35 protein-coding genes and 1 tRNA gene (1 of these 36 running past the window's edge) are annotated in these 41,989 nt (G+C 51.7%); 23 read left to right on the forward strand and 13 right to left on the reverse strand.

What is annotated here, in order from left to right; translation table 11 throughout:
• The 4 genes from Q4563_RS13320 to Q4563_RS13335 form a co-directional block, all read right to left on the reverse strand.
• A protein-coding gene (locus tag Q4563_RS13320) for a hypothetical protein (protein ID WP_215975746.1) crosses the window boundary here: on the reverse strand, window positions 1–343 show its start. It extends 446 nt beyond the left edge of the window; 343 of the gene's 789 nt are visible here — the first part of the coding sequence; the start codon lies at window positions 341–343; its stop codon lies beyond the left edge, outside the window.
• Between the two features lie 292 nt (window positions 344–635).
• Window positions 636–1,436, reverse strand: a complete 801-nt coding sequence (gene cysE / locus Q4563_RS13325) for a serine O-acetyltransferase (protein WP_215975747.1) — start codon at window positions 1,434–1,436, stop codon at window positions 636–638.
• An 86-nt stretch (window positions 1,437–1,522) separates the two neighbouring features.
• The gene (locus tag Q4563_RS13330; RefSeq protein WP_303604816.1) at window positions 1,523–2,515 is read right to left on the reverse strand and encodes a serine/threonine protein kinase; all 993 of its coding nucleotides are present in this window, start codon (window positions 2,513–2,515) and stop codon (window positions 1,523–1,525) included.
• Between the two features lie 69 nt (window positions 2,516–2,584).
• Window positions 2,585–3,256, reverse strand: coding sequence for a ComF family protein (locus Q4563_RS13335; RefSeq protein WP_215975749.1), 672 nt, complete (start codon window positions 3,254–3,256; stop codon window positions 2,585–2,587).
• Window positions 3,257–3,369: 113 nt separating this feature from the next.
• Between Q4563_RS13335 and bioB the strand changes: the two genes are divergently transcribed.
• The 15 genes from bioB to pnp all read left to right on the forward strand — a co-directional run bounded on the left by bioB (window position 3,370) and on the right by pnp (window position 19,000).
• Window positions 3,370–4,440 carry a biotin synthase BioB gene (bioB, locus tag Q4563_RS13340; protein ID WP_215975750.1) on the forward strand — a complete coding sequence of 357 codons (1,071 nt, stop codon included), beginning with the start codon at window positions 3,370–3,372 and terminating at the stop codon, window positions 4,438–4,440.
• Between the two features lie 19 nt (window positions 4,441–4,459).
• Complete coding sequence (gene bioF, locus Q4563_RS13345; RefSeq protein ID WP_215975751.1) at window positions 4,460–5,644, forward strand: 8-amino-7-oxononanoate synthase; 1,185 nt, start codon at window positions 4,460–4,462, stop codon at window positions 5,642–5,644.
• A complete protein-coding gene (gene bioC / locus Q4563_RS13350) occupies window positions 5,641–7,212 on the forward strand; it encodes a malonyl-ACP O-methyltransferase BioC (protein ID WP_303604817.1) in 1,572 nt (523 codons plus the stop codon). Before bioF ends, bioC begins: the two co-directional genes overlap by 4 nt.
• The gene (bioD, locus tag Q4563_RS13355; RefSeq protein ID WP_303604818.1) at window positions 7,209–7,889 is read left to right on the forward strand and encodes a dethiobiotin synthase; all 681 of its coding nucleotides are present in this window, start codon (window positions 7,209–7,211) and stop codon (window positions 7,887–7,889) included. The genes bioC and bioD overlap by 4 nt, the downstream gene beginning before the upstream one ends.
• Window positions 7,890–8,121: 232 nt before the next feature.
• Window positions 8,122–8,352 (forward strand): hypothetical protein, encoded by a 231-nt coding sequence (locus tag Q4563_RS13360; protein WP_215975754.1) that lies wholly within the window; start codon window positions 8,122–8,124, stop codon window positions 8,350–8,352.
• Window positions 8,353–8,363: 11 nt separating this feature from the next.
• Window positions 8,364–9,254 carry a putative metalloprotease CJM1_0395 family protein gene (locus Q4563_RS13365; RefSeq protein ID WP_303604819.1) on the forward strand — a complete coding sequence of 297 codons (891 nt, stop codon included), beginning with the start codon at window positions 8,364–8,366 and terminating at the stop codon, window positions 9,252–9,254.
• 195 nt (window positions 9,255–9,449) lie between these two features.
• Window positions 9,450–9,629, forward strand: coding sequence for a DUF3094 family protein (locus Q4563_RS13370; RefSeq protein WP_215975756.1), 180 nt, complete (start codon window positions 9,450–9,452; stop codon window positions 9,627–9,629).
• 122 nt (window positions 9,630–9,751) lie between these two features.
• Window positions 9,752–9,828: transfer RNA gene (locus tag Q4563_RS13375), tRNA-Met, on the forward strand.
• A gap of 347 nt (window positions 9,829–10,175) precedes the next feature.
• Entirely contained in the window at window positions 10,176–10,631 is a 456-nt protein-coding gene (rimP, locus tag Q4563_RS13380) for a ribosome maturation factor RimP (RefSeq protein WP_215975757.1), read from the forward strand.
• A 41-nt stretch (window positions 10,632–10,672) separates the two neighbouring features.
• The gene (gene nusA / locus Q4563_RS13385; RefSeq protein WP_215975758.1) at window positions 10,673–12,154 is read left to right on the forward strand and encodes a transcription termination factor NusA; all 1,482 of its coding nucleotides are present in this window, start codon (window positions 10,673–10,675) and stop codon (window positions 12,152–12,154) included.
• Window positions 12,155–12,219: 65 nt separating this feature from the next.
• Window positions 12,220–14,949: a translation initiation factor IF-2 gene (gene infB, locus Q4563_RS13390; protein WP_303604820.1), complete on the forward strand. Its 2,730-nt coding sequence runs from the start codon at window positions 12,220–12,222 to the stop codon at window positions 14,947–14,949.
• 75 nt (window positions 14,950–15,024) lie between these two features.
• Complete coding sequence (rbfA, locus tag Q4563_RS13395; RefSeq protein ID WP_215975760.1) at window positions 15,025–15,408, forward strand: 30S ribosome-binding factor RbfA; 384 nt, start codon at window positions 15,025–15,027, stop codon at window positions 15,406–15,408.
• A complete protein-coding gene (gene truB / locus Q4563_RS13400) occupies window positions 15,408–16,355 on the forward strand; it encodes a tRNA pseudouridine(55) synthase TruB (RefSeq protein WP_215975761.1) in 948 nt (315 codons plus the stop codon). Before rbfA ends, truB begins: the two co-directional genes overlap by 1 nt.
• 122 nt (window positions 16,356–16,477) lie before the next feature.
• Window positions 16,478–16,747 carry a 30S ribosomal protein S15 gene (rpsO, locus tag Q4563_RS13405; protein ID WP_215975762.1) on the forward strand — a complete coding sequence of 90 codons (270 nt, stop codon included), beginning with the start codon at window positions 16,478–16,480 and terminating at the stop codon, window positions 16,745–16,747.
• A 105-nt stretch (window positions 16,748–16,852) separates the two neighbouring features.
• Window positions 16,853–19,000 (forward strand): polyribonucleotide nucleotidyltransferase, encoded by a 2,148-nt coding sequence (pnp, locus tag Q4563_RS13410; protein ID WP_215975763.1) that lies wholly within the window; start codon window positions 16,853–16,855, stop codon window positions 18,998–19,000.
• A gap of 90 nt (window positions 19,001–19,090) precedes the next feature.
• Here the strand turns inward: pnp and Q4563_RS13415 are convergent, their stop codons facing one another.
• Window positions 19,091–19,741, reverse strand: a complete 651-nt coding sequence (locus tag Q4563_RS13415) for a ChrR family anti-sigma-E factor (RefSeq protein ID WP_303604821.1) — start codon at window positions 19,739–19,741, stop codon at window positions 19,091–19,093.
• Window positions 19,738–20,355, reverse strand: coding sequence for a sigma-70 family RNA polymerase sigma factor (locus Q4563_RS13420; RefSeq protein WP_303604822.1), 618 nt, complete (start codon window positions 20,353–20,355; stop codon window positions 19,738–19,740). The genes Q4563_RS13415 and Q4563_RS13420 overlap by 4 nt, the downstream gene beginning before the upstream one ends.
• A gap of 447 nt (window positions 20,356–20,802) precedes the next feature.
• On the opposite strand from Q4563_RS13420, the gene Q4563_RS13425 reads away from it, so the two are divergent.
• Window positions 20,803–22,167: a hypothetical protein gene (locus tag Q4563_RS13425; protein ID WP_303604823.1), complete on the forward strand. Its 1,365-nt coding sequence runs from the start codon at window positions 20,803–20,805 to the stop codon at window positions 22,165–22,167.
• Window positions 22,168–22,282: 115 nt separating this feature from the next.
• Here the strand turns inward: Q4563_RS13425 and Q4563_RS13430 are convergent, their stop codons facing one another.
• Window positions 22,283–23,449 carry a helix-turn-helix transcriptional regulator gene (locus Q4563_RS13430; RefSeq protein ID WP_303604824.1) on the reverse strand — a complete coding sequence of 389 codons (1,167 nt, stop codon included), beginning with the start codon at window positions 23,447–23,449 and terminating at the stop codon, window positions 22,283–22,285.
• A gap of 584 nt (window positions 23,450–24,033) precedes the next feature.
• Between Q4563_RS13430 and Q4563_RS13435 the strand changes: the two genes are divergently transcribed.
• A complete protein-coding gene (locus Q4563_RS13435) occupies window positions 24,034–26,403 on the forward strand; it encodes a DUF1631 family protein (protein WP_303604825.1) in 2,370 nt (789 codons plus the stop codon).
• Between the two features lie 7 nt (window positions 26,404–26,410).
• Window positions 26,411–26,758 (forward strand): PilZ domain-containing protein, encoded by a 348-nt coding sequence (locus tag Q4563_RS13440; RefSeq protein WP_215975766.1) that lies wholly within the window; start codon window positions 26,411–26,413, stop codon window positions 26,756–26,758.
• A 22-nt stretch (window positions 26,759–26,780) separates the two neighbouring features.
• On the opposite strand, the gene hemL is transcribed toward Q4563_RS13440, so the two are convergent.
• The 3 genes from hemL to hemJ form a co-directional block, all read right to left on the reverse strand.
• Entirely contained in the window at window positions 26,781–28,064 is a 1,284-nt protein-coding gene (hemL, locus tag Q4563_RS13445) for a glutamate-1-semialdehyde 2,1-aminomutase (RefSeq protein ID WP_303604826.1), read from the reverse strand.
• Between the two features lie 10 nt (window positions 28,065–28,074).
• A complete protein-coding gene (thiE, locus tag Q4563_RS13450; protein ID WP_303604827.1) occupies window positions 28,075–28,716 on the reverse strand; it encodes a thiamine phosphate synthase in 642 nt (213 codons plus the stop codon).
• A gap of 77 nt (window positions 28,717–28,793) precedes the next feature.
• A complete protein-coding gene (gene hemJ, locus Q4563_RS13455; RefSeq protein ID WP_303604828.1) occupies window positions 28,794–29,216 on the reverse strand; it encodes a protoporphyrinogen oxidase HemJ in 423 nt (140 codons plus the stop codon).
• Between the two features lie 146 nt (window positions 29,217–29,362).
• On the opposite strand from hemJ, the gene argC reads away from it, so the two are divergent.
• The 4 genes from argC to erpA are packed head-to-tail and all read left to right on the forward strand — an operon-like array spanning window position 29,363 to window position 32,010.
• Complete coding sequence (argC, locus tag Q4563_RS13460) at window positions 29,363–30,409, forward strand: N-acetyl-gamma-glutamyl-phosphate reductase (protein WP_303604829.1); 1,047 nt, start codon at window positions 29,363–29,365, stop codon at window positions 30,407–30,409.
• A 23-nt stretch (window positions 30,410–30,432) separates the two neighbouring features.
• Window positions 30,433–31,173, forward strand: a complete 741-nt coding sequence (locus Q4563_RS13465; RefSeq protein ID WP_215975771.1) for a DUF6776 family protein — start codon at window positions 30,433–30,435, stop codon at window positions 31,171–31,173.
• Between the two features lie 22 nt (window positions 31,174–31,195).
• Window positions 31,196–31,597 (forward strand): bactofilin family protein, encoded by a 402-nt coding sequence (locus tag Q4563_RS13470; protein ID WP_303604830.1) that lies wholly within the window; start codon window positions 31,196–31,198, stop codon window positions 31,595–31,597.
• A 59-nt stretch (window positions 31,598–31,656) separates the two neighbouring features.
• A complete protein-coding gene (gene erpA / locus Q4563_RS13475) occupies window positions 31,657–32,010 on the forward strand; it encodes an iron-sulfur cluster insertion protein ErpA (protein ID WP_215975773.1) in 354 nt (117 codons plus the stop codon).
• An 82-nt stretch (window positions 32,011–32,092) separates the two neighbouring features.
• On the opposite strand, the gene Q4563_RS13480 is transcribed toward erpA, so the two are convergent.
• The 3 genes from Q4563_RS13480 to Q4563_RS13490 form a co-directional block, all read right to left on the reverse strand.
• Window positions 32,093–37,375 (reverse strand): autotransporter outer membrane beta-barrel domain-containing protein, encoded by a 5,283-nt coding sequence (locus Q4563_RS13480; protein ID WP_303604831.1) that lies wholly within the window; start codon window positions 37,373–37,375, stop codon window positions 32,093–32,095.
• Window positions 37,376–37,746: 371 nt separating this feature from the next.
• Window positions 37,747–38,859, reverse strand: coding sequence for an anhydro-N-acetylmuramic acid kinase (locus Q4563_RS13485; RefSeq protein WP_215975775.1), 1,113 nt, complete (start codon window positions 38,857–38,859; stop codon window positions 37,747–37,749).
• Between the two features lie 2 nt (window positions 38,860–38,861).
• Window positions 38,862–40,289 carry a peptidoglycan DD-metalloendopeptidase family protein gene (locus Q4563_RS13490; RefSeq protein ID WP_303604832.1) on the reverse strand — a complete coding sequence of 476 codons (1,428 nt, stop codon included), beginning with the start codon at window positions 40,287–40,289 and terminating at the stop codon, window positions 38,862–38,864.
• Window positions 40,290–40,579: 290 nt separating this feature from the next.
• Between Q4563_RS13490 and tyrS the strand changes: the two genes are divergently transcribed.
• Complete coding sequence (gene tyrS, locus Q4563_RS13495) at window positions 40,580–41,887, forward strand: tyrosine--tRNA ligase (protein WP_215975776.1); 1,308 nt, start codon at window positions 40,580–40,582, stop codon at window positions 41,885–41,887.
• Window positions 41,888–41,989 lie beyond the last annotated feature (102 nt).

Raw genomic sequence — 41,989 nt, forward strand, 5'->3', positions numbered from 1 at the left:
TTAGTTGGGCCAGCTCAGGGCGGGACTCTAAATGATAGAGGCCGACGAGAAATTCACCGTCGCGGATCAAAGGCGTAGTGATGAAAAGATGTTGTTTTAAAGGTTCGAAGTCGAGGTACCACTTAGTGGTGCCAGTGCTGATAATTTGCCCTGATATTAATTGTCGTAATGAGCGACGGTAAGAAATCTCCGGGACAAAATTTATCTGACCTTCAAACCCACCAGCAGCCAGTGCTTGTTGGAATAGAATGACCTCAATGACATCGCGTCGACTGTGTGTGCCACTGTAATCTTTAACGGTAAGCGGGTTACGGCCATCTAAAAAGAGTTGATAGTCAGCCAAAATGTCATTGGCTACAGCGACATTTATTGCGTTATCGGAAACTTGCCCATGGCTAAATACGGCAAAAGCCGTTAATAAAAAAGCAAGTAGCCATCGTCCTGTGCGTTTTGCGTGTCCCTCTCGGTGTGAGGTGTATAGCAAGTGACTAAAGCCCCTCGATTGTTTGGCTATATGGTTCGCTCGATAGACGCAGTGGTCAATGGCAAGCTGCGGCTGTAACTAAGTGGTTACCTAGAGTGATGCGCCCCTAGTGGTGTTAAAAATCAAAGCAAGGGTTAAGCCATTTTTTTGATTACTGCTCAATGGTGTGATTCATTGCCCGAGAAGGGTGGCTGCAATCGGCCGAGCCAACCACTTTTGCAGGCACTCCCGCCACGGTCGTACGCGCGGGCACGGAGTGCAGTACGACGCTACCGGCACCCACTTTAGCGCAATGGCCAATTTCAATGTTGCCGAGAATTTTAGCACCTGCACTGATAAGTACACCGCTGCGTACTTTGGGGTGTCGGTCGCCGGTTTCTTTGCCGGTGCCGCCGAGGGTAACCGCTTGCATAATGGAGACGTCATCTTCCACCACAGCGGTTTCTCCAATCACAATGCCGGTGCCGTGATCGAGCATAATGCCGCGGCCAATTTGTGCGGCCGGGTGGATATCCACCGAAAACACCATAGAAATACGGTTTTGCAAAAACAGCGCCATTGCGTGACGATTGTTTTTCCAGAGCCAATGCGCAACACGGTAGGCCTGTAGGGCGTGGAAACCTTTAAAAAATAAAAACGGGGTGGTCAGAGAACAGCTGGCCGAGTCGCGCTCATTGATGGCTTGAATATCCGCGCGTACCGCGGCACCAATGTCACTGTCTTGAGCTAGAGCATGGTCTATAACTTCGCGTACCGATATGGCGGGCAGGGCTTGGCTTTCTAACTTGTTTGCCAAGTGAAAACTGAGGGCATCTTCCAGCGAGTGATGATTGAGTATGGTGGCGTATAAAAAGCTTGCCAGCATAGGCTCTTGCGAGGCCTGTTCAAAAGCGCGCTCGCGAATCTCATCCCACACAGGGTCTGCGCTGGCGGCAGCCGTCTCGGTTGTCATGCTAACTCCTAAGGCCTGTATACATTAATCGATGGTCTGCCATTATTGGGGGTGGGCGGCGAAATATCCAGCCCTAGGCTTGGTGTTCAATAAACACTTAAGGCTGGTTCGTCTAGGGCAGCCAGTTGCTCGCGTAACTCCAGTATATGCTCGGCCCAGTAGCGCTCAGTGTTAAACCAGGGAAAACTGTGGGGGAAGGCTGGGTCGTGCCAGCGTCTGGCCAGCCAACCGGCGTAGTGCATAAGGCGCAGTGTGCGCAAAGCTTCAATAAGCAATAATTCGGCACTGTCGAAGTCACAAAACTCTTGATAGCCCTCCAAGATTTCCGCCAGCTGAGCGGTTTGTTGGGGTCGGTCGCCTGACAGTAGCATCCATAAATCCTGTATCGCCGGCCCGTTACGCGCATCGTCGAAGTCGACAAAATGAGCGGTATCATCGCGCCAGAGTATATTGCCTGGGTGGCAGTCGCCATGCAGTCGGATTCGCTGGTAATTCACTTTGCCGAGTATTGAGCGGCAGCGCTCAATTAGATCGCGGCCTAGGGTTTCATACGCAGGTATAAGCGATTGAGGGATAAAATCATTACCCAGCAAAAAGTCATAGCTGGCTTGGGCAAAATTTTCGGTGTCCAGTTCCGGGCGCTCGGTAAACGGGCTGACCTGACCTAAGGCGTGAATGCGCCCCAGTGCTCGGCCGAGGCTGAGCAGATGATCGAAGTTGTCCAGTGTTGGGGCGTGCCCGCCTTGGCGCGGGTAGAGTGCGAAACGGAAACCGGCGTATTCATGCAGAGTTGATTCATTCAACTGGCTCGGGGGGACTACCGAGACGCCCAAATCGAATAGGGCTTGAGAGAAACGGTGTTCTTCCAAAATTTGCTCATTGCTCCAGCGTTCGGGGCGGTAGAACTTGGCAATCAGGGGAGCCTGCTCTTCAATACCCACTTGGTAAACCCTGTTTTCGTAGCTGTTGAGGGCAAATACACGGGCATCGCAGGTGTAGCCCAAATGCTCAACAGCATCCATCACTAGATCCGGCGTCAGTGTTTCGTAGGGGTGGCCCGTTTGGGTTTCGTCGCTCATAAGCCGCTCTGTTGGGTAAAACGACTATTGTACGTTGTCGTGGCCGCCCTGTGTCCAGCACCTAGTGGTTTACCGTGCGCTTGGTGTGCGCGCCAAGGCCCAAATATACACTTGGCTGGCCCCAGCGCGGCGCAGTTGCTTGCTCAATTGGCGCGCTGTGGTGGCGGTGGTGACAATGTCATCGACTAACGCGACCACTTGCCCTTGCAATGGTTTGCAGGCAAAACATTGTTTCAGATTTCGTGTGCGGTCTCGCTTTTTTAGGCCGTGTTGGGCAGGTGTGGCGCGCGTTTTATGGAGTATTTGGGTGTTGATGTGCATATTTAAGCCGCGAGCGGCGGCTGTGGCCAGGCGTTGTGATTGGTTATAGCCACGCTTAATGTGACTGCGCCAGTGAAGTGGGGTCGGTACGATAAGGTCGGGCTTGGGGGCGTGTCGGGCGATAAAGTGCGCGAACAACTCGGTCATTAGTTTTTCTGAGGCAAGGCAGCCACTGAATTTATAACGGCCAATCAGGTAATCCAGCGGGAACTGGTATTGAAAGGGAATAAAAGCGCGCTCAAAGGCCGGGGGCTTGGCTAGGCATTCGCCGCAAAAAGGCGTGTCGGCGGCCATTGGCAATGCACACTGCTGGCATTGGCGCTGACCAATTAAGAGCTCGCTTAGGGCGTTGTGGCAATCTGGGCACAACCGGTCATGGGCGGGCTGGTGGCACAATAGACAGTGGGGGTGAAATAGCATTAGTTAACCTCGAACTCCATTTCAGGTTGACAGCGCTCGCTGGCCCTCTATTATGGAGCCTTTAAAACAGTCTAATCCTAATCTGCGCTCTGCGCACTAACTGTGGACTTATTATGAACGCCCCTGTCAGTCATGCGCCTGTTGGCGCTGTGCGCCACGATTGGACGCGCAATGAAATATTGGCGCTGTTTGCGCTGCCATTTAACGACTTGTTGTTTCAGGCGCATACCGTTCATCGGGCGCACTTTAATCCTAATGAGGTGCAGGTCAGTACCTTGTGCTCCATTAAAACGGGCGCCTGCCCGGAGGATTGTGCTTACTGCCCGCAGAGTGCTCGCTACGACACCGGGCTTGAGCGCGAAAAACTGATGCAGGTCGAAAAAGTTGTAGAAGAGGCGCGTGCGGCCAAGGCCTCTGGAGCGACCCGCTTTTGTATGGGGGCCGCCTGGCGCTCGCCCAAGGGTAAAGATATGCCCTATGTCACCCAAATGGTGCAAGAGGTAAAGTCCCTTGGCCTGGAAACCTGTATGACCCTGGGTATGCTGGATCAGGATCAAGCCAAGTCGCTGGCCGACGCAGGGCTCGACTATTACAATCACAATTTGGATACCTCGCCGGAATACTACGGTGAAATTATCACCACTCGCACCTACCAAGATCGCTTGGACACACTGGCCAATGTGCGTTCGGCGGGCATGAAAGTCTGTTGCGGCGGCATCGTCGGTATGGGTGAAGAGGCGGGCGATCGCGCCGGTTTGCTGCAGCAGTTAGCCAATATGGCCGACCACCCCGAGTCTGTACCGATTAATATGCTGGTTAAAGTCGAGGGCACACCGCTCGATCAACTGGATGACCTTGATCCACTGGACTTTGTCCGCACTATTGCTGTGGCACGCATCATGATGCCAGAGTCCCATGTGCGCCTGTCGGCGGGCCGCGAAGAAATGAGCGATGAAATGCAGGCAATGACGTTTTTTGCCGGTGCCAATTCCATTTTTTACGGTGAAAAGCTATTGACCACGGCTAACCCCGAGTCCAATAAAGATATGCAGCTGTTTTCCCGCTTGGGTATTCAGCCTGAGCAGCGCCATGTGCATGACGATGACAGCGCCGTGGCCGCACAAATTTCCGATGCCCTCGAGGCGTCTCACAACGACCAGTTCTTCTACGACGCAGCCAAATAAAGGCGACTTGCGCCCTCACATGAACCCGTTTGAACAACATCTGGCGGCGGTGCTCGACGAGCGCCGCGCGCTCAGTCGCTATCGCGTACGCCCTCATATCGAGTCGCCGCAAGGTCCCGACTTGGTGGTGGACGGCAAGGTCTATACGGCCTTTTGCAGCAACGATTATCTGGGGCTAGCCAACCATCCCGATGTGGTATCAGCGATGGCTCAGAGTGTCGGCCAATGGGGTGTGGGCAGTGGAGCCTCGCACCTTGTGTGTGGGCACAGTGCCGAGCACCACGCACTGGAGCAAGAGCTGGCCGCCTTTTGTGGTCGCGAGCGCGCACTGGTGTTTTCCACCGGTTTTATGGCCAACTTGGGCGCCGTGACGGCCTTGGTGGGGCGCGGCGATCACATTCTGCAAGACAAGTTAAATCACGCATCGCTGCTCGATGCGGGCCTATTGAGCGGCGCTCGGTTTAGCCGTTTTTTGCACAGCGACCTAAACTCTTTGCGCGCCCGGTTGGCGAAAGCCGATACTGGCCGCACTTTGGTTGCGGTGGATGGAGTGTTCAGCATGGATGGCGATATAGCCCCTCTGCAAGAGCAAGCTGCGCTCGTGCGAGAGCATAACGCCTGGTTGATGGTGGATGATGCCCACGGCTTCGGTTGCCTGGGGCAAGGTGGCCGAGGCACCACGGAGTTGTTGGGGCTAGATGCCCAGGATGTGCCAGTGTTGATGGGGACCCTGGGTAAGGCGCTGGGCACTTTTGGGGCCTTTATTGCTGGCTCCGACACTCTGATTGAAGCTCTGATTCAGTTGGCGCGCCCTTATATTTATACAACGGCGCTGCCGCCTGCCGTGGCGGCCGCCAGCCGCCGCAGTTTGCAGTTGGTGACTGACGAACCTTGGCGCCGGCAGCGCTTGGCTGAGTTGATCGCTCAGTTTCGCGCCGGTGCGCAAGTGCTTGGCTTGCGCTTGATGCCCTCGGAAACGGCAATTCAGCCGATAATAGTGGGCGCTGATGCCGATGCTCTAGAGATGTCTTTTCAATTGCGTCAACGCGGCTTTTGGGTCAGCGCGATTAGGCCGCCCACTGTCGCCGAAGGCAGTGCGCGCTTGCGGGTCACCCTGACCGCGTCGCACACCCACCAGCATGTAGAGGGACTACTGCAAGCATTGGCCGATATTCTGTCCGACCCATCCAAGGCTTCGTCGTGATTGCGCCGCAAATTTATCCCGCTTATTCGACTGCTGGTGCTAGCCCCATTGTGCTTCTTCACGGCTGGGGTTTTTCTGCGGCCAGCATGGCGCCATTGATTGAGCCTTTGCGCCAAGTGAGAGATGTCTGGTGTGTCGACCTGCCGGGTTTTGGAGATCAGCCCAGCCTTGAGTCTTTCGATGTGGATTCGTTGATGGGGTTTCTGGCTGAGTGCTTGCCGGTCAAGGCCTGCCTGGTGGGGTGGTCTTTAGGTGGTGTATTAGCGCTGACTTATGCTGAGAGGTTCCCCGCGCGGGTTGATGCTGTGGTTAGTCTTGCGGTCAATGGCAAGTTTGTCGCTAGTGCCGACTGGCCTGAGGCCATGGAGCGCAAGGTTAATCGATTGTTCAGTCACGGCTTTGCTGCCGAGCCCACGGCGACGTTAAAACGTTTTTGTGGCTTGGTGGCGCAGGGTAGCTGGGATGAACGCGCACGCTTGCGCAGCCTGAGAGCGCTGATGCAACTGCCGGAGTCCGGGCAACTGCCTAGTTGGCGGGCCGGGTTGGAGCTATTGAGTAAAAGTGATTTGCGCTTGGTGTTGCACAACTTAAATCTGCCGTGTCTGCACATTTTAGCGGAGGGCGATGGTTTAGTGCCCGCTTCGGCGCAGCAGGACTTGGGCGGTTTAAATCGCCTGCATCGGGTGGAATGTGTGGCAGATGCAGGCCATGCCGTACACTGGGATCAGTCGGCTTATGTAGCGCAGCTGATCACAGCCTTTTTGCTGCCGGCGGGGGCTGGATCTCAGCCGAGTCAACTCGATAAGCGCTGGGTGGCGAAATCATTTTCACGCGCGGCCGCCAGCTATGATTCGGCGGCGCGGCTCCAGCGGCAAGTGGGTGAGCGCTTGCTTACACGCTTGGGTTCATCAGCCGGCCCGGTGATTGATTTGGGTTCAGGTACCGGTCACTTTCTGACTGAGCTCAGGCAGCTCAACCCTGGCGCCGAACTGCTGGCGCTGGATATTGCTGAGGGCATGTTGTCCCACTCGCGCCGCTGCCAGCGTCCTGCCGATGCCTGGCTGTGTGCCGATGCCGAGGCATTGCCCTTTGCCGCTGGCAGTATCGATACCTTTTTTTCCAGTCTAGCTATTCAGTGGTGTGAAGATCTACTGCAATTGTTTTCTGAGTTGTTACGCAGTTTGCACCCGGGTGGTCAACTTTGCCTATCAACGTTAACCGAGGGCACCTTGTTGGAGCTCACACGGGCTTGGCAGGCGGTCGATGGCTATGTGCACGTTAATCATTTTGTCACTGTTGATGTGCTGCGCGAGGCGTTGCTCGGGGCGGGTTTCGTCGATATCAATATTCAGCAAGAGCCGGTTGTGTTGCACTGCGCTAGTTTGCGCGAGCTGAGCACAGAGCTCAAATCACTCGGCGCGCACAACGTGAATACCGGCCGGCCCAAGGGGCTGACCGGGCGTATGCGTTTGGCGAAACTGGAGGCGGCCTATGAGCGCGAGCGCACAGTATCCGGGCTGCCAGTGACCTACCAAGTTTGCTATATACAGGCATATAAACCGCAATGAATCACTACTTTGTCACCGGCACCGATACCGATGTCGGCAAAACCCAAGTAGCTTCGGCGCTGCTGCATTTGGCGGTAAAACAAGGGCTGTCCACGGCGGCGTCGAAACCGGTAGCTGCCGGGTGCGACATGACGCAGGTGGGCCTGCGCAACGACGATGCGCAGACTTTGATGGCGCAGTCCACCCAGGCTTTACCGTATGAGACGGTAAATCCGGTGGCCTTGGCTCCACCCATTGCCCCGCACATAGCCGCCCAGCAAGCGGGCATTGAATTGAGCGTCGCGAGCTTACTGCCGCGAGTGCAGCAGGTGCTGGCGGGACAGGCAGATTTTGCAGTGGTTGAGGGTGCCGGTGGTTGGCGGGTACCGCTCAGTGAAACGCAAACGCTGGCTGACCTGGCGCAAGCGTTGCGCTTACCTGTGATTATGGTGGTGGGTATACGTTTGGGGTGCATCAGTCACGCCCTGTTAACTGCCGAGGCAATCGAGCGCGACGGGCTAACACTGGCCGGTTGGGTGGCCAATATCATCGACCCCGACAGCGCCTGCATCGCTGACAATATCGCCACCTTAAAGCGCCGATTATCGGCCCCGTGCCTGGGTGAGGTGCCTTTTTTACCCGAGCCTAATGCAGCGCTAATAGCGCACTATTTGTCGCTGCCAGAAGTGGCGAGTTAACCCCCCATTTTCTCTATTGGTCTTCTTGCCGCGTCCTGTTTTTATAATCACAAGTGCTTTAATGCTAGGTTTTTAATGCAAAGCAGTCTTACCTGAGTAATTATCAACCCCACTTTTGATTGTTTTTTGTACGCACTAGGGGCTAAAATAAAGAATAAGTGTCGCTAAGTTTTGAACAATTGCGATCTGTGGTTGGATAAAACCATTATTACATATGGTTTGAGAGGTGTTTATGGACGTTGGCTCCGTGGTAAATCAAAGCCTGATTGGCCTGCAAAGCTCGCAAACTGAGATTGCTAAATCTGCTCAGCAGGTGGCGCAGGTTGCGCAAGGCGATCAGACGCAAGGCGTGGTTGAGCCCTTGATCAACATTCAAGCCCAGCAACAAGTCTTTGATAGTAATGCGCGAGTGCTTGAGGCGGCTGACGAAGCCATCGGCACCCTGCTCGATACCAAAGCCTAAGGATTGTCGCTGTGATTAATTCGCTTCCCTCCAATTTTGCTAACGCGGTGACGCCCTATGCGCCACTGGGGCGGCAGGCCGTGAGTGAAGAGAGTACAGAATTAAAATCCACTAGCTTTAAGCCGCTGGAGGAAAGCGCCGCTTCGGCCCGTGGTGCCAACGAGCGCTCACCCGAGCAGCGCCCGGGTGAGGTGGAAGAGCGCGAGCGAACTCGTATCAGCGGTGAGTCTGCCGAAGGTGATGCTGAGCAAGAGGAGCGCGATACCGATGAGGGGGAGGCGCTTTCTCGCAGTGAGCGCCGCGAGCTAGAGCAGCAACAGGAAACAATTCGTGAGCTGGCTGCTCGCGATCGTGAAGTTCGCGCCCATGAGCGCGCCCACGCGGCTGTAGGTGGGCAGTACGCCGGTGCCCCTAGCTATCAGTACGAGCGAGGTCCCGATGGTGTCAGCTATGCGGTATCGGGTGAAGTTGGAATCGATGCCAGTGCTGTGCCGGGCGATCCCCAAGCGACGTTGGATAAAGCCGAACAAGTCCAGCGCGCCGCATTGGCTCCCGCTGAACCTTCTGCCCAAGATCGCCGTGTGGCAGCCCGGGCCTCTCAGTTGGCTGTAGAGGCACGCGCTGAGATTCAGGTGCAGCAGCGAGAAGAGCGTCGGGTTGAACAGGAGGCGGCGGCCGAGGCTCGTGAGCAGCAATCAGAGCAAAGCTCAGTGCAAGGTGCAGAGGAAGACACTAGTCAGGTGCGTGAAAGTCAGGCCGAGGAGCAACAGCGGCGCGAGGAGCGCGCTCGTGAATTTGCCGAGGCGAGTGCACGCAACATTGATATTAATCGCCGTTTAATCGAGATTGGTGTGATTGAGCCGCCGTCGAGTAGTGGCGCGTTGCTGAATCAGCGAGTTTAACGTCGCCCCAAAAGACTTATGCCCATCGGTAGGCTCCCAGGTTCCTGTGTAAAAGTTATCCTGTAGTCTTTATTCCCTTTAATTGTTCTTCATTTCTGTTACTTAGTGGATCGTGCTTCTGCGGGCGTGAGTTTCTGGTTCATTGCTGGTAATCTTTGAAATATAAATCGAACAACCCCTAAAGGTGAAACAGCAATGGCGAGTAAGTTATCGGCAGAAGATCAGGCGCGGGTGGATAGCGTATTGCATCGTGGTGTGAACAGCACTGAACGCAAGCCGTTTAAGGTCTGGACATTGTTTGCTTTTCTTTTGATGGTGTTAACGGTGATGAGTTTGTTTAGCTTCTATATAGCTTGGCGCCACGGGGTCGTTTGAGTCGGTTCAGTCGTTTAGTTACAAACAATTAAAATTAAACGGAATTTCCCCTTGACCGATAGCAGTCCCCTCCCTATAATGCGCGTCCTCGGTTAGGGCAAAGCCCGACACTGAGTTGCGAATGCGGGGTGGAGCAGCCTGGTAGCTCGTCGGGCTCATAACCCGAAGGTCGTTGGTTCGAATCCAGCCCCCGCTACCAAATTTAGATTTAATAGCCTTTGGTTGTTAAGTCGCTACTGTTAAAGTAGCAGTGCCACAGCAGGTGGCCTCCGGTGAGAAATTGCTGGATTCAATGGCGCAGGTCGTCTATCGTGATGACTTAGCCAAGCTCCACATCGTTGTGGATGCGACCTGAGGCCCCTGCATGGGGCTTTTTTGTATCTGAAAGATGGTGGAGTGCCACTACTGCAAGTTTCGAACTTGCAGTCATCAGTATTAAAGTGGGCCTCTAGGCCCATTTTTTGTTTGTAGCGTCTGTGTGCGAGAGCTGGCGCTGTCGGTAACCACGGGCATCACCCTGCTGGTTAAAGCTTCAGGATTTGAATTATGGCGTCGAAAGAACAGCAGTTGGTGGACTTATTTACACCGACCGTCACCGCTTTAGAGTGCGAGCTCTGGGGGGTTGAGTATATGACCGGCGGGCCGAAAAAAATCCTGCGGGTGTATATCGATGCTGAAAAAGGCGTCATGCTGGAGGATTGCGAAAAAGTCAGTCGTCAGCTAAGCGCCTTAATGGATGTAGAAGACCCAATTGCCGGAGAGTACACGCTTGAAGTGTCTTCGCCGGGTATGGATCGCCCGTTGTACACACTTGAACAATTTAAACAATTTGTGGGTAGTGTTGCTGCCGTCAAGTTACGCATCGCTTTTGAAGGTAGACGAAAATTTAAAGGTGTAATTAGCGCCGTTGAAGAGAATGACGTCGTGCTGGTAGTCGATAACGAAGAGTACCTACTGCCGATTGAATCTATCGATAAAGCAAATATTGTCCCCCAGTTCTGATCGAAAGCTCGATCTGCTGCAGGAGTTGAAGAGGCTGACTCATGAACAAAGAAATTTTGCTGGTCGCTGATGCCGTTTCTAACGAGAAAGGTGTCGACAAGGACGTGATCTTCGAGGCCATTGAAAGTGCCTTGGCGATGGCGACCAAAAAGCGATTTGACGAAGACTCCACTATCGATGTAAAAATCGATCGCACCACGGGTGATTATATTACTCATCGCAGTTGGGAAGTCGTGGCTGATGATGTGCTGGCCGAGCTGGGCACCCAGTGGACCACGCAAGAAGCGGCGGAAGTGGATGAGAGCTTGCAGATAGGTGACGTTTATCGCGAGCAAATCGAAAACGTTGAGTTTGGCCGTATTGCCGCCCAAACCGCCAAGCAAGTTATTGTGCAGAAAGTGCGTGAAGCTGAGCGCGCCCAGATGGTGGATGAATACCTCGACCGCGTTGGCGAGCTGGTTAACGGCACCGTTAAGAAAGTCACCCGCGACAGCATTATTGTCGATTTGGGCAACAACGCCGAAGCGTTATTGCCGCGTGATCAATTGGTTGGGCGTGAAATCTTTCGTATGGGTGACCGCGTGCGCGCTCTGCTGCAAGATGTTCGTTCCGAGTCTCGTGGTCCGCAACTGTTCTTGAGCCGCTCGTGCCCAGAAATGTTGGTTGAGTTGTTTAAGATTGAAGTGCCGGAAATTTCGGAAGGCATTATTGAAATGCGCGGCGCAGCCCGTGACCCTGGCTTACGTGCCAAGATTGCGGTGAACACCAATGATGGCCGTATCGACCCAGTCGGCGCTTGTGTTGGTATGCGCGGTTCGCGTGTACAGGCTGTTTCTAACGAGCTTGGCAATGAGCGAGTTGATATCGTCCTTTGGGATGATAACCCAGCGCAGTTTGTTATCAATGCCATGTCTCCGGCTGAAATTGAATCGATCGTGGTTGACGAAGAAGCCAACTCGATGGACTTGGCCGTCGGTGAAGACAATCTGGCGATGGCAATTGGTCGCGGCGGGCAGAATGTTCGCTTGGCTTGCGAGCTCACCGGGTGGGACATCAACGTGATGAGCACCGCAGAGTGGGAAGAAAAGCAAGAAGCCGAAACCGGCGGTTACATTCAGGTGTTTATTAATGCATTGGATGTGGATGATGATATTGCTCAAGTATTGGTAGAAGAAGGTTTTACCAGTATCGAAGAGGTCGCTTATGTACCTCTGGAAGAAATTGCTTCCATTGAAGGGTTTGATGAAGACGTTGCCGATGAGCTGCGTGCACGAGCCAAAGATGCTCTGCTGACACAAGCCCTGGCATCAGAAGAGCAGCTCGAAGGTGCAGCTCCTGCAGATGATCTGGTGGCGATGGAAGGCATGGACCGCGAATTGGCGGTGAAGATGGCAAGCCGTGGCATTGTGACCATGGAAGACTTGGCAGAGCAATCCATCGATGAATTACTCGATATTGACGGTGTTGATGAAGAGCGCGCGGCGGCATTGATTATGAAAGCCCGCGAGCCCTGGTTTGCCTAAATCCACACGTTAACGACGTGTAGACGTGTGAGCTAGAAGGCAAAATTTACAACTGAGGAAATAGAATGGCAGAAGTAAAAGTAAGCGAACTCGCCAAGTCAGTGGGAACTCCCGTTGAGCGACTGCTTAAACAAATGCAGGAGGCAGGGCTCAATCATACCGCTGAAGATCAGATTGTTTCTGATGATGAGAAGCAACAATTACTCGCCTATTTGAAAAACAGCCACGGCGAGTCGGCCAGTGAGCCTCGCAAGATTACGCTGAAGCGTAAAACCACAACCACCTTGAAGGCGGGCAGTGGCAGCGGTCGCAAAACGGTCAATGTTGAAGTGCGTAAAAAACGCACTTACGTTAAGCGCAAGCCGACTGACGACGCACCTGAAGTAGATGAAAATCTACTGAGCGAAGACGATGCTCAAGAGCAAGAGATTGCGGAAGTTGAGCCCGTTGTTGTGGCAGAAGAAGTTGAGCCTACTCCAGAGCCTGAGATTGAAGCTCAGCCGGAGCCTGAAGTTGAGCCGGAGCCTGAGGTTGAGCCCGTTGCACAAGAAAGCTCGGAGGAGGCGGAGAAACCTGTCCCTGCAGAGCCGGTGCGCAGTTCATTTGTGGACGATGTTGAAGAGAAGCGTCGCGCCGCACAAGAGCGTCGCCAAGCCGAAGAAGCCGCTCGCGAGCAAGAATTGAAAAAAGCGCGAGAAGAGCAAGCCGCTGCTGCGGAAGCGTCGAAAAAATCTAAGCAAGAAGCTGCTAAGCCAAAGCCTGCCGCAAAGCCTGTGGCAGAAGCGCCGGCGCCTAATAAGCCCGACACCAAGCACGGTCGCAAGAAAGACAAAGGCCGTGGCAATTTTGACGAAGATGAGTCGCCGCGCACTAAGCGCTCTAAAGGCAGCAAGAAAGGTATGGGCCCGAAAAAGTCATCCAAAGCAGATTTGTATGAGCTGGCTGATGACGATATGGATCAGGCGTTTATGCAACGCCGTCGGGCCGCCCGGGCTGCGCACAAAGCCTCTAACCAGCACGGCTTTAAAAAGCCAACGCAAAAAAGAGTGCACGAAGTAGAAGTGCCAGAAACCATTACCGTGTCAGACTTGGCTCAGCGCATGAGCATCAAAGGCGGTGAGGTTGTCAAGCAACTGATGAAGCTGGGCGTTATGGCCACGATTAATCAGCCGCTCGACCAAGAAACCGCGCAACTTGTGGTTGAAGAGCTAGGACATAGTGCACGCCTGGTCAGTGAAAACGATATTGAAACCAACCTGGAGCAGCATGTTCAGCTTGAGGGTGAAGAGCAGCCGCGCGCGCCAGTCGTCACCGTTATGGGTCACGTGGACCACGGTAAAACGTCACTGCTGGATTATATTCGCAAAGCGAAAGTTGCCTCGGGCGAAGCCGGTGGTATTACTCAGCACATTGGTGCTTATCGTGTGCCTACCAGTCACGGTGAGGTTGCGTTCCTAGATACCCCGGGCCACGCCGCGTTTACCGCCATGCGTGCTCGTGGTGCTCAGTGTACGGATGTGGTTATTTTGGTGGTGGCAGCCGATGACGGTGTTATGCCACAAACCGAAGAGGCGATTACCCACGCTCGCGCCGCTGGCGTGCCACTGGTGGTTGCCATCAACAAGTGTGACAAAGAGACAGCCGACCCAGACCGCGTGAAAAACGAGTTGGTCGCTAAAGAGGTGATCCCGGAAGATTGGGGTGGTGACACACAGTTTATTGAAGTGTCAGCACACACCGGCGTAGGGGTTGATGAACTGTTGGAAGCGGTATCACTGCAAGCTGAACTGCTTGAGTTGAAAGCCGTTGCCGATGCACCCGCTCAAGGTGTTGTGGTTGAATCGCGAGTTGATAAAGGCCGCGGTGTGGTTGCCACATTGCTGGTACAACAAGGTACTTTGAATCACGGCGATCTGGTACTGGCTGGTCAAAGTTATGGTCGCGTACGCGCGGCGATGAACGAAATGGGGCAGCAGGTTAAGCACGTAGGACCGTCGTCACCGGTAGAAATTTTGGGTTTGGATAACGCACCGAGTGCGGGTGACGAATTTGTGGTTCTGGAAGACGAGCGCAAAGCCCGAGAAGTAGCTGAGTTCCGCGCCGAGAAAGAACGCAAAGAGCGTATGCAGCGTCAGCAAGCCGCTAAGCTGGAAAATATGTTTGCCAATATGGATGGAGGCGAAACTAAAATTCTGTCGGTGGTTGTGAAGGCTGATGTACGCGGTTCCCTGGAAGCTATCTTGGCCTCTTTGGCTGATATTGGTAACGAAGAAGTTGAAGTTCAGGTGATCTCGTCGGGTGTGGGTGGTATTACCGACAACGACATTAACCTGGCGATGACGTCCAATGCCATTGTGATTGGTTTTAATGTGCGCGCATCGGGGGCAACACGCCGTCTGGCCGAGCAAGAAAGCATTGAAATTCGTTACTACAGTATTATTTACCAATTGTTGGACGATGTGAAAAGTGCATTGTCTGGCATGCTGGACCCAGAACGGGTGGAAGAGATTGTCGGTATTGCCGATGTGCGTGAAGTGTTTAGCTCACCTAAGTTTGGTCAAGTGGCTGGCTGTATGGTGACTGAGGGTACCGTGTATCGCAATAAGCCAATTCGCGTTCTGCGTGACAACGTGGTGATCTTTGAAGGTGAGCTCGAATCTTTGCGTCGCTTTAAAGATGATGTCGCCGATGTTCGCAACGGTATGGAGTGTGGTATCGGTGTGAAGAACTACGACGTTAAAGTTGGCGATCAAATCGAAGTGTTTGAAGTAAAAGAAGTCGCTCGCGAGCTGTAAAGCGCCGAGTGCTTTCGCAATGCCTCGGCGTATAATGCGTCGGGGCATTGTCGTCTCTAATTGACAGGAATTAAAATGGCCAGAGAATTTTTTCGATCAGATCGTGTCGGCGATGCCATTCAGCGGTATCTGGCGAATATGATTCAACAGGAAATTCGCGACCCCCGCGTTGGTATGGTTAATATCAACGGCGTTACGGTTTCCCGCGATATGGCCTACGCCAAAGTATTTTTTACTTTGGTCGGGGGCGATCAAGCCGAAGGGCTTGCCAGTGCCGATGTGTTGAATAAAGCTTCAGGCTTTTTGCGTTCACTATTGGCTAAAGAATTGAATATGCGCAGTGTGCCAAAACTGCAATTTAAGTATGACCATACCTCCGTGCGGGGGCAGGAACTGTCGTCCCTGATTGATAAAGCAGTGGCGGAAGATCGGGCCAAAGGAAGTGACGAGGACGAATAATGGCGCGCAAAAGAAAAGGCCGCGCCATTGATGGTGTGCTGTTGCTAGATAAGCCCTTGGGGGTTAGCTCCAATCACGCTTTGCAGCATGCAAAGCGTTTGTTTTTTGCCGCCAAGGCTGGGCATACCGGCAGTCTCGATCCGTTGGCGACAGGTGTATTGCCTATCTGTTTTGGCGAATCGACCAAGTTTTCGCAGTTTTTGCTCGATGCAGATAAGAACTATCGAGCTACTTTTGTTTTAGGTGAGAAAACCACCACTGGTGACGCCGAAGGAGAGGTGCTGGAAAGCGTTGATGCCTCAGCCTTAACAAAGCCAAAGGTGGCCAGTGCCATGACTCAATTTCTGGGTGAAATTGATCAGGTTCCCCCCATGTACTCGGCACTGAAAAAAGATGGTCAGCCACTGTATAAGTTGGCACGTAAGGGTGTTGAAGTGGAGCGTGAGGCTCGTCAGGTGGAAATTCTTGAGTACGACCTGTTAGCTTTTCGCCCTGGGGTTCGCGCCGAGGTGGATGTTGAAGTGCATTGCACCAAGGGAACCTATATCCGCTCTATGGCCGAAGACTTGGGTGAGGTTCTTGGTGTAGGTGGGCATGTCAGTGCCTTGCGCCGCACCTTCACCGGTGGTTTTGACGAGACTCAGTGCATTAGCCTGGAGTCGCTGAGCGAGGAGCGCGGTGAGGGCCGGGCCGAAACTCTGGACCACCACCTACTGCCTGTCGATGCACCAATCGATCATTTAGCTTCGGTTGAGTTGGGCGCCGACGGCAGTCACTTTTTCCGTATGGGTAATCCGGTTATGGACGCCAAGGTCTATCGCGCGGGCGAAGAAGGTGATATGGTGCGTGTCTTTTGTGAAAGTGGACAATTTTTAGGCGTTGCCACCATTGAAGAGGGGCGTGTGGCGCCCAAGCGGCTGGTTGCCAATCGCAACACCGCAAGTTAACCGAATTTGCCGCCAACGGCGGTAAACCCACCTGCGCAAGCGGGTGTACGCAGTCTGGCCTACCTGTAAATATGCACGGGTACGGCTGTAAATGTATGGCATATTGTAATGAGGAAATGATCATGGCACTAAGTGCACAAGAGAAAGCTGAAATTGTAAAAGAGTATCAACAAGCAGAAGGTGACACTGGTTCACCGGAAGTGCAAGTAGCCCTGTTGACCCACAACATCAACAAGCTGCAAAACCACTTTTCCGGCCACAAGCAGGATCACCACTCCCGTCGCGGTTTGATCCGCATGGTAAACCAGCGTCGTAAGCTGCTGGACTACCTGAAAGGGAAAGATACCAGCCGTTACGCGTCTTTGATTCAAAAACTGGGTCTACGCCGCTAGTTGCAAAAGTGCCCGCATTTGCGGGCACTTTTTTGTTGAATATCTGTATTTGAGCCCAAAAGCTGCGTAGAACAACGCAACATCAGGTAAGTAAAGGATAGAAGAGTGAATCCGATTATTAAGAAATTTCAATATGGTGACGCCACTGTAACACTGGAAACTGGCCGTATCGCGCGTCAGGCCACCGGTGCAGTGATGGTGACCATGGGTGAAACATCCGTTTTATGTACCGTGGTTGGCGCTAAAGAAGCCAAGCCGGATCAGGCATTTTTCCCGCTGTCTGTACATTATCAAGAAAAAGCCTACGCCGCCGGTAAGATTCCCGGTGGTTTCTTCAAGCGCGAAGGTCGTCCGTCAGAGAAAGAAACCCTAACCTCTCGTTTGATCGACCGCCCTATTCGTCCGCTGTTTCCCAATGGTTATATGAACGAAGTACAGGTTGTCTGTACCGTTATGTCGACCTGTAAAACAGTAGATCCGGACATTCCAGCTATGATTGGTACCTCGGCAGCTCTGGCTGTTTCGGGTATTCCGTTTAGCGGCCCGATTGGTGCGGCACGTGTTGGTTATACCCAAGATGGTGGCTACCTGCTGAATCCAAGCTACGAAGCTTTGAAGACTTCTGAGCTGGATATGGTTGTTGCCGGTACCTCAGATGCAGTATTGATGGTTGAGTCAGAAGCCAATGAGCTGCCCGAAGATATTATGTTGGGCGCCGTACTTTATGCTCACCAAGAAATGCAATCAGTCGTTCAAGCCTGCGCTGAATTGGCACGTGATGCCGGTAAGCCGCAGTGGGAATGGCAGCCAGAAGCTGTTAACGCTGAATTACAGGCATCACTTGAGCGTGAATTTGCCGACTCCATTGGTGTGGCTTACCGCATCACCGACAAAGCGAAGCGCTACGATCGCCTGTCTGAGTTGCGCAGCCAAGCCATTGCGGAGCTTGCCAAAGACGGCAGTGACGTAAATGATGACGACGTGAAAAAAGCCTTTGGCAAACTGGAAAAATCCATTGTGCGTACTCGCATCGTCGACGGCGAGCCTCGCATCGATGGCCGCGATCAGAAAACTGTTCGCGCCATCGAAGTTGAAGTGGGTGTATTGAATAAAGCACACGGTTCGGCGCTTTTTACCCGTGGCGAAACTCAGGCATTGGTTGTATCAACCTTGGGTAATGCCCGCGATGCACAAATCATTGATGCCCTGGAAGGTGAGCGTAAAGATCCTTTCATGCTGCACTACAACTTCCCTCCTTATTCAGTGGGTGAATGTGGTCGTATGGGTGCTACCGGTCGTCGCGAAGTGGGTCACGGTCGTTTGGCCCGTCGCGGTATTGCTGCGGTATTGCCAGATCAAGAGGCTTTCCCTTACACCATGCGTGTGGTGAGTGAAATCACTGAATCTAACGGCTCGAGCTCAATGGCTTCCGTTTGTGGTTCGTCGCTGGCACTGATGGATGCTGGTGTACCTTTGAAAGCCCCTGTTGCCGGTATTGCCATGGGCTTGGTAAAAGAAGGTGAAAAGTTTGCTGTTCTGACCGATATCCTCGGTGATGAAGATCATCTGGGTGATATGGACTTTAAAGTGGCAGGTACCTCTTCGGGTATTACGGCGCTGCAAATGGACATCAAGATCGAAGGTATTACCGAGCAAATCATGGAAATTGCTCTGGAGCAGGCACTGCATGCACGTCTGCATATCCTGGGCGAAATGAACAAAGTGATTGCCGTGTCGCGTGAAAGCGTTAGCGACAACGCCCCACGTTTTGAAACCATCAAAGTTCATCCAGACAAGATTCGCGACATTATCGGTAAAGGTGGCGCTACCATTCGCGCTATTACCGAAGAGACTGGCGCGTCTATTGATATCGATGACGATGGTACCGTTAAGATTTACGCCAGTGAAGGCGATGCCTTGCGCGCTGCGGTTAACCGTGTCGAAGGTATTACTGCTGAGGCTGAAATCGGTGCAATTTACGAAGGTACTGTAGTGCGAATTGTCGACTTCGGTGCGTTTGTGAACTTCTTGCCGGGTAAAGATGGTTTGGTTCATATCTCGCAAATCGCTGAAGAGCGTGTTGCCAGCGTTGGCGATTACCTGAAGGAAGGCGAAGTGGTTCGCGTTAAGTGTCTTGACGTTGACCAGCGCGGTCGTATTAAGCTGTCGATCAAAGAAGCAAAAGCGGAAGAGGGCGGTGCTGATGCACCCGCTGCAGAAGCTCCGGCTCAAGAAAGCAGTGAAGAGTCTTAATCTCGGTTAGTTGTGAATTAGCCTTCGAGTTAAGCAAAAAGGCCCGGCAGTGACTGCCGGGCCTTTTTTATTACCTGTTGTTTGAGCTGATTATTTCCAGTTAAAAAACAGATTAAACCAGCGTAAGAAAGGCCCGGTAAATTTTATCGGCGCGTCTAGTACAGTGAGGCAAATACAGTCTTCATTTTGCAGCGCGGTGGGCGTGTGCTTATGACTGGCGTCGCGTGCAATAAAATCTCCTGCGTGATACACCCCTAGCTCATCAGAAAAACCGCCATTGAGTATTACGGTCAACTCTTGACCTTTATGGGTGTGCTCAGGCACTCGGGCGCCGGCTTTAATTTTTTGCAGTGCCACGCGATAACCGCTCGCGCCTAAAGCTGAGCTGAGGTCGTATTCGGCAATTTCTTTCGTTTGTTGACGCCAGTTGATATCAGTAAGACGCTCGGGTAAAAATTGGGCCAAAGGGTGTTGTCTCGATCCCTCCATTTTGGTGGGTTCGGCGGTGTTAGTGAGGTTTTCGTCAAGGTCCGCCATAAACTGATCAAAGTCTTGAACGCTGATGTTTTGCGGCGTTGACTGCTCTAGTACCACCCCGCCTAGCGTATTGAGTTGTGCCGCTCGGCTGCGGCAGCTTTCGCATAAAAACAAATGCACGGCGATAGCCAGAGATTGTGCCATTGGCAGAGTTCCGGCGGTGTAGTCGAGCATTGTGATGTCATCTGGGTGGTGGTTGCTCATAATTCTTTAGCCTCCAGCATCACTTTCAGTTTTTTCATAGATAAACGCAATCGCCCTTTGAGTGTTCCCAGTGGGACGTTAAGTTCTTGTGCAACTTCCTGGTGAGTTTTCCCTTCGTAATAAACTTTGCGTACCGCAATTAACTGCTCTTCAGGAAGCTGCTTAATGCTTTGTCGAAGATGCTTTTCCGCAGCCAAAGCTTGTATTGACTGAACGGTGGTGTCAGTTTCTGTGGGTATCTGCCACAGCTCTTCAGTTTCAACATTGATTTCAGCTTTCAGTCGCCCCAGCTTGCGCAGTATGTCGATACGTTGATTACGGGTAATGGTAAATATCCAGGTGGAGGGTGCCGCCAGTGATTCCACATATTTATCGGCGCTGCGCCAGACACTGGTCATCACCTCTTGCACCAACTCATCCGCGTGTTGGCCAATACCCTGATTGATGGCGTAGGCCTTAATACGCGGAGCGAAGTGTTGGTATATGTCTCGGAATGCTGAGCGGTCACGGTCTTTCGCTACTTTGTGCAGTAATGCGGTCCATTTTTGGGCATCTTCCGACCCTTTAGTCTTCTGGACTGTTTCCATCGATGTGACCTTTGCCGAAGAAATCATATGGGCCACCTGCAATGCCTCGTTTTAGTGAATCTTACCCACTTATACGGAACAGTTGCGGCCTTAGATCACTAGCTTAGCACGTGAGACCGAGGCCTTCCTCCGAATTGTGTTGGGTCGGCTCGTGCCCTGGTATCAGCTTATTAAAATTATACGACTGGTTGCGAAATACAAGCTCGCATAGGACCTGAATATCATTGCAACTACCCAAATGCTGTTAGCTATACCCCCAATCTTGGGGGTTATAGCTGCGAGCTGGGCGCATTATTATGGTTCCTAGATCAGGTATTTAATACGCTTTATCCTGGCGCCTCTATATATGTAAGACGGATAGTGCGCGAAGGAAGCTTTACGCGGTTAGAGATTTAAAAGTGTTTAACTGAATATAAATAAGTTTAGTTATTGGCGAATTGTTATAAAAGGCTTAACAATGAAAGGGGTTGGGAAATGAAAATTTATAATCTTTTATGGATTTTGGTTGGGGGAGCATCTTTAATAACCGGGTGCGGAGGAAGCTCCTCTAGTGATGATACGATCGCAAGTTCAAGCAGTGTTGTATCCAGCGTGAGTAGCGCAGCGTCAGAATCGAGCAGCTCGTCTTCAAGTGTCAGTAGTTCTGAGTCAACCCTAACGGGTGTGTTTCTGGATAGCCCAGTTGCCAATATTGGCTATCAGACTGACACTTTGGACGGCACTACAAATGATGATGGCGAGTTTCAGTATATAGAAGGTGAAACGATTACTTTTTATATCGGAGACTTGGAGTTTCCAGGTGTCACAGCCTCATCAACAATAACGCCACTGGACCTGGCTGGCACAACTGACTCTTCTAGCCCCGCTGTTGTGAATATCATTCGTTTGCTTCAATCACTGGACAAAGACGGAAATCCTGATAACGGCATTGAAATTGACGATGCGGCAAATACGGTATCTGTCCCCGTCGACTTTTCAGTTCCGGTGAATGAGTTTGCAGCTAACTCGGCTGTTGTGAATTTGGTGGCGAATTCGGGATCGATAAGGACAACCTTAGTGTCGCAAAGCGTTGCCATATCTCACTTCGAACAAACATTGGTGTCTGAGGGGGTAAACTTTACTCACAACTCCAGTGTTGTTGGTGTATGGAGAAATACTCAGACAGATAATGATCTTCTGGCATTCGTATTTTTTGCTGATGGGACCTACGCTCATGTAGAGATTGATGAACAAGCGCCTTTCGAATTCACGGATGAAGACTCGGGAATGGAGTGGGGAACTTACGCCCTCAATACGGAAACAGGTCTTGTCGATGTATCGCAAGTATTTGATAACAATGGAGATTCTGGGTTGACCAGCTTCTCCGGTGGTGATAAAGACCTCTTTATCCATGTCTCGGGTGATGTACTTACATTGGATTATGATGAGAATGGAAACGGCTCGATCGGTGTAGGTGAGACGCTGCTGTTTTCTCGTCAGCAACCCGAAGGATTGGTTGGGCCGTGGGTGAATACCACATCAAAAGATGATTTCTTAGCTTTTATCTTTTTTGATGATGATACCTATGTACACTTAGAGGTGGATGAAGTAGCCCCTTTCGATGTTGAAGGTGAGGTGTCTGGCATGGAGTGGGGGAGCTACAGTCTAAACAGCGATACCGGCGCTCTTACCATCGATATCATTAACAACTTTAACGATGATACGGGGCTGAGTGACCAGGATTATGACGAAGTGGATCACTATGTAAGTATCAATGGCGATGTTTTAGAGCTTCACGCCGATTACAATAAAAACGGTATTATAGACGAGGATGAAGATATATATTTCCAGCGTCCGTAGCTGTTAAAAATAATCGCGTTTTATGTATGAATGAACATGCCACAAATCCCCATTATTCCGATAGATAGATCGGAATAGTGGGATTGTTCTTGCGGCGATAAGTGATTGAAAGGTTTTAAGATCCCGGCAGCGCAGAGAGTAGATTGATTAGTTGCATTTGGTTCGTTACACCGGTTTTTTCAAAAATTGATCTTAGTTGTTCACGTACGGTGTAGACCGATTTGTTTTCCTGTCGGGCGATTTCCTTAGCCGACTGCAGCTGAGAAAACCTTTGACATACGGTGGCTTCAGCTTTTGTTAAATTAAACATCTTGCTGAGCGTCTCCTCGGAAAGAGGGCTGATCAGGTCGGGTGCCAAAACATAAACCATGGCGCCACGAAACGTGGATTGCCCCTCGCGATCTTCCATAATGGAGTCGACACCGATAAAAACTTGGGTTTGGTTTTTTAAGCCAACGGGAACTAAGTCAGTGCTGTAAGTTAAATCCATCTCTTTGGTTTCAGATACTGACTGAGCAATCGCAAACTGTAAGGCCTTATTGGTTTGCTCCTGGTTCAGGCGAAAGTGTGTGCCGCCAGATAGTTTAAGTTCAGATTGTTGCTGTAGAAAATCTTCCATTTGCTGGTTTTGGGCCAGTAGCTCGCTAAATTCGTTGAGAATTGCCACGGGGATGCGCATTTTATTTAGAGCGGTACGAATATAAACGTTATCGTCATTGCTGCCGGATAACTCCAGACGCAGTTTCATAGCGTTTTCAATAAAAGGAGATAGGGCTTCGAAGCGTTTCATTTCTTCTGGTTGGTATTCACCGTGATCTTTGGATCGGTTGTGCACCAGGGCGCAGGTGTGCTCGGTGTCGCGAAATAAGGTTGCGCCAGATATATAATGGATATTATTTCTGTGAGCCCAGGTGTATGCCGGAGTCGATTCGACCAGTTCGCGGTTAGGCATAAGATTGCTTGCAATCCACTGGTGAGGAGGGGCAGTAAGGATTGCTAAGTGTGCCATATCGTGCTGCATGTAGTGTTCAAGGTAGGCCGCTAACTCCATTTCTGAAGGTTGGGCTCCGGCGCACTCTTGGAATATTGGCGTGCGCTGCGATGGAATGGCGATATAAATATGAGCGCTGTGCAAGTTAAAGTGCTTACAGAAAGCATCCAAAAATTGATGCCAGCCACGTTCGTGGCTGTTTGCTTGAACAAGTAAACCTAATAAAAAAGAATCTTGAGGTGCAACTTTGGGGACATAGTCCATTTGGGGGGGGGCTTGGGTCGTTTCCATTTTAATCTGTCAATCCTAATGGCCGAGTGTAGCGGGAATTATTGCTCATAATAGTTCTTAGTCAAGGGGCTGTTTGGCCTTGGTAATTCCTATTTGTTATATGGTGGAGTGTGTTAAAGGCAATTCGTTTAGGCAGATTAAACGGTAAGGGAGGTTTATTGTCGAATACTCTTCAAATTAAACATCGGTTAACTTCGTTTTGATGAACGCAGTGACTGCGCGAAAAGGGCCCGGGCAGCTTGGGCTTGTATTAATGCTACAAACGCGTTGACTCCAGCACTCCAGTAACATCTAGTGACGTCAGCGTAACAGTCGCTAAAAGCGTCAACTCTTAGTGATAAACCTGCTCTGCATGTTGTTTCACGGCTCATTGTTGATGAAATATACGCCAGTCTGACACCCTATATATGTTTAAAGTCGGCAATTTTTAAGATTTTGTCCGGTTTGGTGTTTTGATCGCTTTTTGATCGACACTAAAGTGTGCGCCAGTTGGCATTCAGGCTATAATAAGAGTTAAACTGAATAGGATAGGGTCCGGGTTGAGCTCTATTGGGTGGGCCTAATAATCTTACAATGAATAAATCATGGACACTTTCAGCGAACAGGGGATGAACAAGTTGCAGGAATCAGGTGATGCGGCGCCTTCGTATGGGTCACTTTCGCAAGCACAGACTCGAAGCTGTGTAGAGGTATGCGCGGCGACTTCAGTGGAGTTTATTCAAGAGCACTTTGTCACTTTTTGGTCAGAGTGGATTGCCTCGGTCGAAAAGCGTGAGGAAAACGCCCGCTCTAATAAAGAACAGTTGGCGCTAAGCGAGATTATCAAACGTTTACGAAGCTCTGGTCCTTCTGTAGAGCGGGGCTTGATAGATTTCTGCCGGCAAAATTTTGATGACTTTGCGGCCCAGCAATTAAAAACGCCCACAGGCCAAGAGCGCTTTAGTGCTCACGCCGGATTGTCGTTGGTGGAAAATGCTGAACTTGAAGAAACTATTGCTATTACCTCCATCTGTCACCGGGCAGACTCGCAATTTGCCGAAACTCTCTGGGCCTTGCATCAACGTTTGGCTTTGCTCAATGATGGTAAGAAGCTGGATGAGCGCAGTAATCCCGCGAGCCCCATACAGTTTTGTGAAGCCTTTCGGAAATCTATCGCCGAATACAAGCTTGAAACTCGAGTTAAAGTTATTGGCTATAAGCACTTTGAGTCTTCGTTCGTAAAGCTCTTGGGAGGTCTATATCAAGAGCTTAATAACCGACTGGCTGAGGCCGGTGTCTTACCCAACCTCCGCTTCACCGCGGGACCGGCGCAGGGTGAAGGGCGGCCGGCGGCAGGGCCGGAGAGTGGATCGTCACTTGCGAGCGAGGAAGCACAACCCCCACAGCGAAGAGCAACCGATCGCGAGCCTGAACCCAGGCGTCGGGCTACTGATCAAGCCCCGCAAGCGAGTGAGAAGGGGCCGGAGGAGTATCAGCAAGGGTTAGTCAGTGCGATACGACTTTTACAGACGCACCTAGGGGGCGCTTTAACCTCAATGCCCGCAGGTAGTGGATTTGGTGCCGCTGCTCCGTCATCAGGTGCAGGGCAGGCACCGCCCGTCGTTCAGAATGGTGCCGCAGGTGCAGTTTCGGCGCAGGTTATGGGTGTCGTGCAACAGGCACAGGCTCAGCAAGTCGCGCAGGTGCAGTCGTTTATGAATGTGCCTATGGGGCAAGTGCAGCCACTGGCGGTGAATTCCGTTTCCAGCGAGTTGGCGGATGCTCTCGCAAAAACCGATTCCGATGCCGATGATATGCACACCATTGAGTTGGTGGGTTTATTATTTGAATACATCTTATCCGAAGATCAGCTGCCCGACTCGGTTAAAGCTCTGTTGAGTTATCTACACACCCCAGTGTTGAAGTTGGCATTTATTGATACAGAGTTCTTTGAAAATGTCGATCACCCCGCCCGTTTATTGCTTAACCAAATGGCAGAGGCCGGTGCGCGCTGGGTAGGTAATGACGATACAGATCAGTACGACATGTACGAGAAGATTAAAACGGTAGTGTTCAATGTTCTGAAAAACTTTGGTAATGATGCTAAGGTTTTTGCTGAGGCTTTAATTGAATTTAGCGGTTATACGCGCAACATATCCCGTCGCCAAGATTTAATGGAAAAGCGTGCATTGGAAAAAGCACGCGGTGAAGAAAAGCTGCGTGAAGCAAAAATTTTAGTGAATGATGAGGTGTCAAAGCTCATCGATGGCAAAGACTTGCCTTCCCCAGTACTTTTACTGATGTTGCTGCCTTGGTCCGACTATCTTTCCTTTGTTATTTTACGTTATGGGACCGAATCAGAGAACTTTACCAACGCCCTGCGGGTGGCTCGCGACCTAATTTGGAGTGTTGAGCCCAAGTTATTGGAGACCGATAAGGTTAAGCAGTTGGAAATTCAAGACGGATTAATGAAAACGGTGCAGTCCGGCTTTGAAACCATTGGCTACGAACAGGATAAGGCTCGCAAGCTGATTGATGCGATCCGCTCTTTGCAAAAACTCGCCCTAAAAAGTCAAAAAGCCGAGCCCGCTCCTAAGCCAATGCGCGATAAGTTGGAAAGTATGGCAGCTGAAAAAGCAGGCCGTATAGAGCCTGCCCAAGGTGTGGCGACCGAAGAGGAGTCACAGCTGGTGGAAAAATTAAAGCTCATTGAATTTGGCACTTGGCTCGAAGACGATGACGGCAAGCGTATGAAGGTGGCTTGGTACAACCATAAGACCAATCATTATATGTTGGTTGATCAGCAGGGAAAAAAGGTATCCATGACCTCCGCCCTGCAAATGGCTCGGGCAATGATTGCAGGTAAGTTACGCGTGATTGCCGGTAGTGCCAAGCCGTTCTTTGAGCGTGCGCTGGAAAATATTTACCACAGCCTGAATGCTAAAGCATCCGGTGAGCTGCTTAATCAGGAGTAAATACGAGATGGTTAGCCTCATTGATCACGAAGGCCGTAAAATCGAAAGGCAAGGGGTCAGTCAGAGTATTGATGTGTACGATAATATTCACGATGTCTATCTTGGGCGGGTAGTGAATATTCACAGCGATGGATTGATGATGATGGGCGATCAGCCTTTTCAGGAGGATTGCCTGTACCGGCTCGATCTACATTTGAGTGCCCCTGTTAATGGCCGCAACAGTGTGCAGCTAGGGGTTGATTGTTTATGGGTGCGCAACGCCGAAGACAACGGCAAGCATTGGGCGGGGTTCAGCATTATTGATGCCTCCCCCCAGGCGATGGAAGACATCACCTCTCTTGCCGAGCTGCATTAATACGAGGCTCGCTAAGAGCCAATTATGCCAGTTGAGTAAACACCTTTTGTGCGCAAGCAATGGTGTGTTCGATATCTTCATCCGTGTGAGCTTGTGACATAAAGCCTGCCTCGTAAGACGCGGGTGCCAAATATACCCCGGCATCTAACATACCGTGAAAAAATCGATTAAAGCGCTCAGTGTCGCAAGCCATGACTTGTTGGTAATTTGTGACCTGACTCTCTTCGGTAAAAAAACCACCGAACATACTACCCACGTGGTTAGTGGTAAAAGCGATGCCCGCGCTATCGGCAGCAGCTTGCAAACCCTCCACCAATTTTTGGGTTTTGCGGCACAGTTCTGGGTAAAAGTTGTCAGCATCCAGTAATTGTAAAGTGGCGATGCCAGCCGCCATGGCCACCGGGTTGCCCGATAGAGTGCCGGCTTGATAGACCGGCCCGGCGGGGGCAATCTTTTGCATAATATCAGAGCGCCCGCCAAACGCGCCCACTGGCATGCCGCCGCCCACAACCTTGCCTAGGGTGGTCAGGTCGGGTTGAACATGGTAGTGCCCCTGCGCGCCCGTGGCGCTTACACGAAAACCTGTCATTACTTCATCAAAAATTAACACGCTGGCGTATTGGTCACAGACATCTCTTAGAGTTTGTAAAAAACCGGGTACGGGAGGAATGCAATTCATATTGCCAGCTACGGGCTCAACAATAATGCAGGCGACCTTGTCGCCGTGCTGAGCAAAAAATTCCCGCACCTGTGCGCTGTCGTTGTAATTAAGGGTGACGGTGTGATCGGCCAAAACCTTGGGGACCCCTGGCGAGCTGGGTACCCCTAAGGTAAGGGCGCCGGAGCCGGCTTTTACCAGTAGCGAGTCGGAGTGGCCATGATAACAACCTTCAAATTTCACTATGGTGTCACGTTCGGTGTGAGCGCGCGCTAAGCGAATAGCGCTCATGGTCGCCTCGGTACCCGAGTTCACGAAACGCACTAAGTCCATGCCGGGCATACGCTTGCAGACCATTTCAGCCAGCTGGGTTTCCCGCTCTGTCGGGGCGCCAAAGGTAAGCCCAGAGGCGATTGCATTTTGCACGGCGGCGATCACCTCCGGGTGGTTATGACCGAGAATCATTGGCCCCCAAGATTGTACATAGTCGATGTAATTTTTGCCGTCGACATCGGTAATGCGTGCCCCCGCGGCACTTTGTAAAAAAACAGGTGTGCCACCCACCGCTTTAAACGCGCGCACAGGGGAGTTTACCCCGCCTGGTATAAACTGCGCAGCTTGGGCAAATAACTGATCGGATCGGCTCATGATGTCCTCGTTATAAATCGGCCTGTGCGCACTTAAAAGCGTTGGCATAGGCTTTGGGGTCAATGTGATGGCAAATCTCGTGGCATATAGCCACATAGTTCGCACCGGATTGGATTAACTGCTCGGCATTGTGCGCTGTGACACCACCAATGGCCACTATACAGATATTCGGCCAGCGTTGACGGGCATCGCGCAGTAATTGCTGAGGCGCCGGTGGTGCCTCGGGCTTGGTGCGCGAAGGGAAAAAGCGACCAAAGGCAATATAGTCAGCACCCTGATTCAAGGCGTGCTCCGCTAAAGCAAGCTCAGCGTGACAAGTAATACCAATAATGGCTTTCTCGCCCAGCCTTTGTCGGGCGTGCGTAATACTGGTATCACCTTGCCCGAGATGAACACCATCGGCGCTTACGGCTCGGGCCAGTTCGATGTCATCGTTAATAATAAGCTTGGCGTTCGATTGTTGACATAGGGCGAGTAATTGGCGCGCTTCGCTAAGGCGCCGGGATTGATCCCGAGACTTATCCCGATACTGCACTATAGTACAGCCACCTGCTAAGGCTTGCGCAATACGATTATAAAGAGTATCCCAAGGTAGGTGAGCGCAGTCGGTAATGGTATAGAGGTGGTTATTGGACAAAAGTGATATCGACATAGCGGCTATTTTAGCAAGCGTTAATCCGGTTGCGAAGTAATAACCCCGGCGTGAGGCATTATTGTGCCCAGCTGGGGTTAAAAAGGTTTTACTACCGCTAAAATAACGATAGCAACGAGAGCAAAAACCGGCAGCTCATTAAAAATACGATAAAAGCGATCGGTGTGAGGATTGTCGTCGCGCGCAAAGCGTTTTAAATATGCCCCGCACAGATGGTGATAACCGATCAGAAGGGCCACGAGTCCCATTTTTAGCCAAAACCAATAAGTGATCTTGAGGTACTCCCATTGAAAATGCACCAGCCCCAAGCCAAACACCAAGGTGGCAATCATGGCCGGGGTCGCGATACCGCGGTAAAGTTTGCGCTCCATGACTTTAAAGCGCTCGCTGCCTACATCATCGCGACACATCGCATGATAGACAAACAGTCTCGGTAGGTAAAAAAGCGCGGCGAACCAGCAGATCACAGAGATGATGTGCAGGGCTTTTATCCACAGCATAAAAACAATCCTCGATAATTCAGCGCTCTATTATGCCATCGCCACTGTGTGGCGCCCAGCGACTGGCAATTTTTCGGCTGCACTCTTATGATAGGCTTCTTTATTGGCGCTGCTCTAATGGCGCAAACCAACGAGAGGTTGCTATCGTGATTAATGTGGGGATTGTCGGGGGAACCGGTTATACCGGGGTCGAGCTGTTGCGTTTACTGTGCAAGCATTCACAGGCACAGGTGAGCGTGATTACGTCCCGCGCCGAGGCAGGTTTGCCGGTCAGTGATCTCTACCCTAACCTGCGTGGCCATGTTGACCTTTGCTTCACCGAACCGGATGTGGAGGTGTTAGGACGCTGCGATGTGGTGTTTTTTGCCACCCCACATGGCGTTGCGCAAAATTTAATGCCAGCCTTGATGGCGACCGGTACCCGAGTGGTTGACCTGTCGGCCGATTTTCGTATCCGCGACGCTGAACTGTGGGCGCATTGGTACAATCAGGCCCACGGCTGTCCGGAATTAATTGATCAGGCGGTTTATGGCTTACCAGAGAATAATCGCGACGCTATTAAGCAGGCTAAATTGGTGGCTTGCCCAGGTTGCTACCCTACTGCGGCACAACTGGGCTTATTGCCCCTGTTGGAAAATCAACTGGTGGATCCCAACGGACTGATTATAAGTGCAGCCAGTGGTACCACCGGTGCAGGTCGTCAGGCCAAAGTGGGTATGTTGCTGGCTGAGAACAGCGGCAGTTTTAAAGCGTATGGCGTTGCCGGTCACCGCCATTTGCCTGAAATCGAACAAGCCCTGCACGACGCTCAGCCTGCGGGTGCAACACCCCCCGAGGTGACATTTGTGCCTCACTTGTTGCCTATGGTACGCGGTATTCATGCCACCTCCTACGCTCGTGCTTTAGCGCCTGAGTCCCTACCTGATCTACAGAGTTTGTTTGAGCAACGCTACGCGGATGAGCCATTTGTCGATGTTTTACCCGAAGGCGTAGTGCCTGAAACTCGCTCGGTCAAGGGCTCGAATATGTGCCGCATTTCCGTGTGCCAGCCGCAAGGGCGAGATACCATAGTGGTGTTGTCGGTTATCGACAACCTCACCAAAGGTGCTGCGGGGCAAGCCATTCAGAATATGAATATTATGTTTGGCTTTGAGGAAACCGCAGGCTTAGATGTAGTGGCGCTGCTTCCCTAATAACCAGTGATAAACGGAACAATATGAGCGCAGTTAAAGGCAGTAAACAGCACCCGCTACGCGTGGTGCCACACCGTCCGGTCAGGCGTTTTTTGATGTTTGTACTAACGCTTTTGGTGATAGCAGCCTGTGTGGCAGGCGCTTATTGGGGCGGCTATTGGCAAGGTATGGGTACGCAAGCAGGCGCTCTTAAACAGGTATCTATCCTGCGCGATCAATTGCAAGCCTCTGAGCAAGAATCCGCAGATTTGCGCCAACAAGTGGCCAATTTATCGCTAGCATCCGAGGTAGATCAATACGCCAGCGAAGAGGTGCGCAATGAAATCGTCTCCTTGCGCCAAGAAGTTGCAAATCTGGAAACCGACATCTCATTTTATCGCGGTCTAATGGCGCCCAGTGAGGCCAACAGTGGCTTGACGATTGGAGAGGTGAATATTGTTGAATCGGCGGTGCCTGGGCGTTATACGTTTAAAATCGTTATGCAGCAATTGGCTACCAACCATCAAGTGCTTAATGGTGAGCTGCGAGTGGATGTCGTGGGGCGGCGCGATGGCGTGATTACACGGGTACCGCTTTACCAGTTGGCAGACTCGATTGAAGAGGAAGACATAAAATTACGGTTTAAATATTTCCAAAATATTGAGGGTGAGTTGACCTTGCCCGAAGGGTTTGAAGTACAAAAGCTTGAGCTGTCGGCTGAGTCATCTGGCCGCAACAGCGTCAAGGTTCACAAGAGCTACGGTTGGCTCGTCGAAGATCGATAATAAGTGCGGGAGCATAAGCATAATGGCGTTTAGCAATAGTCACACCTTAATTTCCAAAGGAACCAGTATCGTCGGCGATATTCATTTTAGTGGGGATCTGCAAGTTGAAGGCACGGTTAAAGGCAATATTATTGTCGAGGGCGGTGCTGATGCCAAATTAGTTGTGGCGGCCAAGGGCACCGTTGAGGGCGAAATCCGTGTTCCAATGGTCGTTATCAATGGCAAAGTGATTGGCAATGTGTATTCCGGTAAGCATGTGGAGCTGGCTGCCAAGGCTGTGGTAGAAGGAAACGTCCACTATCAATTGATTGAAATGGTGAAAGGCGCGCAGGTTAATGGCGCTTTGGTTTACGGTGAGCCGCCCCAGGCAAATAAAGGTACCGGTAAGTCTGCGGATAAGAATCAGCCAGTTGATGCGAAATAGTTGACTGTTTTACTCTGGTATTGGGATAATGTGCGGTCAGCCAGTATCGGAGTTTGTCTATGTCTACCCCAGAAGTTTTTACCCCAGAGCCAATATACGTCAGCGCCCAAGCTGTGGCCAAGGTAAAAAGCCTGATTGAGGAAGAGGGTAACGATGAGCTCAAGCTGCGTGTTTATGTAACAGGCGGCGGCTGCTCAGGCTTTCAATACGGCTTCACCTTCGATGATACCACCGCTGAAGACGACACCGTGGTAGAAAAAGACGGCGTTAAAGTCGTGGTAGATGCCATGAGCTACCCTTATTTGGTCGGCGCAAATGTTGACTACAGTGAAGGGCTGCAAGGGGCCAAATTTGTTGTGACCAACCCCAATGCGGCCACTACTTGCGGCTGCGGCGCCTCTTTTTCTGTTTAAGGCTGATTGGCGATATAGATCGCCAAACCCGTAAATTGACCGCTCAACGTTTAGCCTCTACAGAGTAGACTCTCTCTTAAGGTTATCTTTTCTCTCGCGGGAACAACCTCATTCCTGTCAAGGAAAGTAACAGTGCTAACAAACCTAATCCAGGTAGCCCAAAAGTTGGTAATGCATGTGGAGTGCTTGTAACTTCGTTTGTAACCACCAAATTTATCTCCCCTGGGTTGGTGGTATCAAGCGCGGCATTAAAGTCTGAGGGTTGTGAGCTAATATCCAGGCCATTGTCGACGAAAGTACCCGTGTAGGTAATTAATCGATAGGTGCCTGCGCCATACCCACCCCAGTCGATAATTTCTAGGGTTCCGTCCAGCGTCAAGTTGCCACTCACCACTATCAAGTCACTGTCCACTCCGGCGGTGCCGGCGGGACTGCTCAGTTCAAACTCCAGAATAGAGGCGTTATTTAGTAGTAGTTCACCCACAGTGAGGGTGCCGGGGGAATTGCCAGCTGCAATAGTGGCGTTGTCGTCTACCCTGACTGAGCCTGTAATAGTGCCATCGCCACTGAGTCTACTGCCGCTGACTAGCGTCACACTGCCTGTTCCGGTGGCACTACCTGTAAGATTATTAATCAGAAGAGCGCCACTGTTGACAGTAGTGTCACCGGTATAAGTACTGGCCCCATTTAGTGCCAATGTTTCACTTCCGTTTTTGGTCAGGGAGGTAGTATTAGCCTGCCCCCCTTGGATCGAGCCACTAAAATTACCGCTAGAGACCGCTATTGCGCTGCCATTCCCGTGAAGATCAATGAGGGCCATACCGTTGCCATCGTCACTTATGGTACTTACTGTTTCAGTGGCGGCTGCCCCGACGCCAACTTGTAACTGTGCATTGCCTGTAAAGGTGAGGTTCGATGTGTCAGCAATCTGCTCGTCGTTGGCCACCACCACTATCGACTCCTGTTGAATGGCGATATCCCCTGCGATGGCAGTAACGTTAGCGCTTTTGGACAGTTGTAACGACACGTTGGACTTCACAACCGTGTTGCCGGTGTAGGTATTTGCTTGGGTTCCATCCATGGCGAAAAAGACCACGTTACCTCCGGGGGCCAATCCTTTATCGGACAGGACTAGGCCGCCGCTGGAAATAACACCGCCCAAAGTAACCTGGCCGAAGTCGAATGCATTAAAGTCCGATGTATTGGTGATCGTACGGTCGCCTCCTTGCAAGTTTATGTTGCCGTCCAGCTCAAAAGCTGAGGTGTTGACGATGGTGCCATGCGGAAAGAGGCTGAAGTCGCCGTTCGCGGCGATATCGTTGTGGATGCGGCGAGGATCGCCGTCGGTGGCCAGTGTTGTGCCATCGCCTATGGTCAATAGCCCGGTGCCAAGTGCGTCATCGTTGCCGATGACGAGAGTGCCGGCATTAATGTGAGTGCCGCCATTATAGGTGTTACTGCGGATCAGGCTCAGTGTGCCAGCGCCTGTTTTGGTTAAACGGCCATCTCCGCTAACGGTAAGGTTGATGGCGGCACCTGTGTCGCTGTCAACACGAATTTCGGCCCCATCGTTAGCCAGCATCAAGCCGCCATTAGCGTTGGCGTCTTGTATTCGATAGCCATCGGTGGCGAACTGCAGGCCACTCACTGTATGTGTGCCGTCTACTTCGACCGTGCCTGTTGCGCCGCCAAAAACGGCTACTAGAGATCCCCAGGTAGAGTTCACATCGCCGGATTGATTGGTCCAGTTGCTGGCGGAAGAGCTCCAGGTTCCATTGCCCCCGGCAACAGTGTTATCAGCGATAGTGTTGTTACCATCCCAAAACTGCAGGCCTGCGAAACCAGCCACCAGTGAGATAACACCTGGTGTGGAGGTGTCAATGCGGTAGCTGTAACCAGTCAATAACCCAGCGCCAAATTCCATGGCATTATCAACCAGTGTGCCTGCGTAGTTGAACAGTCTGTAGGTGCCGCTGTCGCCGAGGTCCGAGGCGAAGTCAAACCCGCCGAGGTCGGTGATGTTGAGAATGCCGTCTAGGGTTAGGTCGCCGGTAACCGTAATCAAGTCGTTATCAATACCCGCGGTGCCACTGGGCGCGTCCAATTCAAAGTCGAGAACTGAGGCGTTATTCAATAACAGCTCGCCTAGTGTGAGGTTTCCCGGCGAGTTGCCCGCGGCAAGATGGCCGCCACTGGCGATGATGACGTCACCGGCAATATGACCACTACCGGTCAGGCTGGCACCGCCGGCAATGCTGACACTGCTGTTGCCGGTGGCACTGCCTGTTACATTATTGACGTTGAGGGTACCGCCATTGACGGTAGTGTTGCCACTGTAGGTATTGTTGCCTGACAGTGTGGTGGTTCCGGAATAGAGATCGATCGAGCCATCGCCCGCGATGTTGGATGCAAAGTCGTAATTGGTGTTGGTGTGATTGAATACAATATGACTAGCGTCGGATTGTAAGGTTACCCGGACGGCCGTTAAATTCCCCGCCGCTATTGCACTGTCACTCGCAGCTGCACCAATATTGAGTGTGCCACTCGCACTGGACGTACCCAAAAACACATCGCCCTTCAGGAAATGGGTTTGAAAATTGTCGACCGTAACGTTAACACTGCCGCCATTGCTGATGGTGAGTGCTCCAGTATTCATAGTACCCACGTTGATTTCATATGCATCCCAGCGCGACCCAGCACCATCGACCGTCATATGACTGGTGCCACCCGCGTCGGCAATAATGCCAGTCCGGCTCTTAACGCTGCCACCATTGTTCAGGGTTACGGCACCGTTATCGATAGTAAAGGTTTGCACGTCGCTACTACCGGTCAGATTAAGAGTGCCGATATTTCTTTTGATCAGGTTGCCGTAACCGTTACCAGCAACGTTTCCGGCAAAAGAGATGTTGTCTGATCGGTTGAATGCCAGCGTTGCGCCGCTCGCAATGGAGACATTGCCCGCGAGACTGCCGCTGGTACCGCCATTGCCCACATTCAGCTGGCCATTGCTGATGGTTGTTCCCCCCTCGTGGGTAAGATTTCCCGTTACGGTGAGAGTTTGCAGATTGTTGTTGAGTGTTATGGATCCGCTGCCATTGATGTTCCCCGTATGGGTGTGCGAGGTACTGCGGCTAAAATCCAATGAGCCGTTATTGATAATATTGCCGGCAATACTGCCTCGTGAACCTGGCGCTCCAATGATAAGTTTGCCGCCATGAATGGTGGTGTCGCCCGTATAAGTCTGAAATTCAGTGAATCTGGTGGTGCCCGCGTAAAGATCAACCGAACCGCTGCCCGACACGCTTTCGCCGAAGGTAATGTTGTTGGTGTGATTGAAAATCAGTTTGCCTGAGCCGCTGCCAAATTGCATTGAACCTGCTGACAGTGTGCCGGCGGCGATGGGGGATTCGCCCACGGCGGCCCCAATATTCAGGACCCCGTTGCTGCCAGCATTGAGACCAATGGTCACTTGACCGCTAACATTCGCACGGCCACCATTGGTTAAATTCAGACTACCTTGGCCGTTGCTGCCAATTACCAACGAATTGCTGTTGAGGCGAGAGCCTGCACCATCTACATTGATGACGCCCGTGACTGCAGCGTCTGCACCTATTAGGCCGCCAACGGCTGCTACCACACCGCTGTCAGTAATTGTTAATTCACCGCTACTTTCATTGCCAACAAAGAGGTCGCCGAGGTTGTTCCAGGTCGATCCCTCGCCGCTGACAGTGGCGCTACCGGTGCTGCCAGCTTTATCGCCGATAACTGCCAGAGTGTTGATTGTTGTGCCAGCGTCATTGATGCTCAGATGGCCGGTGCCAAAGTGGCCAACAATAAGGTTAGCGTCAATGCTCCAGATGGCATTGACGCCGGATACATTGACATTGCCGTCGCTGTTCGCGACATCTCCAATAGAACCGTTAGCGCTGTTCAGAGTTGAGTCGTTAATCTCGTCCACTTTGCTGCCACGGGTAACCGTAAGAGTACCGGCGTTTACATTGACGTCGCCCGTGTTGTTGACCCGAGCCGTCAGTGCGAGTCTGTTGTCCCCACCTTTAACGAGAGTGCCAACCCCACTTAAGCTGTGTTCATAAGTCCGGTTGTGGGGGTGATGAAAGGTCAGTGTCCCGTTATTGGTAATATCGCCGTCAATCCACCCTGTGCCACTACCATTACCAATCGACAGCTCGGCCTTATTGTGGATAATAATGTCACCCAAAAAATCCATCGGATTACCAAAAACATCACTGCCACGTGACAAGACGTTCCCGGTAAGAGTGGTGGTGCCAGCAAAAAAATCAATTCTGGGCAGAGGCAGGAGTCTGTGATCAATGATGATATCGGGCCCGAATTCAAAATTGCTACTGCTGTGATTAAAGACGAGGCTGTTTGTCCCTTGGCCAAAAACGATGCTCTCAGTATTAACGCTGCCTGGCCTCACTGGCGTTCCGCCCGCGGCTGCACCAATGTTAAGAGAGTTGACGGTATTGGCGGCGTCGGGATCAAGCGCGCCTGCGCCATAAAAATCTAGATCATGTTGAGAAATGTCGGAAAGATCTCGCCCGATTTTGACGTCGTAGTTTGTCTCGGTGGAGACTCTCGCCTCCCTGCTGACGGTGAGCGTGCCATCACCCAATGAGCCAACCTCAATGCCCATTGTTTTCCAGTGCGACGTTGTGCCGTCAAAAGGGTCTGAGCCATCGACAATAACGGTTCCTCTCTGGTTGGCCAGGTTGCCGAGTGTGTTTATTTTGGAGTCGACCACCCCCCCGTTCCTGATTGATAAAGTCATGCCGCCGTTGGAGTTGATGTTTGTTTCATTTTGATTCAGCTTCAACTCAGATCCGCTGTATTGTACCGAAATAGTGTTTTCGCCAAGGGCATTTAACATGCTCGGTATATTGGCAACACCGCCGTGACGCACAATAAGATTACCGCTGTTCAGCTCTAAACGATCCAATATCCGCAATGTCGTTGGGGTGCCTAGAAGGGCGGTGGCGGTACCGTCGATGATAACGCTGGAGTTATTGTTGATCTGGAGCTCATAGGCAAACGGATTTTCAGATGTAATAATGGCACTGCCGCCATTATTGATAACGGCAAATGTGGTTGCGTCAGGAACAGCCCCGTCACTCCAGAAACTTGTGTCAGACCAACTCCCGCTTGCTGGGTGTAGCCACGTGCCCGCGGAGGCTGAATTAACAATAAGTAGCCCAAGTAGGGTGGTGGTCAATCGTGGGCGGCAGGGCGAGAGAGGTGTTTTGCGCGTCGCTCTGCGAGCCTTGACTTTGGTTTTCGCCAGTTCACCTACGACCACCCATTGCCCACGGATAGCGTTCCAGATAACGTGGTGATATCGATTCATGCCCGTTCCTTTTAATAGTGATGTATGAACGGGACTACAGCGCCGTTGCCGCCAAATGATACTTAAGGCGCAACACTACCACTATCCACTTTCCGCAAAATGAGATGTGATTAAGCTATTGGTGTGTCGTTACTTGTAGGGCCAGAGAGGTGACATTGCTTTGGAATATTCGTCAAAGAGATGCTTATTAGGGAAAGCGCTACCCCAGCGCTATGTACAGTTTTACAGGTTTTGTTTAGTCGAAGCTGGTATCTAGAGCCTGTAAACGATACTGGAAAATGCGCTTGTGGGGATTTCAGGTAAAAAATGGCATGTTAATTAAACTGAAAAACAATCTTAAGAATTTCTCAGGATTCGCACGTATGGAGATATTACGCAGGGTAAATTCCGCCCAGCACAACCGCTTTGCGAGCGCCGGTCACACTCGGCAGATTGCCGGGTAAACCTGCTAGAGTCTGCTGTGCCAGCCAGGCAAAGGTGGCTGCTTCCACCCATTCGGGGTCGATGCCTAGCGCTCGGGTGCTGGCAATCGGATGGGGCGTCAAACGAGTGACCAGACTTTCTATCAACGTGGTGTTCAATGCACCGCCACCGCAAATGTATACTTCACACCCAATCTCGCGTCGCAGATGATTTTCTATGCTACGAGCGATGCTCTCTACCGACAACGCCATTAATGTTGCCTGTACATCCTCTGGGGTCAGATCGTTAACTTCTTCCAGTTGGCAGTCTAGCCATCCCAGATGAAAATCTTCACGTCCTGTGCTCTTGGGCAGCGGCAGGGCGAAATAGGGGTGTTCTAACAGGATTTCCAGCAGGGGCGTATTAATACGGCCAGTGCGGGCCCAGTCACCATTAGTGTCGTATCGTTGTTCTCGGTGGCGCCCAACCCAGGCGTCCATTAGGCAGTTGCCGGGGCCGGTATCAAAGCCCAAGGTTGGCCGGTTATGGCTCAGCCAGGTGATATTGGCGATACCGCCAATATTGACAATGGCGCGGTCGATATTGGGGGCGGCAAAAGCTGCGCGATGAAACGCTGGTACCAGCGGTGCACCCTGACCGCCCATTGCCATGTCACGGCGACGAAAGTCGGCCACGGTGGTAATACCGGTGCGTGCGGCAATAATATTAGGGTCGGCAATCTGTAGGGTGAAGGGGTGTGCTACGCTGCCTGGCGGCCGGTGACGTATAGTTTGGCCGTGGCTGCCGATGGCGGCAACCTCGCTGGCTGCGATGCCGGCGTCCTCCAGCAGCTTGAGTGCAGCTTGGGCAAACAGCTCACCCAGCTCGTTATCCATGGTGCCTGCTCGTTCAATCTCTTCGATGCCACTGGCGCATAGGGCGTGGATACGCTCACGCATCTGATGATTAAAGTCGTGGCCATGGTGAGCGAGTAGCTGAGTGCGCTCGTCATTAATATCGACCAGTGCGGCGTCTATTCCGTCGGCACTGGTACCGGACATTAGGCCAATATACAGCGCCATGATCAGTTGATAGTGCGTTCAGTAGAGTTCATGGCTAGACGAGATGCGTTATAGCGTTGCTCTAGCGAGGCTATAATCGGCTGTGTCTGGCTGACGAAGTCCTGCATCTGTGCATCGGCAATAGACTTAGCTTTAGGCAGCTTCTGCACAATGGTGCGTGGGTTGCGGTGTACGCCATCGAGCAAGAATTCATAATGCAAATGCGGGCCCGTTGAATAGCCTGTTGAGCCGACAGTGCCAATGGTTTGCTTTTGTTTCACTCGCTGCCCTTTTTTGACGTGCCGTTTGTGCAGGTGCAAATATTTGGTAACAACATTGTTGCCATGTTGGATAAACACATAATTACCGTTGGCTTTGTTGTAGCTAGAGGCAATAACTCGGCCGTCGCCGGAGGCCCAAACGGGGGTGCCGCGGTTGGCTGCGTAATCGGTGCCGCGGTGAGGTCTGGCCGTTTTAAAAATGGGGTGCAGACGGCGCGGGTTGAAATTGCCACTGATGCGGCGGAAATCCACAGGTGCCAGTAAGAAGGCCTTGCGCATACTCTGCCCCTCGGGGGTGTAGTAGTGAGCTTCGCCATTGGCGTGGGTGTAGCGAACCGCACGGAACTTGTCGCCCCGATTAGTGAACTCTGCCGCTAGAATTGCCCCGTTGCCAATCTTTTCACCATCGAGAAACTTTTCTTCATAGAGCACACTAAAATGGTCGCCCTTGCGTAAGTCGAGGGCAAAGTCGATGTCCCAGCCAAAGACGGTGGCCATTTCCATAATCAAGCTGTCGGGCATGCCGACGCCGGTTGCTGCCATATACAAAGAGCTATTAATGGTTGCCTCTTGGTATGCGTTGCGGATCTCAGGCTGTTTTATTTCTTTAATGCTGACATAGCTGTCTGCATTTTTCTCAAAATGGGTTGAATTTAAGCGGTTGGTGATATGGCTCAGCTTCTGCAAGTTGCCGCTATTATCCAGATAAAACACAATTTCGTGGCCGGGCATGATACGGGTGAGAGATTTAGCTTCTGGGCAGGAGTGAGTCAGATCGTACACATCGCGATCGGTTAATCCGGCGCGTTTGAAGATGCTAGACAGGCTGTCACCAGAGCGCACAGTGAATCGCTGCTGCTCTAAATCGGGGAGGCTGGGCTCGGCGACTTGAGTGACGGCAACCGGTTGGGTGACTACTTGCAGATTAGGCGTATTTGGCTCGATCTGAGTCGTCGGCAGTATTTCCTGGCTGGGAAGTGTTTGCAAAGGCTCCGCGTTAACATCCGCTTGTGTTTGCGTGGGTGCAGGCAGGCTTGGCTTCGACGGCGAGGTCGATGCCCAAGCGATTAACCCTAAGGCGAGCACCCCAGCGGCAACCATATGACCCTTAGGAAAGCTGTTTATTAGGGCTTTCGGGCCGCTTAATCTATGTTTATCAGGGGCTTGCACGTGTCTCTTAAGCCTATTTCGGAGGTTGGTGTTGCGCATAGTTATATCAGAAAAGCGGTTTAATATCGATATTTTCTGGTCGTTTTTTGAGCGATGCTCGCTTTTTCTTCTTTGGTTGTTATAGGTTGCCTCAGTGTTAGTCAGCAGGCGGCGTAAAAAGTTGCCAGGCTGGCTGTTTGTTTTGCTGGGAAAGGGGCTTGTTTTTGCACCTATATCAGGTATCTTTGCCCGCCTAGATTGGCCACTTATAGGTGGCATTAATGATGAATAATGACCTTTAAGGTAAAACCATGACCACTATTGATCCATCACTGTTTGAAGATTTGCAAGCGCGCGGTCTTATTGCCCAAACCACAGGTGGTGATGCGCTGACTGAGTATCTGGCTGAGGGTGGCCGTACACTGTACAGTGGTTTTGACCCTACTGCGGACAGTTTGCATATTGGTCACTTGGTGCCTTTACTTGCGCTCAAGCGATTCCAGCAGGCGGGTCATAAGCCTATTGCCTTGGTTGGTGGGGCGACAGGTCTGGTGGGTGACCCCAGTTTTAAAGCCGCCGAACGCAAGTTGAATACGCCCGATATCGTGGCTGGCTGGACTCAAAAGCTAAAAGATCAGGTGAGCCGCTTTATTGATTTTGAATGCGGCGATAACTCGGCCGAGGTGGTTAATAACCTCGACTGGGTAGGTCAGATGAATGTGCTCGACTTCCTGCGTGATGTGGGTAAGCACTTTTCAGTCAACAATATGATTAATAAGGAATCAGTGAAGCAGCGGATTGATCGCGAGGGCTCGGGTATCTCTTTTACCGAGTTCACCTATATGTTGCTACAGTCATACGATTTTGCCGAGCTATATAAGCGTTACGAATGTACGTTGCAAATTGGCGGCTCCGATCAGTGGGGTAATATTACTGGCGGTATCGATTTGGCGCGCCGTATGTATGGCGGTGAGGCTTTTGGTATGACCTTGCCGTTGGTCACTAAATCTGACGGTACTAAGTTTGGTAAAACTGAGTCGGGCACGGTTTGGCTCGACCCTGATAAAACATCACCTTACGCTTTTTATCAATTTTGGTTGGCGACGGCGGATGCTGATGTCTATAAGTTCTTGCGTTATTTCACCTTCTTGCCGATGGCGGAGATTGTCGAGATCGAGGAGGCAGATCGCGCTGGCGAAGGCCGGCCTCAGGCTCAGGGGGTTTTGGCGAGAGAGATGACGGCACTGATTCACGGTGTGGAAGGGTTGCAGGCGGCGGAGCGAATTACCGACGCACTATTTTCCGGCAGCCTGGATCAGCTCGGCGAGACTGACCTGATGCAGTTGAAGTTAGATGGCTTGCCAAGCTCAACGCTGTCGCGTGGAGATCTGGGTGAGAAGCCCTTGACGCAGTGGTTGGTTGATGCTGGCATGGCGGCCTCGGGTAAGCAGGTAAAAGATGCGCTGGGGCGTGATGCGGTATTAATAAATGGCGAGGCCATAAGTTTTGAGCGGAATTTAGATGCGCAGGCCTGTTTTGCCGAAGAGTTGGCCCGTTATCAGCGCTTTTATATTGTTAAGCTGGGTAAGAAGAAGTACCACTTGTTTGAAGTGCTCTAGCGTTAAGGTTGAGTTGAGTTAGAAGGGCGGCCGCAGGCCGCCTTTTTTATAGGCAAGTTGTAGCAAATTTGCGCGCTGTAAAATTAATTTCATAAAAGTAGT

The organism is Gilvimarinus sp. 1_MG-2023 (assembly GCF_030548285.1).

Coding starts and splice junctions, on each gene's coding strand:
- cysE (WP_215975747.1), bottom strand. CDS start 1,436: ATGACAACCGAGACGGCTGCCGCCAGCGCAGACCCTGTGTGGGATGAG.
- Q4563_RS13330 (WP_303604816.1), bottom strand. CDS start 2,515: ATGAGCGACGAAACCCAAACGGGCCACCCCTACGAAACACTGACGCCG.
- Q4563_RS13335 (WP_215975749.1), bottom strand. CDS start 3,256: ATGCTATTTCACCCCCACTGTCTATTGTGCCACCAGCCCGCCCATGAC.
- bioB (WP_215975750.1), top strand. CDS start 3,370: ATGAACGCCCCTGTCAGTCATGCGCCTGTTGGCGCTGTGCGCCACGAT.
- bioF (WP_215975751.1), top strand. CDS start 4,460: ATGAACCCGTTTGAACAACATCTGGCGGCGGTGCTCGACGAGCGCCGC.
- bioD (WP_303604818.1), top strand. CDS start 7,209: ATGAATCACTACTTTGTCACCGGCACCGATACCGATGTCGGCAAAACC.
- Q4563_RS13360 (WP_215975754.1), top strand. CDS start 8,122: ATGGACGTTGGCTCCGTGGTAAATCAAAGCCTGATTGGCCTGCAAAGC.
- Q4563_RS13370 (WP_215975756.1), top strand. CDS start 9,450: ATGGCGAGTAAGTTATCGGCAGAAGATCAGGCGCGGGTGGATAGCGTA.
- rimP (WP_215975757.1), top strand. CDS start 10,176: ATGGCGTCGAAAGAACAGCAGTTGGTGGACTTATTTACACCGACCGTC.
- nusA (WP_215975758.1), top strand. CDS start 10,673: ATGAACAAAGAAATTTTGCTGGTCGCTGATGCCGTTTCTAACGAGAAA.
- infB (WP_303604820.1), top strand. CDS start 12,220: ATGGCAGAAGTAAAAGTAAGCGAACTCGCCAAGTCAGTGGGAACTCCC.
- rbfA (WP_215975760.1), top strand. CDS start 15,025: ATGGCCAGAGAATTTTTTCGATCAGATCGTGTCGGCGATGCCATTCAG.
- truB (WP_215975761.1), top strand. CDS start 15,408: ATGGCGCGCAAAAGAAAAGGCCGCGCCATTGATGGTGTGCTGTTGCTA.
- rpsO (WP_215975762.1), top strand. CDS start 16,478: ATGGCACTAAGTGCACAAGAGAAAGCTGAAATTGTAAAAGAGTATCAA.
- Q4563_RS13415 (WP_303604821.1), bottom strand. CDS start 19,741: ATGAGCAACCACCACCCAGATGACATCACAATGCTCGACTACACCGCC.
- Q4563_RS13420 (WP_303604822.1), bottom strand. CDS start 20,355: ATGATTTCTTCGGCAAAGGTCACATCGATGGAAACAGTCCAGAAGACT.
- Q4563_RS13425 (WP_303604823.1), top strand. CDS start 20,803: ATGAAAATTTATAATCTTTTATGGATTTTGGTTGGGGGAGCATCTTTA.
- Q4563_RS13430 (WP_303604824.1), bottom strand. CDS start 23,449: ATGGAAACGACCCAAGCCCCCCCCCAAATGGACTATGTCCCCAAAGTT.
- Q4563_RS13435 (WP_303604825.1), top strand. CDS start 24,034: ATGGACACTTTCAGCGAACAGGGGATGAACAAGTTGCAGGAATCAGGT.
- Q4563_RS13440 (WP_215975766.1), top strand. CDS start 26,411: ATGGTTAGCCTCATTGATCACGAAGGCCGTAAAATCGAAAGGCAAGGG.
- hemL (WP_303604826.1), bottom strand. CDS start 28,064: ATGAGCCGATCCGATCAGTTATTTGCCCAAGCTGCGCAGTTTATACCA.
- thiE (WP_303604827.1), bottom strand. CDS start 28,716: ATGTCGATATCACTTTTGTCCAATAACCACCTCTATACCATTACCGAC.
- hemJ (WP_303604828.1), bottom strand. CDS start 29,216: ATGCTGTGGATAAAAGCCCTGCACATCATCTCTGTGATCTGCTGGTTC.
- Q4563_RS13465 (WP_215975771.1), top strand. CDS start 30,433: ATGAGCGCAGTTAAAGGCAGTAAACAGCACCCGCTACGCGTGGTGCCA.
- Q4563_RS13470 (WP_303604830.1), top strand. CDS start 31,196: ATGGCGTTTAGCAATAGTCACACCTTAATTTCCAAAGGAACCAGTATC.
- erpA (WP_215975773.1), top strand. CDS start 31,657: ATGTCTACCCCAGAAGTTTTTACCCCAGAGCCAATATACGTCAGCGCC.
- Q4563_RS13480 (WP_303604831.1), bottom strand. CDS start 37,375: ATGAATCGATATCACCACGTTATCTGGAACGCTATCCGTGGGCAATGG.
- Q4563_RS13485 (WP_215975775.1), bottom strand. CDS start 38,859: ATGGCGCTGTATATTGGCCTAATGTCCGGTACCAGTGCCGACGGAATA.
- tyrS (WP_215975776.1), top strand. CDS start 40,580: ATGACCACTATTGATCCATCACTGTTTGAAGATTTGCAAGCGCGCGGT.